56 protein-coding genes (2 of these 56 cut by a window edge) are annotated in these 57,671 nt (G+C 48.6%); 8 read left to right on the plus strand and 48 right to left on the minus strand.

Annotated features, from left to right (window positions below; all coding sequences use genetic code 11):
- From ACFOLF_RS10460 to ACFOLF_RS10475, 4 genes are all read right to left on the minus strand, one after another.
- A protein-coding gene (locus ACFOLF_RS10460; protein WP_210038297.1) for a hypothetical protein crosses the window boundary here: on the minus strand, window positions 1–411 show its 5' portion. The gene continues 66 nt to the left of window position 1, outside the view; the window shows 411 of its 477 coding nt (coding positions 1–411); its start codon is at window positions 409–411; its stop codon lies beyond the left edge, outside the window.
- A gap of 226 nt (window positions 412–637) precedes the next feature.
- Window positions 638–2,215, minus strand: coding sequence for a UDP-glucose--hexose-1-phosphate uridylyltransferase (locus tag ACFOLF_RS10465; protein WP_210038296.1), 1,578 nt, complete (start codon window positions 2,213–2,215; stop codon window positions 638–640).
- A 184-nt stretch (window positions 2,216–2,399) separates the two neighbouring features.
- Window positions 2,400–3,386, minus strand: coding sequence for a UDP-glucose 4-epimerase GalE (galE, locus tag ACFOLF_RS10470; protein WP_210038295.1), 987 nt, complete (start codon window positions 3,384–3,386; stop codon window positions 2,400–2,402).
- A 93-nt stretch (window positions 3,387–3,479) separates the two neighbouring features.
- Entirely contained in the window at window positions 3,480–4,652 is a 1,173-nt protein-coding gene (locus ACFOLF_RS10475; RefSeq protein WP_210038294.1) for a galactokinase, read from the minus strand.
- Window positions 4,653–5,074: 422 nt separating this feature from the next.
- On the opposite strand from ACFOLF_RS10475, the gene ACFOLF_RS10480 reads away from it, so the two are divergent.
- Window positions 5,075–5,932 (plus strand): AraC family transcriptional regulator, encoded by an 858-nt coding sequence (locus ACFOLF_RS10480; RefSeq protein WP_210038293.1) that lies wholly within the window; start codon window positions 5,075–5,077, stop codon window positions 5,930–5,932.
- Window positions 5,933–6,123: 191 nt separating this feature from the next.
- On the opposite strand, the gene ACFOLF_RS10485 is transcribed toward ACFOLF_RS10480, so the two are convergent.
- From ACFOLF_RS10485 to ACFOLF_RS10500, 4 genes are all read right to left on the minus strand, one after another.
- Complete coding sequence (locus ACFOLF_RS10485) at window positions 6,124–7,209, minus strand: AI-2E family transporter (RefSeq protein WP_210038292.1); 1,086 nt, start codon at window positions 7,207–7,209, stop codon at window positions 6,124–6,126.
- A 105-nt stretch (window positions 7,210–7,314) separates the two neighbouring features.
- Window positions 7,315–7,710 (minus strand): general stress protein, encoded by a 396-nt coding sequence (locus ACFOLF_RS10490; RefSeq protein WP_210038291.1) that lies wholly within the window; start codon window positions 7,708–7,710, stop codon window positions 7,315–7,317.
- A 41-nt stretch (window positions 7,711–7,751) separates the two neighbouring features.
- The gene (locus tag ACFOLF_RS10495) at window positions 7,752–7,913 is read right to left on the minus strand and encodes a DUF1328 domain-containing protein (protein WP_210038290.1); all 162 of its coding nucleotides are present in this window, start codon (window positions 7,911–7,913) and stop codon (window positions 7,752–7,754) included.
- A 169-nt stretch (window positions 7,914–8,082) separates the two neighbouring features.
- Window positions 8,083–9,129 carry an asparaginase gene (locus tag ACFOLF_RS10500; RefSeq protein ID WP_210038289.1) on the minus strand — a complete coding sequence of 349 codons (1,047 nt, stop codon included), beginning with the start codon at window positions 9,127–9,129 and terminating at the stop codon, window positions 8,083–8,085.
- A gap of 234 nt (window positions 9,130–9,363) precedes the next feature.
- Between ACFOLF_RS10500 and ACFOLF_RS10505 the strand changes: the two genes are divergently transcribed.
- From ACFOLF_RS10505 to ACFOLF_RS10515, 3 genes are all read left to right on the plus strand, one after another.
- Window positions 9,364–9,813 carry a YtxH domain-containing protein gene (locus ACFOLF_RS10505; RefSeq protein ID WP_210038288.1) on the plus strand — a complete coding sequence of 150 codons (450 nt, stop codon included), beginning with the start codon at window positions 9,364–9,366 and terminating at the stop codon, window positions 9,811–9,813.
- Window positions 9,761–9,991: a hypothetical protein gene (locus ACFOLF_RS10510; RefSeq protein ID WP_210038287.1), complete on the plus strand. Its 231-nt coding sequence runs from the start codon at window positions 9,761–9,763 to the stop codon at window positions 9,989–9,991. Before ACFOLF_RS10505 ends, ACFOLF_RS10510 begins: the two co-directional genes overlap by 53 nt.
- Before the next feature lie 263 nt (window positions 9,992–10,254).
- Window positions 10,255–11,484 (plus strand): NAD(P)/FAD-dependent oxidoreductase, encoded by a 1,230-nt coding sequence (locus ACFOLF_RS10515; protein ID WP_210038286.1) that lies wholly within the window; start codon window positions 10,255–10,257, stop codon window positions 11,482–11,484.
- 65 nt (window positions 11,485–11,549) lie between these two features.
- Here the strand turns inward: ACFOLF_RS10515 and cls are convergent, their stop codons facing one another.
- Window positions 11,550–12,977, minus strand: coding sequence for a cardiolipin synthase (cls, locus tag ACFOLF_RS10520; RefSeq protein WP_210038285.1), 1,428 nt, complete (start codon window positions 12,975–12,977; stop codon window positions 11,550–11,552).
- Window positions 12,978–13,187: 210 nt separating this feature from the next.
- Between cls and ACFOLF_RS10525 the strand changes: the two genes are divergently transcribed.
- A complete protein-coding gene (locus ACFOLF_RS10525; protein WP_210038284.1) occupies window positions 13,188–13,631 on the plus strand; it encodes a bactofilin family protein in 444 nt (147 codons plus the stop codon).
- Between the two features lie 100 nt (window positions 13,632–13,731).
- Here ACFOLF_RS10525 and ACFOLF_RS10530 read toward each other — a convergent pair whose 3' ends face one another.
- The 5 genes from ACFOLF_RS10530 to ACFOLF_RS10550 all read right to left on the minus strand — a co-directional run bounded on the left by ACFOLF_RS10530 (window position 13,732) and on the right by ACFOLF_RS10550 (window position 18,331).
- Window positions 13,732–14,526, minus strand: coding sequence for an ABC transporter permease (locus ACFOLF_RS10530; protein ID WP_210038283.1), 795 nt, complete (start codon window positions 14,524–14,526; stop codon window positions 13,732–13,734).
- The gene (locus ACFOLF_RS10535) at window positions 14,519–15,448 is read right to left on the minus strand and encodes an ABC transporter ATP-binding protein (RefSeq protein WP_210038282.1); all 930 of its coding nucleotides are present in this window, start codon (window positions 15,446–15,448) and stop codon (window positions 14,519–14,521) included. Before ACFOLF_RS10535 ends, ACFOLF_RS10530 begins: the two co-directional genes overlap by 8 nt.
- A 703-nt stretch (window positions 15,449–16,151) precedes the next feature.
- Complete coding sequence (locus ACFOLF_RS10540; protein ID WP_210038281.1) at window positions 16,152–16,613, minus strand: PilZ domain-containing protein; 462 nt, start codon at window positions 16,611–16,613, stop codon at window positions 16,152–16,154.
- A 181-nt stretch (window positions 16,614–16,794) separates the two neighbouring features.
- A complete protein-coding gene (locus tag ACFOLF_RS10545; RefSeq protein ID WP_210038280.1) occupies window positions 16,795–17,301 on the minus strand; it encodes a hypothetical protein in 507 nt (168 codons plus the stop codon).
- A gap of 64 nt (window positions 17,302–17,365) precedes the next feature.
- A complete protein-coding gene (locus ACFOLF_RS10550; protein ID WP_210038279.1) occupies window positions 17,366–18,331 on the minus strand; it encodes an LCP family glycopolymer transferase in 966 nt (321 codons plus the stop codon).
- Between the two features lie 320 nt (window positions 18,332–18,651).
- Here ACFOLF_RS10550 and cysC point away from each other — a divergent pair, with 320 nt between their 5' ends.
- Window positions 18,652–19,284, plus strand: a complete 633-nt coding sequence (cysC, locus tag ACFOLF_RS10555) for an adenylyl-sulfate kinase (protein WP_210038278.1) — start codon at window positions 18,652–18,654, stop codon at window positions 19,282–19,284.
- 110 nt (window positions 19,285–19,394) lie between these two features.
- On the opposite strand, the gene ACFOLF_RS10560 is transcribed toward cysC, so the two are convergent.
- The 6 genes from ACFOLF_RS10560 to murB all read right to left on the minus strand — a co-directional run bounded on the left by ACFOLF_RS10560 (window position 19,395) and on the right by murB (window position 25,559).
- Window positions 19,395–21,194 (minus strand): ABC transporter ATP-binding protein, encoded by a 1,800-nt coding sequence (locus tag ACFOLF_RS10560; RefSeq protein WP_210038277.1) that lies wholly within the window; start codon window positions 21,192–21,194, stop codon window positions 19,395–19,397.
- Entirely contained in the window at window positions 21,195–21,653 is a 459-nt protein-coding gene (locus tag ACFOLF_RS10565; RefSeq protein WP_210038546.1) for a lasso peptide biosynthesis B2 protein, read from the minus strand.
- Between the two features lie 49 nt (window positions 21,654–21,702).
- Window positions 21,703–22,011 (minus strand): lasso peptide biosynthesis PqqD family chaperone, encoded by a 309-nt coding sequence (locus tag ACFOLF_RS10570; protein WP_210038276.1) that lies wholly within the window; start codon window positions 22,009–22,011, stop codon window positions 21,703–21,705.
- Window positions 22,012–22,013: 2 nt separating this feature from the next.
- The gene (locus ACFOLF_RS10575; protein ID WP_210038275.1) at window positions 22,014–22,955 is read right to left on the minus strand and encodes an aldolase; all 942 of its coding nucleotides are present in this window, start codon (window positions 22,953–22,955) and stop codon (window positions 22,014–22,016) included.
- A 222-nt stretch (window positions 22,956–23,177) separates the two neighbouring features.
- Window positions 23,178–24,353 carry a right-handed parallel beta-helix repeat-containing protein gene (locus ACFOLF_RS10580; RefSeq protein WP_379113935.1) on the minus strand — a complete coding sequence of 392 codons (1,176 nt, stop codon included), beginning with the start codon at window positions 24,351–24,353 and terminating at the stop codon, window positions 23,178–23,180.
- A 324-nt stretch (window positions 24,354–24,677) separates the two neighbouring features.
- On the minus strand, window positions 24,678–25,559 hold the full coding sequence (gene murB, locus ACFOLF_RS10585; RefSeq protein WP_210038274.1) for a UDP-N-acetylmuramate dehydrogenase: 882 nt from the start codon (window positions 25,557–25,559) through the stop codon (window positions 24,678–24,680).
- A 352-nt stretch (window positions 25,560–25,911) separates the two neighbouring features.
- On the opposite strand from murB, the gene ACFOLF_RS10590 reads away from it, so the two are divergent.
- Window positions 25,912–27,165 carry a right-handed parallel beta-helix repeat-containing protein gene (locus ACFOLF_RS10590; RefSeq protein WP_210038273.1) on the plus strand — a complete coding sequence of 418 codons (1,254 nt, stop codon included), beginning with the start codon at window positions 25,912–25,914 and terminating at the stop codon, window positions 27,163–27,165.
- A gap of 144 nt (window positions 27,166–27,309) precedes the next feature.
- On the opposite strand, the gene ACFOLF_RS10595 is transcribed toward ACFOLF_RS10590, so the two are convergent.
- The 24 genes from ACFOLF_RS10595 to ACFOLF_RS10710 all read right to left on the minus strand — a co-directional run bounded on the left by ACFOLF_RS10595 (window position 27,310) and on the right by ACFOLF_RS10710 (window position 52,254).
- A complete protein-coding gene (locus ACFOLF_RS10595; protein ID WP_210038272.1) occupies window positions 27,310–27,456 on the minus strand; it encodes a paeninodin family lasso peptide in 147 nt (48 codons plus the stop codon).
- Between the two features lie 197 nt (window positions 27,457–27,653).
- On the minus strand, window positions 27,654–28,835 hold the full coding sequence (locus ACFOLF_RS10600) for a nucleotidyltransferase domain-containing protein (RefSeq protein WP_210038271.1): 1,182 nt from the start codon (window positions 28,833–28,835) through the stop codon (window positions 27,654–27,656).
- Window positions 28,836–28,870: 35 nt separating this feature from the next.
- A complete protein-coding gene (locus ACFOLF_RS10605) occupies window positions 28,871–29,818 on the minus strand; it encodes an aldolase (protein ID WP_210038544.1) in 948 nt (315 codons plus the stop codon).
- A 104-nt stretch (window positions 29,819–29,922) separates the two neighbouring features.
- Window positions 29,923–30,066, minus strand: coding sequence for a paeninodin family lasso peptide (locus ACFOLF_RS10610; RefSeq protein WP_210038270.1), 144 nt, complete (start codon window positions 30,064–30,066; stop codon window positions 29,923–29,925).
- A 26-nt stretch (window positions 30,067–30,092) separates the two neighbouring features.
- Window positions 30,093–32,027, minus strand: coding sequence for an asparagine synthase-related protein (locus ACFOLF_RS10615; protein ID WP_210038269.1), 1,935 nt, complete (start codon window positions 32,025–32,027; stop codon window positions 30,093–30,095).
- Window positions 32,024–33,268 carry a sulfotransferase family protein gene (locus ACFOLF_RS10620; RefSeq protein ID WP_210038268.1) on the minus strand — a complete coding sequence of 415 codons (1,245 nt, stop codon included), beginning with the start codon at window positions 33,266–33,268 and terminating at the stop codon, window positions 32,024–32,026. Before ACFOLF_RS10620 ends, ACFOLF_RS10615 begins: the two co-directional genes overlap by 4 nt.
- Before the next feature lie 158 nt (window positions 33,269–33,426).
- On the minus strand, window positions 33,427–34,764 hold the full coding sequence (locus tag ACFOLF_RS10625) for a UDP-glucose dehydrogenase family protein (protein WP_210038267.1): 1,338 nt from the start codon (window positions 34,762–34,764) through the stop codon (window positions 33,427–33,429).
- A gap of 34 nt (window positions 34,765–34,798) precedes the next feature.
- Window positions 34,799–35,911 (minus strand): hypothetical protein, encoded by a 1,113-nt coding sequence (locus ACFOLF_RS10630; protein WP_210038266.1) that lies wholly within the window; start codon window positions 35,909–35,911, stop codon window positions 34,799–34,801.
- A 10-nt stretch (window positions 35,912–35,921) separates the two neighbouring features.
- Complete coding sequence (locus ACFOLF_RS10635; protein ID WP_210038265.1) at window positions 35,922–37,292, minus strand: sugar phosphate nucleotidyltransferase; 1,371 nt, start codon at window positions 37,290–37,292, stop codon at window positions 35,922–35,924.
- 79 nt (window positions 37,293–37,371) lie between these two features.
- Window positions 37,372–38,415 (minus strand): glycosyltransferase, encoded by a 1,044-nt coding sequence (locus ACFOLF_RS10640; RefSeq protein ID WP_210038264.1) that lies wholly within the window; start codon window positions 38,413–38,415, stop codon window positions 37,372–37,374.
- A gap of 45 nt (window positions 38,416–38,460) precedes the next feature.
- On the minus strand, window positions 38,461–39,498 hold the full coding sequence (locus tag ACFOLF_RS10645; RefSeq protein WP_210038263.1) for an NAD-dependent epimerase: 1,038 nt from the start codon (window positions 39,496–39,498) through the stop codon (window positions 38,461–38,463).
- A 28-nt stretch (window positions 39,499–39,526) separates the two neighbouring features.
- Window positions 39,527–40,840: an oligosaccharide flippase family protein gene (locus ACFOLF_RS10650; protein WP_379219444.1), complete on the minus strand. Its 1,314-nt coding sequence runs from the start codon at window positions 40,838–40,840 to the stop codon at window positions 39,527–39,529.
- Complete coding sequence (locus tag ACFOLF_RS10655; protein ID WP_379113932.1) at window positions 40,812–41,108, minus strand: serine O-acetyltransferase; 297 nt, start codon at window positions 41,106–41,108, stop codon at window positions 40,812–40,814. Before ACFOLF_RS10655 ends, ACFOLF_RS10650 begins: the two co-directional genes overlap by 29 nt.
- Before the next feature lie 287 nt (window positions 41,109–41,395).
- Complete coding sequence (locus tag ACFOLF_RS10660) at window positions 41,396–42,670, minus strand: UDP-N-acetylglucosamine 1-carboxyvinyltransferase (RefSeq protein ID WP_210038260.1); 1,275 nt, start codon at window positions 42,668–42,670, stop codon at window positions 41,396–41,398.
- Window positions 42,671–42,765: 95 nt separating this feature from the next.
- Window positions 42,766–44,001, minus strand: coding sequence for a glycosyltransferase family 4 protein (locus tag ACFOLF_RS10665; protein ID WP_210038259.1), 1,236 nt, complete (start codon window positions 43,999–44,001; stop codon window positions 42,766–42,768).
- A complete protein-coding gene (locus ACFOLF_RS10670; protein ID WP_210038258.1) occupies window positions 43,998–44,558 on the minus strand; it encodes a putative colanic acid biosynthesis acetyltransferase in 561 nt (186 codons plus the stop codon). Before ACFOLF_RS10670 ends, ACFOLF_RS10665 begins: the two co-directional genes overlap by 4 nt.
- 4 nt (window positions 44,559–44,562) lie before the next feature.
- On the minus strand, window positions 44,563–45,630 hold the full coding sequence (locus ACFOLF_RS10675) for a glycosyltransferase family 4 protein (protein ID WP_210038257.1): 1,068 nt from the start codon (window positions 45,628–45,630) through the stop codon (window positions 44,563–44,565).
- Between the two features lie 61 nt (window positions 45,631–45,691).
- Window positions 45,692–47,017: a hypothetical protein gene (locus ACFOLF_RS10680; RefSeq protein WP_210038256.1), complete on the minus strand. Its 1,326-nt coding sequence runs from the start codon at window positions 47,015–47,017 to the stop codon at window positions 45,692–45,694.
- Complete coding sequence (gene gmd / locus ACFOLF_RS10685) at window positions 47,008–48,000, minus strand: GDP-mannose 4,6-dehydratase (RefSeq protein ID WP_210038255.1); 993 nt, start codon at window positions 47,998–48,000, stop codon at window positions 47,008–47,010. Before gmd ends, ACFOLF_RS10680 begins: the two co-directional genes overlap by 10 nt.
- 24 nt (window positions 48,001–48,024) lie before the next feature.
- Window positions 48,025–48,963 carry a GDP-L-fucose synthase family protein gene (locus ACFOLF_RS10690; RefSeq protein WP_210038254.1) on the minus strand — a complete coding sequence of 313 codons (939 nt, stop codon included), beginning with the start codon at window positions 48,961–48,963 and terminating at the stop codon, window positions 48,025–48,027.
- 37 nt (window positions 48,964–49,000) lie between these two features.
- Window positions 49,001–49,699, minus strand: coding sequence for a sugar transferase (locus tag ACFOLF_RS10695; RefSeq protein WP_210038253.1), 699 nt, complete (start codon window positions 49,697–49,699; stop codon window positions 49,001–49,003).
- An 11-nt stretch (window positions 49,700–49,710) separates the two neighbouring features.
- A complete protein-coding gene (gene galU / locus ACFOLF_RS10700; RefSeq protein ID WP_210038252.1) occupies window positions 49,711–50,607 on the minus strand; it encodes a UTP--glucose-1-phosphate uridylyltransferase GalU in 897 nt (298 codons plus the stop codon).
- Window positions 50,608–50,849: 242 nt separating this feature from the next.
- Window positions 50,850–51,539 carry a CpsD/CapB family tyrosine-protein kinase gene (locus ACFOLF_RS10705; protein ID WP_210038251.1) on the minus strand — a complete coding sequence of 230 codons (690 nt, stop codon included), beginning with the start codon at window positions 51,537–51,539 and terminating at the stop codon, window positions 50,850–50,852.
- Complete coding sequence (locus tag ACFOLF_RS10710) at window positions 51,520–52,254, minus strand: YveK family protein (RefSeq protein ID WP_210038250.1); 735 nt, start codon at window positions 52,252–52,254, stop codon at window positions 51,520–51,522. Before ACFOLF_RS10710 ends, ACFOLF_RS10705 begins: the two co-directional genes overlap by 20 nt.
- Before the next feature lie 296 nt (window positions 52,255–52,550).
- On the opposite strand from ACFOLF_RS10710, the gene ACFOLF_RS10715 reads away from it, so the two are divergent.
- Window positions 52,551–52,919 (plus strand): helix-turn-helix domain-containing protein, encoded by a 369-nt coding sequence (locus ACFOLF_RS10715; RefSeq protein WP_210038249.1) that lies wholly within the window; start codon window positions 52,551–52,553, stop codon window positions 52,917–52,919.
- Between the two features lie 172 nt (window positions 52,920–53,091).
- Here the strand turns inward: ACFOLF_RS10715 and ACFOLF_RS10720 are convergent, their stop codons facing one another.
- From ACFOLF_RS10720 to gltB, 4 genes are all read right to left on the minus strand, one after another.
- Window positions 53,092–53,232, minus strand: coding sequence for a hypothetical protein (locus ACFOLF_RS10720; RefSeq protein WP_210038248.1), 141 nt, complete (start codon window positions 53,230–53,232; stop codon window positions 53,092–53,094).
- Between the two features lie 198 nt (window positions 53,233–53,430).
- Window positions 53,431–53,577, minus strand: coding sequence for a hypothetical protein (locus ACFOLF_RS10725; RefSeq protein WP_210038247.1), 147 nt, complete (start codon window positions 53,575–53,577; stop codon window positions 53,431–53,433).
- Between the two features lie 506 nt (window positions 53,578–54,083).
- Window positions 54,084–55,121, minus strand: a complete 1,038-nt coding sequence (locus ACFOLF_RS10730) for a right-handed parallel beta-helix repeat-containing protein (RefSeq protein WP_210038246.1) — start codon at window positions 55,119–55,121, stop codon at window positions 54,084–54,086.
- Between the two features lie 198 nt (window positions 55,122–55,319).
- Window positions 55,320–57,671 carry the 3' portion of a glutamate synthase large subunit gene (gene gltB, locus ACFOLF_RS10735; protein WP_210038245.1) on the minus strand. 2,253 nt of this gene lie beyond the right edge of the window, so the window shows 2,352 of its 4,605 coding nt (coding positions 2,254–4,605); the start codon falls outside the window, past its right edge; it ends in the stop codon at window positions 55,320–55,322.

Consider the following 57,671-nt stretch of genomic DNA (forward strand, 5'->3'; position numbering starts at 1 on the left):
TTTTATCGATAAGCTGACCGTAATTTCCTTGTTCTCGCCCTTCAGAAAATGAGCCAGCCTCTCCAGCTTGTCGGCAAGCTCAGGACCGCTCAAGGTCACATTCAGCTCATACCCGAACTGATCCGCCGGCGCGGTTCTATCAATCACCGTATAGACGGGAGGGGCGTACATGTCAGACGGGGTACGCGAGTTCAGCATCTGCTCCGGCGAAAATTTGTCTGATTTGTTAACCACGCGCTCATAGATCCGCAGCTTCTTGAGCAGCATGTAATATTGAGCGGAATGCTTGAAGCCCCAGGCATCTCTGATATCCTTCAAGTTATAATCCAGCTTCCACTGCTTTAATTTCTCTACCTGCTCGTCTGTCGTCAAAGCTAAAAAGTCATCCAATGGCATTATAGATAAAGGCATAAAAAATTTCCCCCTTGTTCGGATAGATGTGCAACTAAATATATTTTCGCCATAAATATTAATTTCCCTTTATAAATTATAAAAAAATACCATATATTTTTTTATTCTCGAACCTGATAAATATCATTGGTTTTCGGATGTCTCATGTAACGAAGAATAACCCGCAAGCCTGAGTTAAGGGGGCTTACGGGTTATTTTCGGATTTTCTTACCTGCAGGAAGCCGTTTTACCGGGCGGTCAATCCAAGCGACAGCAAAAATGCAGCGAATGAGCGCTGCCCATGATCCGTCCGTTTGAACACACCCGCGTCAATCAGCACATCCTTGAATTTGCGTCCAACCTCATCGTGCAGGAGGCTCACTGCCTGCTCATGGGTCAAGCTGGTGCCATGCTCAGCGATCAGCGCATCGACCCAGTGGCAGTGCTTGTCGAGCGAGCCTGTTTCGACTGCAGCTTTATCGTATGAAACACTGCCTGTGAGCAGGCCCGTTATTTCTTCCAGCTCGGATTTGAGCCGGCCCGGAAGGATGGCGAGCCCCATAACCTCAATCAAGCCAATGTTTTCTTTCTTGATATGATGCAATTCCTGATGCGGGTGGAAAATCCCGTCGGGATACGCCTCGCTCGTTCTGTTGTTGCGCAGCACCAGATCCAGCTCATACTGGCCATTATCACGCAATCGCGCAATCGGGGTAATCGTGTTGTGCGGGATCCTCTCTCCGTTGATGTCCGAGAAAGCCAGCACATCCGCGTCCGGATCGCTGTACATTTTCCACGCATCCAATACCCGGCCGGCGGCCTGAAGAACATCCTTCTTGCTGCCGCCATGAATGCGCAGCACCGACATCGGCCAATTCACAATCCCGAAGCTCAGCTCCTCAGCCGAAGGGTCCGCAAACTCGGTCTCCACCTTCGCGGTCTCCATAGGGAATACATGCCTGCCCGCCTGAAAATGATCATGGTTCAAAATGGATCCTCCGACAATCGGCAGGTCGGCATTTGAGCCAATGAAGTAATGGGGAAACGAGTCGACAAAATCCAGCAGCCTTGCGAAGGTTTCACGCGTTATCCGCATCGGTACGTGCTTGCTGTTGAAAACGATGCTGTGCTCATTGTAATAGACATACGGGGAATATTGAAAATACCATTCTTCTCCCGTAAGCTCAAGCGGGATAACCCGCAGATTCTGCCGTGCGGGATGGTCGGCGCGCCCGGCATAGCCGATATTCTCCGCGCAAAGCAGGCACTTCGGATATTTGCTTGGCGCTATGGTCTTGAGCATAGCGATTTCCTTCGGATCCTTCTCGGGCTTGGAGAGGTTGACCGTAATCTCGAGCTCGCCATATTCCGTAGTCTGCTTCCAGTATTGATTTTTGCGAATGCGGTCCATCCGGATGTAATTGGAATCGATATTCAACTGATAGAACGTATCGGTAGCCTTGAAGATGCCCTCGCTTGCCGCCTGCCGGCCGAAACGGCCCGCGGTCTCCGCCGGTCTCGACATCAGCAGCCCCATAATTCGCGCATCAAGAAGATCGCGGAATGTGGTCGTGTTATCCGCAATCAGGCCAATTGAAGCCCCGTAGCTGAGCAGCGGCTCCAGCAGCTCGAGCGCACTCTCCAGCTGTTCTTCAGGCACCTCGCCTTCATAGGCTTCGGAGAAGCCAAACAATTCAAGCAAGGCATTGCGTGAATAATAAACATCCAGAGGCTCAATAAGACCGCGCTGCCGGGCAAACTGCACCAATCTTTCAATAAGGAGAAGCGCTTCGCCGCCATCCTGCGTTTGATCATATTCTGTCATTGATAATGCTCCTTTAATCTCGGTATTTTCCAGTGTAAGAAGAAGCGGCACTCGCCGTAATCCGGCGCTTGCAGATTACTTTCTTCCGAATCGGTAAGCAAAATATAGAAAAAAACGTTGGCATGCTTATAGTTGGAAATAAAGCACGCCCCTCGAAGGCGTGCTCCATTCCCATTTCTGCTTCTTAATCGTTATAGCCGTGCGGATTGGCCTTATGCCAGGCCCATGCGCTGCCGATAATATCCTCAAGCTTATTGCGGGTCGGATTCCAGCCAAGCTCCCTGCGTGCGCGGTCGGACGAAGCGACAAGCACGGCAGGGTCGCCCGCACGACGCGCTTCCACTACGGCCGGTATTTCCTTGCCGGTCACCTGCCTGGCGATATCGATCACCTGTTTGACAGAGAAGCCCGTGCCATTGCCCAGGTTGTATACTGCGCTGTCTCCTCCCTTGCGAAGCTTCTCCACTGCCAATACGTGGGCGTCCGCAAGATCGCTGACATGGATGTAATCCCGCACGCAGGTGCCGTCTTCTGTTGCATAGTCTTCGCCAAAAACAGAGATATGAGGACGCTGGCCCAGCGCAACCTGGAGGACAACAGGAATCAAATGCGTCTCGGGATCATGATCCTCGCCGATTTTGCCGCTGGCATGCGCGCCAGCCGCGTTGAAATATCGGAGCGAAACGAATTTGAGCCCATGGGCGACATCGAACCACTTCATCATTTTCTCCATCGCAAGCTTCGTCTCTCCGTATGCATTGGTGGGAAGCGTGCGGTCATGCTCGTCAATCGGTACGTTCTCGGGCTCCCCATAAGTGGCTGCTGTCGACGAGAAGACAATTTTCCTGACACCGTATTGGTTCATCTTCTCCAGCAGACACAAGGTGCCGTAGACGTTATTATGATAGTATTTGCCCGGGTCCTTCATGCTCTCGCCGACAAGAGAATTGGCGGCAAAATGAATGACTGCATCGATCTTGTTTTCCTTGAATACCGTATCCAGAAAGTCCGCATCGCGCAGGTCGCCTGCGTACAGCTTGCCGCCGAGTAAAGACTCCTTATGTCCCTGCTGCAGATTGTCCACAATTACAATTTCCTCGCCGCGTTCCTGCAGTGCGGCCACCGCATGGGAGCCGATGTAACCCGCTCCTCCTGTAACTAAAACTGCCATGCTCAAGCCCTCCTCTAAAAAAATTTTGTGACGAAGGAGCCGGACTGCGCTGCTTCGCAAACATGCCTTTTGCTATGGGAAGGCCATGGGGGATCAGCTCAATTGCTCCACGCCATTGCCGATTTTGCACACATAGAAGTCCGCTTCCAACCCGGTCGCAGCCGTATATTGGCGGCTAACCTCCGCCTTGAACCGCTCGATGCTGTCCTCGTGCACCAGGGAGACTGTGCAGCCTCCGAAGCCAGCGCCAGTCATCCGCGAGCCAAGAACGCCAGGAACAGTGCGCGCCGCAGCCACCATGGCGTCCAGTTCTTCGCCCGTCACTTCATACAAATCGCGAAGCGAATCATGCGATTGATTCATCAGCTGACCGAATGCTGCGAGGTCGTTATTCTTCAGAACGGTGATGGAGCGGATAACGCGGTCGATCTCCTCCACGACATGCTGAGCCCTGCGCCGTACCGTGTCGTCCTCAATCAGATGCTTGGTGCGGTTGAAATCCTCAAGCGAAATTTGGCCGAGCAGCGTAAGTTCCGGAAAAGCGGTCCTTAAGTCCTGCACCGCCTGCTCGCATTGGCTGCGGCGCTCATTATATTTGGAATCGACCAGTCCCCGGCGTTTGTTCGTGTTGCCGATAACGAGCCGGTAGCTTCCGGAATCAAAAGGAACCAGATCATATTCAAGGGTGTCGCACATCAGCAGGATGGCATGATCCTTCTTCCCGTTGGCGACGGCGAACTGATCCATGATTCCGCATTGGACACCATTGAATTCATTTTCGGATTTTTGCGCCAGAAGGGCGATTTTCACCGTATCGACCGGGTAGCCGCCCATAGTCAACAGCGCAAACGCCGTCACGACTTCGATCGAGGCTGATGAGGACAAGCCCGCACCGTTCGGGATTTCACCGTGGAACAGCAGGTCAAAGCCCGTCTCGAACGTCCTGCCCTGCTGCTGCAGCTCATGGACGATCCCCTTGGGATAATTCATCCAGTCGTCCGCCTCGTCATAGACAATCGGCTCGATCGGCAGATGCTTATGGTCGGGAAAATTCGTTGTCGCAAGGCCGAGCAGCTTGTCGCTGCGCTTGCGGATCAGCAGCGTTGTGCCGAAGGTCAGCGCTGCCGGAAACACGTAGCCTCCATTATAGTCGGTATGCTCGCCAATCAGGTTCACCCGTCCCGGCGCATGAAAAATGTGAATGCTCTCAGCCGAATCCTTGTATAATTCCAGAAATCGTTGTGTCAGCTCTTGAAGGTCAGCCATTATCACACCACTTTCCTTTGCATGTTTGTTTTTAGGATTTGTATAGGAACAGTATAACGGAATGTGCCGTTGAACAAAATGGCTTGATGTGAAGTAAGCATGGAGAAATGTGACTTTGTTGCGGAATAGCCAAGCACGCTATGTATTCTGGCGGTACCGGCGCCGGGTTTGACGAATCCTGCCTTTGTCACCCGAATCGCCTGTTGCCTTCTTTATTTGTTCTCTCCCATCTATATTCCCTCTGCTGCCGCCAATCCCTTCGGAAATGGGTGCGTTAACGAATATTTTACTTGTCTTTGGGGGATTTTCGGTAAGGACCGTCGAATTAATCATCACCGCAATTATCGGTTGGAAGAAACGCCGCTGAAGATATTAGCATTTTTAGCTTGATTATATCTGCTACAATCGGGAGGTTTCCATAAATGGCGCGACAAGTGAGTTACACCGTTGTCTCCAATCCGGTGCCAAGCGAGCAAAGTGAATTGTATGTGCTGTTTGCCGGGGAAAGCCAGACCAAGCCCGCCCACCGCATCGGGCCGAAGGTGTACAGCTTTTATCTCATGCATCATGTATTGTCAGGGTCGGGTACCTTTCATTGCGCAGGCGGCGTATTTGAAATCAGGCAGGGACAAACCTTCCTCATTCCCCCGGAGCAGCTGATCAGCTATGAGGCAAGCGAGCAGGATCCGTGGCGGTACCGGTGGATTGCCTTTAATGGCGGGCAGGCGGCGGAGCTTGCGGAGTCGGCCGGGCTGACCATTGCCCGGCCGGTTATCGATACGGGGGCAAACAAGCGCATTGGCGTACTGTTCCGCAGTATAGACCGGACCTTCCGCCAGGGCGGCGGTGCGGCTCATTTGCGTTCGATCGGCTACCTTCATCTGTTATTCGCGGAATTCAGCACTGCAGCAGATCTGCTCCACGACCGGCAGCCAGGCTCCGCTCATGAGAGCGAATCGATTACCCAGCAGCTGATCCGTTATTTATCCGCCCAATACGCCGAGCCGGTCTCGATCCAGCGGATGGCCGAGACGATGGGGTATAACCGGGCTTATCTGTCACGCGTATTCAAACAGCATACCGGCATGACCCCCGTTACGTTCCTGCTCAAGCTTCGGCTGGATAAAGCGCGCCAGCTGCTGCGCGAGCGGCAGGAGCTGACGACCCAGCAGATCGCCGCTTCCGTCGGCCTTCAGGACCCGCTGTATTTCTCCAAGCAGTTCCGGCGCTTCTACGGGCTCTCGCCCAGCGCTTACCGCGAGGAGATGCGCCGGGTGTAGGGCTGCCCGGACAATAATCCGGGTTCAAGGAAAACGGAACGGTCCTTGATCGGAGATACGTCCAATATCCGAAGTCGGATTTGACTTCCATTGTGGAAGCAGCAGAGCTAACAAAGCCGGAGCTTATTTCCAACAAGGAGAGACGAGTGAGGGGATACGAGCCTGGGAAGTCGGGTAAATTGCTCCCTCTTCTACTCTACCAGCTCTTCCACTTTTTCCGCAAAAAACAACCGGTAGACGCGCACCACAATGATTTTGACCACCATATACAGCGGGATAGCGAGAATGGCGCCAAGTATGCCTGATATTTCCACCGCCACGAGCAGGATCACAATGGTCGTTAACGGATGCATATCCAGCCTTTTTCCGTAAATATGCGGAGACAGGAGATTCCCTTCGACCTGCTGTGCGATCAGAACGACAATCAGCACCCAGACGACCATCATCGGCGAATCGGTGAGCGCGACCATCACGCAAGGGACAAGCCCGAGTATCGGTCCGATGTAGGGGATGATATTGAGAATGGTGGCGATGATCGCGATCAGCAGGGAATAGGGCAGCCCGATAAGCAGAAAGCCGATATACATCATAATGCCCAGCAGGAAGGTTATAATCATCCGTCCTACGATGAATCCGCTTAGCGCGGCATCTATTTCGTCAAGCACTTCTCTTCCGTCGCGGCTGTACCGTCCCGGCACCAGATGAAGAACCGATCGGGGTATCGCTTCGCTCTCCTTGAGCATGTAATACAAAATAATCGGAGCGGTCGCAACGACAACAACGAAATTGGTAATAAACGCGATGATGTCGGTCACATAGTTGGACGCCGTCGTAATCGCTTCATTCAGATAATCCGAAATCCGGGTCGACATGTCGGTCTGGCTGTTCGAGCTGACCAGCAAGACGATGCGGTTCTGCTGCCACCGGGAGATCTGCTCCTTCAGCCCCTCGATGAGCCTGGGCGTACTCTCGATAAAAGTGTTGATCTGAAGCACGAGCGTCGGCCAAACGACCAGCCATACCAGAGCCAGAACCACTGTCAACCCCAAGTAAACAAGCAAAATCGCCAGGATTTTACTCATCCGCCGATCCGCCAAATAATGAACAATTGGCCGGAGCAAATAATAGAAGAAACCGGCAAGCATGAAAGGGACTATCAGAATATTGACCATTTTAATCAAGGGTATGAAAATAAAGCTGTCCATCGCTATCAAATAAATGATGATCAGCAGCGCAATCGTACCCAAACAAAATCGAAAAAACCGGCTTTGCAGCATGCCGTCCCTTCCCCCCGCGTCCTTATTATGTATGAAAAAGTAGACCGTTCCCCTTGCGAACGGTCTACTGCAATGTGTATGTCTCGTAAGCTATGAAGCTTGAAATCAGATCAAGAGCGGCGGAAAATAAACGATATTGGGATCATAATCATTATCGTCATACTGGTTGCCGCCCCATGCGATAACCACAATCCGGTCGTTGTCCATCTCCTCTTCCAGCCGTTCCGCTTCCTCTTTGCTGATTCCCATTGACCGCAGCTTGGCCCGAAGCTCCGCTCCACGCGAGCGAAAAATATTGGCAAAGGCTGTATCCAGCCCTTCCTCTGCAACGCCAATCTCGTCCGCATCGGTAGATGCCGCAATCCGTTTGTTCCGCTCCTTGTCGTGAGTCAGCACGTAGAGATGATCCTTGTCGTAACCACGCGTTTTGTAGCGCTCCAATTGCTCCCTCGCCTGCTGGATATTGTCGACTGTATGAACGTTAGTCACTTGAATCTCCATCGTTCATTCCTCCTTTTTCAAAAATGACAAGTATTATGCGTTTAAGCTCTTCTTCTTCCGAAAATAAGCGATACAACAAACAAAATCAGAAATACGATGAAAAGGACTTTAGCGATACTCGCAGCAGCAGCTGCCAGTGTAAAGAATCCAAGTATACCTGCGACAACAGCGATAATGAAGCAAAGAACTGCCCATCCTAACATTGACACTCACCCTTTCTATTCAAAGTGGAATTTGTTATCCCGTCTTCCTATCATGCTTATAAACCAATCCTTTCGGGCATGAAACTTGGCAAGAATATCCACACTTCTCTGAATAGACCGGGCAAATCCTGCTGCGGAATCATCGCTTTATGCATCTTCCCGGATCCCTTTAATGAAACTTCAGGCGCAGACTTGACTCCCGGTGTCCAATCAACTGACCTGCATCATTATACAAATCTGCCGAAAAATGCTGGTTTATCCGCTCCGACAAATCCGCTCCCACATGGAGCTTCTCCAAAACAGAACAGATGATTCCAGGCTGTGAGGCCTCCCCTCCATCCGCCAGCTTCAGTGCTACAGCAATTCCTTGCTGGCGCATGCCGAATACGAATAAGCCCTGGGCACCGCTTTTGGCAATAACCGTCCCGTCGGCGAGCATAATGCTGGCAAGCCGCCCCTCTCCTTCAACCAGGTCGGGCCAGGCATTCATGGCAATCGTAATCCGGTCCGCCGCTGATTTGGTTTCATCGTCCGCCCCGTCCGGGGACAGGGCAGCGAGCCGTGTATACATAAGTGCAAGCCGCCATAAAGGCATAGCGAAGACGGGCAGGCCGCAGCCGTCAACCGCGCGTCCGACCTCTGCAGCCGGCAGATCGGCCATCGCTGCAATGGTCTGCAGCAGCTCCTGCTGCAGCGGGTGCTCCGGATCCGTATAGGATTCCATTGGCCAGCCCCGCAGCTTGCACAAGGCAAGCAGGCCGATATGCTTGCCGGCGCATACATGATACAGCTTCCGGGGCAGACCGCCCTTCCTCGCCCATTCATCACGGATTCGGGGATCCGCGGGTTTGGCTTCGTCAAATACCAGATCAGCTTCCTTGATCCCGGTAAGCTTCAGCATTTGTTCCAACACGGCTATATGTTCGGGCGAACCGCGATGGGACGACGTCATCAGAGCAAGCGCTCTTGTGTCAAAGCCGAATTTCTCCATGACACCCGCCCGTACGGAAGGAATCGCCTGTATAGGCTTGGCGGTGGAGCGGATAAAGGTCCATATATCCGGATCCCCGGCATGCGCCATGATTTTGCCGTCCATGGATACGACAACGACATGTCCGCTGTAAATATCTTCTGCCCGGTCCCCCCGTATGGTTACCTCCAGCGGTTCGCCCAAACCCTGAATGGCCATCTGTTCCGTATTCGGTTTATCTGACATTCAAACTCACACCATCCTTTTTTGCGGCTGTTTTTCATAATCAATAAGAACGTTTAGTACGGTTGGAAATAATGAAGCACATGCTGTCTATAGATACGTTCCCTTATTTTTGGAAAATTATTCATCATCAGGGCAATCGTTTCAAACATCAATCCGTGGTTTATAAGTAGACAAGAAGATAATGGGTGTTACTTGCATCTATTAATTTATGTAAAACGAAGGAGTTGACTTCAAATGGAAAACACGGTTACGAAACAAACGGGTGGAAGTTTGGTCAAAGGCATACTCATCGGCGGTGCCGTTGGTGCCGCAGCTGCTGTGTTATTAACGCCTAAAACAGGTAAAGATATGCGTGAGACAATCCGCCGCAAGTCATCCGAGATTTCGGGCGCCGCCCGGGATCATGCAGTCAACATTGCCGGAGCTACCCGCGACACTGCAGTCAGTCTGGCAGAAGCTGCGCGCGACCGGGCTACCGCCCTGGCAGACCAGGCGAAGGATAAGGCAAGCGATGTGACCATGCGTGTGAACGAGCTTGGCAAAACCACCGCCGATAAAGTGGCGAATGCCGCCGAATCAACGGCTAATGTGTTTCAATCCATGAAAAAAGAAGAAGAGGGAGCGAAACCAAATGGAACAACAACCGGACCAAACGGAGCTGCCCAAGACCGGAGCCAGCCCTGACTCACCCCTTTCCGCCGGTCAGGCGGGCCGAAAATCGGAACCGATCGAGAATGCCCATAACGGGTCGATGGTCCAGGATGAGCAGGATATGAAGCGACTGGGCAATGACATGAAAGGGATGAAGACGAACAGCCAGCTTGAAGAAGAGGGCCTCGTCCCCGACCCCATACAGGAATAGTCAAAAAGTAACGGCTGCCGCTGTCCTTCTGGCGGCGCAGCAAGTTTCTTCCCTTAGAAATATAAGTTAAGTATCGAGACATATTATACTTCTTATATTTCAAGAAGAAACGGCTGCCCGCCGTCCTTTTGGCGGCAAAGTCAGTTGCTTCAAGAAGGAGGGGAATCCCCTCCTTTTTTGCTGCTGACATCCGCTTTTCACCTTGCTCAATCTATGATACATGAACCGGAATTTGGACATAATAGACCTCTGGAGGAATGTGGATGAAAGACTTGTACAATGGCCGGCTTTATTGGCTTGAAACGTTGAACGATATTCGCCGCTATCCGTCTCTGACGGCTAACAAACGCACCTCAGTCGCGATTGTTGGAGGCGGTATGTCCGGGAGTATTTGCGGCTACGTCCTTGCCCAAAGCGGAATTGACGTTTGCATCGTGGAGCGGGGAGAGATTGCCGGGGGCAGCACGGCAGCCAATACCGGCATACTGCAGTTCTGCAATGATGTGATGCTTTCGGAGCTCATCGGGCAGATCGGCCGGCAGGATGCCGTATTGTTCTACAAGGCTTGCCGCGATGCTGTTGTACATATCGGAGAAATCGCCGCCAAGCTTGGAAAGGAAGTGGGCTTTATTCCCCGCAGCAGTCTCTATTATGCCAGCACCGAGCAGGATGTTCCCAAGCTGCGCAAGGAATTTGAGGCACTGCAAGGCAGCGGCTTCGATGTGGAATTCTGGACGGGCGAGGAAATCAGCATCCATTACCCATTCCATAAACCCGCTGCGATCATCACCCGTGGCGATGCCGAAATCAACCCTTGCGGGTTCGTTTACGCCCTGGCCGACGCTGCCGCAGCCGCGGGGGCATCTATTCATGAACATACCGATATTGTGGATCATGCCACTGCCGGGGAAGGCATTCAGCGTCTGACAACCTCAACCGGCATTGTACTGGAAGCGGAGCATGTTATCTATGCGGTCGGCTATGAGCCTGAGGAGTTGCGCGGCCAGCTCGTCAAAGCAGATGTTAACCGCACCTACGCCCTGGCAACGGAGCCTCAGCCCGACCTCTCTGCCTGGAAGGATAATATCTTGATCTGGGAAACGGCCCGCCCTTATTTCTATATGCGAACAACCGCGGAAGGAAGAATTATCGCCGGAGGCCATGACGAGGATAACCCAAAACCACTCAACAGCGAGAGCGAACGCCGCAAGCGCACGGACAAACTGTACGATCGGATCAAGGAGCATTTTCCATTGTTTACAGGCAGACTGGAATATGACTGGACGGCTGTTTTTGGCGAATCAAGAGATAATCTGCCCTTTATCGGCGAAGATCCCAAATGGCCCGGGGTTTATTATTGTCTTGGCTATGGCGGCAACGGAACGGTCTACAGCATGATTGCCGCGAATCTGCTGCTGAATCTGATTCGTGGAGAAGAACATCCGATCAGCCATATTGTTCGTCTGGACCGCCCTTCGCTGGAAAGTGTCTGACCACAAAGTTTCTTTGCAAAGGCTGTTCTGCTCAACCCCGCGGGGCTTGATCGGACGGCCTATTCTTATAACAGCGGGGATAACATACGGGCTACCACCTCACTGCCCTTGCGCCACATGGAGCGCTGCTGGAAGTTTGAGAGATGGATCTCTTCGCTGTCTTTCATATCCGTCATATAATCCGATTCCAAACGTTTAATGATTTTCTCGTCAAACAGCAGGCCATTCAATTCAAAATTGCTGAAGAAGCTGCGCATGTCCATATTGGCCGATCCGACAGAAGCCATAAAGTCGTCTACAATCAGCACTTTGGCATGAATGAAGCCTTTCTTGTAGCGGTAAATCCGTACTCCGGCCGCCAGCATCTCGGACACATACGAGAGGGAAGCGAAGAGAACCAGCTTGGAATCACTGACACCCGGAATGATGATTCGCACGTCGACACCGCTGAGCGCTGCCGTCCGCAGTCCCATCAGCACGCTGTGATCCGGTATGAAATAGGGGGTCGTAATGTAAATCCGCGTCTTCGCTACCGATACGGCGGCAAAGACACATTCCAGAATAGCGTCTTCACTGCTGTCCGGACCGCTGGAGACGATCTGCACCTGCTCCGTCCCCTTGCAGTTATGCTCCGGCAAATAAGCGGAATCAGCCAGGCGCTGCCTGGAAGTGAACCACCAATCCCGCATGAATACATCCTGAAGAAAATATACGGCATCGCCTCTGATCTGCATATGCGTATCGCGCCAAAATCCGAGCCTCAGATTGCTGCCCAAATATTCGTCCCCGATATTGATCCCGCCGAAGAAACCCGTAAGCCCGTCGACCACTACAATTTTGCGGTGATTGCGGTAATTCATCCGTTTCTCGAAAAACGCCAGCCGCGGTGTGAGAAAACAGCGGGTCTCTACCCCCGCCTGCTCAAGCTCCTGCAAATACCGCCCCCCGAGCTCAAGACTCCCCACGCCGTCATAGATGATCCTTACCTCTACGCCCTGCCTCGCCTTGCGGATCAGAATTTCCTTCAGGCGCCGGCCAATGCCATCATCGCGAATCGTATAAAATTCCACATGTATATGGTGACTGGCCTGCTCGATGGCTGCCATAATCGCTTCATAAGCAGCATCCGCATTCGTCAGAACCTGCGTTTCATTACAGCTTGTAATCGGGGACAAGCTCATGCTCTGCAGCAATCGGAACAGTCGCTCCTGATGCATGAACTCCTTATTCTGCATATCCCCGGGACGATGTACGATTTGGCAGCGCATTAATGCCTGCAGTCTTATTTCCTCCGCAATAATGCCTCTCTTGCGCACGGTCCGCCGCCGCTGATATTCTTTGGCTACAAAATAATACATAACAAACCCGATGATAGGCAAAATAAATAATATGAGCAGCCAGGCTATTGTTTTGGAAGGCCGGCGAAATTCCACGATCAGAATAGTCGCAATCTGAAAAATGAAAATAAGAAGTGCAACTACAACCCAAATCATAACTTTCCCCCTGATTTTCTGCTCTTGGCAGATATAGCTTTAGCTTACGCTGCTGGCTGTATACGTTCTTTACAGGCATGTTTTCACGCTTCCGGGAATAAATAAGCTATAGGAACGTTCTAGAAAGCATCATGAATCGACGCCATACTAGACGAAACCCCAGGCAAACGTTCAAATCAGCTGCATGGGGTGAGGGAGGATGGACCGGCCATGTTTAAGGAAAACAAAAAGACGACCGCTAACGATACCCTGATCGGACAAGGAACCTTGATCGAAGGAACCTTGGCCAGCGAGGCCAGCATTCGCATCGAAGGCGAATACCGGGGTGACATCGAGTGCAAGGCCGACATCATTATCGGGGAATGCGGCCTAGCCAGATCGAATATCTCGGCAAAGGATGTTGTTGTAGCCGGCAAAGTGATAGGAGATGTCACAGCAGGAGGCCGGCTGACCATCACCTCTTCCGGTTCGGTGCAGGGAAGCATCCAAGCCTATGCGCTCCTTATCCAGGACGGCGGCATCTTCAGCGGAACCTGCCGCATGGAGCCGGAAAAGGAACGGTCAACACCGAACCAGGCCCTCCGTTCAGCCGAGGCTGATGCGGCCGCGGCCATCAAAGAACAAGCCAAGGAGAAGGCCCGTCAAGCCGGCTGACCTCTCCTGCAGGCGGCAAGAAGCCCCGCTTCCGGCAAGACGGACAGCGGGGCTTCTTATTGGATGTTTTGCCGCCATAGATCGGCTATAGGAGGCCTGTTTATGCAGCTACATCTCTTTTGTTGAATGTCAGCCAGGTGAGCGCCATAAACACGATATAGTAGATGGCCAGAACGCCCAGCGAGAAGCCCAGCGACATACCCTCAGCATTGGGTCCGCTGTTGATATACTGCGTCAGATTCATATGCTGGAACAAAATATAATCGACCCATTTATAATCCAGCATACCCAGCAGCGCACTGATCGAAGCGCCTCCGAGAAGCACGAACAAGGAAAGGCCGATCGCAAGGCCCCCGCTGCGAAATACGGTGGATATCATAAACGACAATGTGACGGTAATGATCAGTGATCCAAATTTGGCCAAATAATACAGCAGCATGTAAGCAAATGGTGATATATCCCTGTTAATCCCGAAAAGAGCCTCAGAGGACTGCGAGGTGTCGTTGCCGAACAACAGAAGATTCAACACAAGCGACAGCACGAACAGGAAAACCGCCATAAACAAACCGAACAGCAGCAGGCTGATATACTTGGAGAGCAAAATTTTGGAGCGGCTCCAGGGACGGATCAGCAGCAGCTTGATCGTACCGCTCGTAAATTCCCCCGCGACGCTATCCGCAGAAACAACGACCGTGAACAGCGTAACGAACATGAAAAGCACATCGGATTCAATCAGAGTCATCGACCAGTTGCCGGGATCACCGTCGCCAACGAATTTTGCGATCACCGATATGGCAATCAGCACGACCGCAATGATGCCGAACATAATCCATGTCCGCATCCGGCGGTAAATTTTCATATTCTCGTTGCTGACCAGCTGTAAGAAGTTAAACAACGCTTTCGCCTCCTGTCATTTCGAGGAATTGCTCTTCCAGCGACTTGTTCAGGACACGAATTCCGTATACATTATGCCCCGCCGATACCAAAGCGGCATTGATCCGGGCAATGGATTCCCTGTCGGCATTTACAAGCACGGCACCCTGTTCAAGCATCGCACCGTTATCCGCAAGCAGTTTGACCGCCTCATCGGGGCGGTCCACGTCGAACAATACTCGATTCAAGTCGCTGGCCAGCGGCACCCCTTGGCGGATGCTTCGTACATCGATCAGCTTGCCCGCTTGAATAATGGCGACACGGTCGCACATCAATTCCATCTCGCTGAGCAGATGACTGGAGACGAATACCGTAATGCCCTCATCTTTGGCCAGCTTGCGCAAATAATCGCGAAGCTCGCGGATACCCGCAGGATCCAGACCGTTAGTAGGCTCGTCCAGAATCAGCAGGGACGGCTTATGCATAATCGCCTGGGCAACGCCCAGACGCTGGCGCATCCCAAGAGAGTAGGTTTTCACCTTATCGTTAATACGGGCTGTAAGGCCGACCAATTCAACAACCTCATCGATGCGCTGCCGGGTAATACCGGGAACCATGCGTGAATAATGCAGCAGGTTCTGGAAACCCGTCAAATATTTATACATCTCCGGATTCTCTACAATGGCGCCGACATGGCGGATGGCCTTCTCGAAATCGGTCCGAACGCTATGACCGCGAATGATCACATCGCCGTCCGTCATCGCCATGAGTCCAACCATCATGCGGATGGTTGTTGTTTTACCGGAGCCGTTGGGCCCCAGAAAGCCAAAGACCTCCGCCGGAGGCAGATCAAGCGTCACATGATCGATTATGGTTCTGCGTCCAATGATCTTGGTTACATTCTTGAGTTGAACGACGGGATCGTTCGGTGTTGGGTTTACCATCTTTTTCCTCCTGTTCACATGAAGCACGAGCTGAAGATGCCTCACATCCCTCTCATTATACTGAACGAAGGAAACGATTGGAAGTTAAGATTAAAGGAAAAAAATAAATGCCTTCCCCGTCAGCGGTTGCCCGCGCCCAGGAAAAGGCATGAAAGCTGCATTGAAATTATAAGGAGACCGCCCAGGAAAAAGGAACTTCCGGCGAGCCGACCGGCTTTTGAAACTCCGGTACATGCGCGTGAACGGGGATATGCAGGATAGAGGCAACCTCTTCTCCATGAATACAATGGGGGATTTCCACAAGTGCTGCTGCGTTTGAACTCTCTTCTTCCTTATAACAGGCTTTACAGCAGCCCAATGGATGCACATTCCGAAAGAATCCTGTCCGAAAGATCATATGTGCTTCTTCGCACGAGTACATAACCTCACAGCTTACACAACAAAATGTGTTCCTTGTTTGCATAAATCCATCTCCTTTTCAGACCCCTATATTATACTTTATGTAGCAAAAATCATTTTTATGTTACATAACGTATCTTATTTTTAGTTCAGATTATGACAAATTCTTCTTTTTGTCAATATTAGCAGCGTTTGCTCTGACGGAAATTGTCGTGTATGCGTTTTCAAAAAGCGAGAATCATGCCTGTCCAAATCGAGCCCAAAAGGGGAACGAAAAGCCATATGGCTTCCCGTTCCCTCTAGTCTAGCTTTTAAGATCTACCATTAAGCCCAGCTGCTCCTTATCCTCGCTCAAGCGGGTATACATTTCATATATCCGGCTTCCATGGGGATTGTGGTCGTTCAATTTCCAGGAAATCGCACGAATCAGCGCACGGCGCATTTTGGGATCAGGCTGAAAGAAAGAACCGTACATGTACTGATTCTCTTCCCGTCCTCTCCATACTACATTTCCATATATATTAAACTCCCATTCATTCAGCTTGATATTGAAACGGATCGTGTAGTCCCCGCTGACTGGAAAGCGAAGATGCGTTTGAAAACGCAGACCTGTAGGGCTGATATCCTTCAACATCACCGGGATGCCTCTTGATTCGAGCTTGTTTCCCTGTACGCCAGCAATGAATACGCTTACCTGAATCCCTTCACGAATCCGCATCCGCATGTGCTGCCTATTCCGGGCAGCCGGTTTATTAACTGTTATCATCCTTTTCACCTTCCTGTTCGGGGGGATGGCGTTCTTATGATTGCGATACATTATGTATCTAGAAAGTTAAAAATATGGGCTCTCTTTCCGGCAATTTGGATCGCTGGCGTTCCCTCTTTCCAATTGCCAAAAACAAAGCCCTCACCCATAATTTATGATACATTAAGTATCAAGTCAATAGCTAATGTGAATTATTTGTGTCCATATCCTTCCGATACGACCACAACAAGGTCCATTGCCCCGAATGATAGGCGGCATAAGTCGGCTGAACGATTTGGAAATTGCCATAGGGACTGTGAAAAACCTCGGTAACGTCAATCTCGTATACCTCGGCAATTGGGTCCGCATCCTCGCTCATTCTCCAGTCTGTTATATGCTTCGGAGTGCCGGTATGAAACTCAAAGGTTTTCACGCCAAAATCCTGCAAAATGATATGCGCCCGTTTCTGGATGTACTCCGATTTGGCAAAGCGCTGCTGCATGAAAGGATGGAACAGCTCCCAAGCGCTCCCGAAGTCGCCTACCTGCTCATATTTATAGAACTGCTCCACCGCAGCAAGCGCTTTGCTCTCTTCGCTTGGCGAGAACATCCGGGCGCTGTTGATCCAGGTCATCCATGCCACGATAATGATCAGGCCGCCCAGCACCAGCTTGAATGCCAGTGGGCCGGTCTTGCGCTTTCCTCGCATTCTTCCATAACCCCCTGTCCCATAAAGCTTATACACTTTATGAGACAAGGACCGCTTTTATACATCATTTAGCCGCTGTCAGCGGAGCTGAAGCGGAACCCGCCTGCAGATGATCCTTGATGACCTGATGAATCCGGTTCTTCTCCGCATCCGGGATGATGTAATACCAGATGCCATCGATCGTTTCGCCCTTGCCCTTGATCTCGACTGAATCGATTTTATCAATATTGGGACGGTAATCCGTTATAAATGTTTTCATTTCCTCGAAGGTTATATTGCTCTTCACGCTGTCGCCCACTTCATTCAGCAAACCCTGCACCTTGACGATATTGGACAGGCTGAGCGAGCTTTTCATACCTTCGGTCAATATTTCCCGCTGCCTTGCATTCCTGCCCAGGTCGCCTCTGGGGTCATCATACCGCATCCTGGAGTAGAGCAGCGCTTCCTTGCCGTTCAGTGACAGCTGGCCCTTGGCAAACTCATGCCCCTGCATGTTGAAGGAATAGGGATTATTGACCGTTACTCCCCCCACCTGGTCAATCAGTCTCTCGAACCCTTCCATATTCACCTTCATATAGTAATCGATCGGATAATCAAGAAAATTTTCCACCGTTTGAATGGCCATATCCACACCTCCGAAGGCATAGGCATGATTGATCTTATCTACCGTCCCGTGTCCGACAATCTCCGTTCTCGTATCGCGGGGAATGTTGAACATGAGGATCGAGTGCTTCGACGGATTGACCGTAAGTACAATCATCGCATCCGAACGGCCCCTGTCATTCTCCCGCTGGTCGACACCCATTACGAGGACATTGAAAGCATCAAGATTATCAAATACAGGCACGATATCGTTCTTGATGTCAGGATCCTTACTGACATAGACCGGTTTGTTCGGTTTTTCATAGATCTTGTCAGCAACCTGATGAACGGAGTGATAGAGATACCAGACGAACCCCCCTCCAATTAACAAAATAGCAAGCACCGAGCTCCCGGTCCAAATCAACATTTTCCTGGTTCGACGTTTCATAGACACACCGCATTTCTCATGGATAAATGAATTCCCCTTGAAACCATAGTTCAAATGACTTAGAGGACTGTTCATCCTTATGTATTATGATACGAATTGTATCACATATATTTCGCATTGTAAAAATCCTTTTTTAGTACCGGCATGGAACTTCAGGTCCGGGTCTTCTCTCTACTAAATGTATATTTTTACCATATATACCTTGCATAAACAGCGGGATTACGTTACATTTAAACTATTAAGTATACAAATTGTATCATGAACAAAGCCTTAATTATTCATTGTTGGAATTTCCGGCATAATCAGGAGGAATTAACGAGATGGAACCAAAAAGCAATCATATTACCTGGCATAATTCCAACCTGAACAGACAGGACCGCTACACCCGAAACGGGCATAAGAGCTGCGCATTATGGTTCACGGGCTTGTCGGGATCGGGCAAGTCCACATTGGCTTTCGCCCTGGAAAAGGCCTTGTTCGCAGAAAATGTCAATTCCTATGTTCTGGACGGCGACAATATCCGACATGGCATTAACCGGGATCTTGGGTTCTCCCAGGAGGACCGCAAAGAGAATATCCGCAGAATTGGCGAGGTATCCAAGCTGTTCGTAGATGCCGGCATGTTCATCATAGCCGCATTCATTTCACCAAGCGAGAAGGACAGGCAGACGGTTCGGGAGATGTTTGAGCCGGAGGCTTTTCTGGAGATATATGTGAAATGCTCTCTGGAGGAATGTGAGCGCAGAGATCCCAAAGGATTGTACCGAAAAGCAAGAGACGGCCAGATCCCCAACTTCACGGGTATAAGCGCCGCTTATGATATTCCGGAAAACCCGCATATCGTTATAGACACCGAGCACTTAACGATCGAGGAATCGACCCGGCAGCTGGTGGAGCATCTCCGCGACAGAAACTACTTTACAACCGGGCAAGCAGCGAACTCCCCGCAATAATTGCGGGGAGTTCTTGTTTTTTGCAGCTTTTGGCGCGGGCGCACTCTGGAAGCCCGGTGACTAAGCGGCGATGCAGCCGTATTTATTTGCGGGCTTTCGGATTTCCTAAACTATTGGCCCGACGTCTGGTACGCCAGCAATCTGCCGAATGTGCCCTTCGTTTCATTAGACAGCTGCTGATAGGCTCCCTGCTGGATGATCCCGCCTTGCTCCAGTACAATCACCTGATCCGCGTTGCGGATGGTCGACAGCCTGTGCGCGATGACAATGATGGTCATGTTCCCCTTCAGCCGGTCCAATGCGCCCTGAATCTTCGCCTCGTTCTCATTGTCCAGTGCGCTTGTCGCTTCATCCAGCACCAGGATGGCCGGTCTGCGCAGTATGGCCCTTGCCAGGACAATACGCTGCCTCTCTCCGCCGGAGAGACGAATGCCGCGGTCGCCGATAACCGTATCCAGTCCCTGGGGCAGCCGGCTTACGAACTCGTCCGATGCCGAGAATCTCAAGGCATCCCAGATCCGCTCCTCGCTCGCATCAGGCTCCACCATGATCAAGTTCTCCCGGATGCTGGCATTGAACAGGAAAGGGTCCTGCGATACATAGCTTACCGAGCTTCTGTAAGAGAAGAGATTATCTGCCGTCAGCGGTACGCCGTCAATCACGACCTGACCCTTCTCCGGTTGAAACAGGCCGATCAAAATATCGATCAATGTGCTTTTTCCCGCACCGGATTTGCCTACAATGGCGGTTGTGCTGTTGGCTGGAATATGCAAATTAATATTTTCAAGCGCATAATCCGAATGACTGGAATCGTACCGGAAATATACCTGACGGCAGCTGATTCCCTCTTTGATGGAAAATGGGCGTATCTGCGCGTCGCGTTCCGCAAGCGCCATCTCCTGGAACTCCCTGCATTCGCGCTGCAGATCCGTCAAGCCCTTGAAGGCCGGAAGGGTCGATACGATTTGCTCCAGATTCGCCTGGATTGTCGTGAACCTTGGCCATAAGCGGGAAAAAATCAGAATGATCAGCATCAGCTGCTCCGCTCTGACATGCAAAACCTCAAAGGAAAGAAAAATAAACAATACGATTAATACTGCCGATGACGCTCTGTAGAGCAGCTGGCTGTTGGATTGCATCCGGACAAACTGCACAATATTTTGCTCCATCCGCCCGCATAAGGCGCGGAACCAGTTCAAATTGGTTTTCTCCAGCATATTGCTCTTGATGTCCTTGATCCCGTTAAAATGATCGGCAACGCCGGCGAAGTAGCTTTGCGATAATTCCGATGTCCGGTCCCCCAGCACCTTCGCGCCTTTGACGAATCTCCGGGAAAACAGCACAAAGCCGATGCCGCAGATCATGACCAGAGCGGTCAGCTTCGCGGAGAGCCAGAAGGCAAAGGCAATTTGGATCACTGTAAAAATCAGCGAAGTCAGCAGCATCATCGTTTGCACCGTGCCCTGACTGACTCGCGCAAGCTCCGAGGTGAGCACATGATTGAAGTCAGATCTTCTTTTCTTCACAAAAAAGCTCCATCTGGATTCAAGCAAGGCTTGATAAATATCCAGTCTCAGGAGACGAATGAAGCCCTGCTGAATCTCGCTGCTCCGAATGGATTGATATTTCTGCATAACAGCCTGGCCGATGATCAGCACCGCATAAACCGACAAAATAACAAGCAAATTCCACTTCTCCGGAATCCAGCGGATAAAGTCAAAAAAACCGGAAATAAACGGAATGCTGCCGGTGCCGCCGCTAAATACGCCGATCAGGCTGAGCATGGGAATCAATAGATAGATGCCAACGCCTTCCAGGCAGCTGATAATGACGGAGCTGATCAAATTGATGTACAGTTTTTTCCCGGCATAATCGCGAAGCCTTTTGACATAAAAAAGGAGCTCCTTCATTTAATCACCACCACTCCATATACGGCTTTGGCTATGCTCTGATTGCTGAAACTGTTTTCCAAATATAGCCACAACAGTATACTTCTTGATTTCATCCGCGCCTGTCAGATAAATCGCGCCGCTTCTGAGCCAGGCATGGGCGATCATTTTTCCGGAAGCATCCCTTGCTGTTCCCATGTAGAGCGTACTTTCAATCTGCCGCCGCCCCAGCATTTTCATCCCCGCTATGGCCATGACCAGGCATTTGCTCTCCCAGAAGGTGTGACGGCTGACCATATGGATCGCCCGGGCCACATCAGCCAGCAGAGGTTCGTTGGATCGTATGCGGGTGTAGGTTGTCTCCTCCATCTGCTTGCCGAGGGAGGGGGCAAGTCTGGAAAAGGGCAGCGCCTTCAGAATGCGTGCCCAACCTAAATAAAAGAAAGCCTCCAGCAGCAGCATCCTCAGCTCCGGACGCATGGAAAGAAACTTCTTCGCTATTCTCCACAAGGTTGATGATCCTCTCCCATCAGATTTTGGCGCCAGACTCTTCCTCGACGCGAATCAAATCCTCTCCGCGCAGCTGCTCCAGAAAGGCAAGCACCTGTCTTTGACATTCCGATTCTTCAATATCGTATTCAGCCGTCAATATCGCAATGATGTCCGTACCTGCGGTCGGAGTCCCGATAATGTCCCAAATCCTTCCGCCTACTTGACCCAGATTATAATATTTGCCCGTTTTGACGCTCATCATCACTTTCTCTCCGTCCATATCGCTGGCCAGATTGCCTTCCACCTGGGAATAACGCTTATTCAAGATTGCGGTTGATTGATCCATGCTCATCTGCTCCTTTTTTCAATCATATTTGTAATGGAGGAAACCAGTTCCTGTGCGCTGAATCCGGCCGATGGCGATGCAGAGCGGTGCAGCCTGTACATCCCGGCCTGCCTGATGATGCCGCACGATACATCAAAATGCCACGGCATCAAGCCCAGCAAGGGAACAAGAAAATTCCGGTATGTATGCAAATTGAGAATGGCGTACCGTTCGAGCTTCACGACAGGCTGGATCGATGACCGCTCCTCGTCCACCGGCAGCAGTTCGAACACACCTGCAAGCGGAATGGAATCGGCACAAAACCGGGAAGAAACGGGAACGGCATATTTGTCTGCTTCATAATGAAGCGAAGTGTATTTCCTGGCTTCCATGCCGAGGTTCTCGATGCTTTCCTGCCACAGCTTCTGCTGGGGATAGGAAGGAATGACTGAAGCAGTGCCTGTATCCTCCGATATGGATACCGCGATCACATCATCGCTCAGCAGCTCATACCCTTGGCTGACAAATGCCGCTGCCAGCGTCGATTTGCCCGCTCCCGATTCCCCTATAAAAGCATAGGCCTTCCCTTCGATAACGACGGCGCTGCCATGAAGCGGCAGAATATGACGCTGCATCAGCAGCGCCCCCATGCAGGTGCCGAGCAGATAAAGACGAATCATGTTAAAGGGCGCATCCGGAAAAGGGGATACAATAATCCGCTTTCCTTCTTGAACGGCAAAAATAACGGTATGGGGAATATGAAACAACACCTGTTTGTCCACAACGGCATAATAGCTGGTATGAGGTCCTGCCTGCTCCCAGTCCTTCGACAGATCCCCGATCACAATTTCAATCTCCGGCTGCTCCTGTCCGCTCAACGGTATTAATTCCGGCAGCGGAATTTCACTGGATATCGTCAGACCAAAAGCTTTGTAGACGGTTCTCTTCTCCGTAGTCGAAATCATTTAGCCTCACCTTTACTGGAAGATTCCTATAACTCACTTATTGTATGAAAAACATATTGCTACTAATTGTATCTATTATACCTAATTAGATACGAATTGTAACCCCCTAATTTTAATTCTCATTGTTGGTTCTTTGTCATAAAAAATAAAGAGGCTGTCCAATGTCATTTTCATGACTTTGGACAACCCCTCATTGAAGGCTATTTCCATAAAACAATTTTATTATTTACTTTTTTTCACAAATATATTGTCGACATATTTGTTTTTATTAAACTCCAGATTATTCTTCAGCTGTAAGCCGCCGGCTATTATCAAGGTCCCCTCGTCCACCGTGTTTTCTTGAATCTGATGTCCGCTTCCCACCATAATGTAGATGCCTGCCGTATTAGCGCCTTTGCGGGAATTGACTGCCATATTTTTAATGATTTTAATATTGTTGCTGATTGCCCGGCCATTTGAGCCCGGATCTCCGGCACGAATGGTAATATTATATTGATTGTTGTATACCGTATTACTTTCGATTGAATTGGAGTCCGATCCGTTCTTAATATCAATTCCGTAATAAAAACCCGTAACCACATTATTTTTAATCAACGTCTCTTTTTCCTTTTCGAGTGTAATTCCTTGTTGATTTAACACTCCTGGCCTGTTTTCTTCAATCGTAGAGTTAATGACGGTATTATTAGCCCCCCCGCCAAACAGCGACAAATGGCCGTCACCTGAATTTCGGATTGTACAGGAATCGATTAAGGAGTATTTGGATGCGAGGTTAATGATTCCCGACCCCTTATTAAACTCAGTAGTCACATTTCTTACTGTACTGTATTCCGATTTATAGACATTGATTCCCTGCGAGAAGTTCGTGAGGGACATGTTTTCGATAGAGCAGTGATCACATTCTTGGACCAGCACACCTACTCTCGATGTATAAATGCCGGATGTAGGCAGCGTATCTCCTTTTAAAATCCCGCCTTTCAGCGCTACATCATTGGTCTTGTAGATCCAGAAAACACCGTACTCATTTTGAGTTTTAGTCTGAAAGGTCGCACCTTCCATAACGATTGTCACAGGTTTTGTTATTTTTAAGGCAGAATAGCTGACTCCATAATCCGTCACAGCCTTGTTTGCAATATTTTTGCTCACCTTATAGGTGCCTGGAGGAATGACGATGGTATCTCCTTTACCCGCATCATCTATCGCTGCCTGGATTGCATTCGTGTCATCATGAATACCATCACCTTTGGCATTAAAATCAGTCTTCACATTCCATGTAGCCACATTCTGAAGGACTGGATTCGCAGGGTTTGACAAGTACATATAAGCGCTGAGGCTTGCTGCACACACTACGATAAAAGCAATATACCAGCGCATGGACCATAATCGCGCTTTATTGCTCACGTTATCCCCCCCTCCATCGTAAATCACAAGATGCCTCTCAATGGTCGACTGCATAATCATAACCCCCAGATAGTAGTTCTTGATGTAGTTATAATCGACATGTATCGCCTTATTTTTTACAGCGATTATGAAAATGCATCAAAAGAATCATGAATCATGTTCCTTTGAACCTTTGATGGCATCTTTCAACCTGTACATGTTCGGTTATAGGGATTATGAAAGAGAGAAGGGACATCATCTCTAGACAAGAGACATGTCCCTGAACTTGCGACAGTATTTCAAGACAATCTTCTTGGCTTATTTAAACCGGAGCGGCTCTAAGCGCTATACAAAAATGACTTCCCGTTCCATCTCGATTCCTAATTGGCCGGCAACCGTATCTTTCATGATAGCGATTAGGCTCTTTACATCTTGCGATCTGGCATTGCCCAGATTAATGATCCAGTTGCCGTGTACAGGACTGATTTCCACATCTCCGATCCGATGCCCTTTTAAGCCTACTGCCTCGATGCATTTCCCGGGATGCGGGCCGTTTGCCGGGCTTTTGAAAGTACTTCCAACGGTTGCAACATTCATCGGAAATTTCTTTTTTCTCACATTTGCGATTTCTCTGGTAGCAAGCAGCAGATTGCTTCGGTCTGTTTCATATTCGATATTAAACTTGGCGCTTAAGATAATGGAATTGGTTCCTGTAAATCCGCTGGACCGGAAAGACAGTTGGCATTCCTCCGCCGTTTTGGTCAGACAATTCCCCTCATCATCCAAATAGGTAACGGATTGCAGAACGTCAGACAACTCCCTACCGGAACTGCCGGCATTCATCATAACAGCTCCTCCGACAGTGCCAGGGATGCTCACCATAAATTCAAAGCCTTTGATGCCCTCCTTGGCCATTGTAAAGGCTATGTTAGGCAAAGTGACTCCAGCCTCTGCATAGAGGCAGTCTTGCTCAATTCTCATCTGGCCAAGCCGTTTGCCGATATGCAGCACAACACCGTCAAACCCTTCGTCGTCGACAATAATATTCGAACCGTTGCCCATCACTAGCAGGCGCATGCCCCGGTCCCTGCTTATCTTCGTTGCCAGTTGAAGTTCTTCAATGTTCTGGGGTACGATATAATACTTGCATGCCCCCCCTACAGCCATTGTCGTAATTGTTTTCATGGAAAAGTTTTCCTCAACCCTGCATGACAATCGTTGAAACATAATCTCAACTCCTATATAAGTATATTTTTAACTCTGAATGGTTTTATCCTAATTTCTTCTGGACTTTAAAAATGATACAATTAGTATCATAATGATTATATGTTACAATTAGTATCACGTCAATCCGGATGGGCAGTTGTGTTTAAATTCGACAAATTATTTTATAATGTTCTGGTGATTTACAAATAATGATACATAATGTATCTTTATTTATGTAGTGTTTGTTTATCCATCAATAGAATATGGAAGGAGATGATACCAAAAAAGCGGAATACGTCCATTATTGATGGTGGATAATAACGTTTATTTTATGTAATGGACAAGTCATCTAATTTATTGGAGGTTAGCGAATTTGAAAAGTAATCGCTTCTTAATGAGGATCAATCTACTTTCCGGGTTTCCCGCCGTTGTCATAAATACTCTCCCTGACTCAATTGTATTAGAAAGGAGGGTGCTTCAGGCAAAAAGAAAAGCAGCTCTTTTATATCTTTTCCTGCTTGCTATCGTCTGCATGCCACTTATCGCTAACTCACTCGGCACCAACCTGACGTCCCCTCCCCTCCATACTAATCCGTCTGCGAATGATTCGAATCTAGCAGCATCAGCAGAACCTGTCAGAAACGATACCCCTAAGATTCAAAGAATGATCGACCAGGCACCAAGCGGAGGCAAAATCGTAATACCGCCGGGAGTTTATTATATAAATAAAAATCCGGAGCATGTGGTCTATACGGATTACGGGAAAAGTTACTCCGCTCTGAAGATCAGCAAACCTATTACAATCATAATGAATGACGTCATATTCAGAACAAAAACAAATGATGCATACGGGGTTTTCTGGATATTTGAAACATCTGATGTGCACTTGAAGGGTGGAAGATTTACAGGGGACGCACTGCCAACGGATGGCTCTTATGCATCCAGAATTGCCGTACTCGTCCAAGAAAGCGAAGATTGTTTGATTGAAAATATGACCATGAAAAATTTCTCGCAAGGCGTCAATTTATACAAGTCAAACAAAAGCACAGTCAGGCATGTCGTGACTGAATATAACAAAGGTTCCGGCATTATCAGTATTCGATCCAAGAACTCCATCATCAGCTCCAATACAATAAGCAATTCCGGTGACGGCCATCTTTCGCTATATGGCGGAGGAGAATACAATACAGTTTCCAATAATACGGTTTCCGAGAATCGTGCTGGCAAGAGCGATCAGCAAGGAATAACGCTGGAAGCGGAAAAGTATAGTATGATTAAAGGAAATACGGTGACAGGCTTTTACTATGGCATCGATATTAAAAATGATTCCAGATACTGCAATATTACACAGAATACAGCCACGAATAACCGATATAACATCGCTCTAAGGTTGGGAGATCCCAACAGCAAACAGCTGCCTAGCCATAACATCATTATTTTCAAAAACAACGCGATGGATCCCCGTAAAGGTGGACCGAACGCCGGCATCTACGTTTCCTATGCGGGAGGCGGACATATTATACAAGGCAATACAACCAACATAGGCAAGCTGATTTATGGCAGTACAGTTATTGAAGAAGATATGCGAAACAAATTCGTTAATTTCGCATCCAATATCTTGAAATAAATCAAACAGTGGTCCTTACAGCCAAATAAAAGAGCGCCCGATCAACAATCCGGCGCTCTTTTATTTGCGTACAAGCAAATAAGCATGAAAAAATGCCCCTATACACAAAGGTATAGGGGACTTGGCCTTGCAGTTAAGTACGAATTAAGAGACCGGAGGCGTATCGGTAATATCAAGGTCACTTGGAGATACGGAGTCGATGTACTTCGAACCTTTACCCTCGAGCGTTCTGCTCACTTGCAATGTTTCCAGGGTTGGTTGTTCCCAGACATTCTTCACTTGTTGTTCCATGTTATCACCTCCTTTCATTAGCGATTTATCCGTTTGCATGCGGCTGATGGTCGCTCTCTATTTGGGATGTGATTCTATAAGTGAAATCAGACTTTCCTCCAGTCTTGACAGGAGCGGCTCTTGATTGGCCTTAATAAAGCCTGATTGATCTTCCAATGCTGCGATTCAGGTTGGGTGAGTGGAGCGAGCCTCGCTTCTTATGGCGACGTCTGCTGTCTCATCCTTCGCCAGCACCACAGGAACGGCCGCAAGGGGAAATAGAGCAGATGCAGCTGTTTGGGCAAAGGCAAGGTTTCAAGATCCCGGTTGTTGGGATACATCAGACTGACAATCAAATACCATTTTTGCGGCATGGATCTTAAGGAGAACAAATATTTCCGGTAATAAATGTCCAGATCTTTGGGGACCGGGGACAATGTAATCATATCCTTCATAAAAACTATTGCTCCCTGTGCGAGCCTGCTTGAATGCAGACCGGCCGTGAGGGGCTTCATCTCCATCGTAATCGGCGTGTGGAACAGCTCTGCAGCTAATAGAAGTGCCTGTCCTCCCACTTGTATGGAATCATGTCTCATCATAATACGGAGGACATTGGACCAATCCAGCTCTTGCCGGACCATATGATCGATGTCTGCCAGCCAGCGCAGTCGGAACCAGCCGTGACGCGCGCCATGCAGGGCAAGAAAGAAAAACAGATCTTCATTACCTAATGTGTAAGCAAAGGGTCCGGCCTGAGAGCTCGCTCTTCTTCGTTCCCACAATTCATCAAAGGAAGGTTCCTTTCCCTTGTCGGGATTCAATCTCCAGTGCAGCTCGATCTGGATTTTGCTATCCGGATGGGTATAGGAGATATGATGAACTCTCCACTTCCAGTCACTGAGAACCCGCACTTCATCGCTGTCCAGAACGAACCCGCTTTGAAGCAAAAGCTGTTCGGCCTTCTCCACATCCTGCAGCGGCACAAGAATATCCAGATCCTTGCAGGTCCGAAGAGAGAGATCGCCATAAAGGATTTCCGATAAAACCGGTCCTTTCAGCATCAGGGAGCGGACATGCTCCTCATGGAACAGGGCGCAAACCTTATTCATTTCAGCTGTCAAATGAAGCATTTTGAATACATTGCCGGTATAGTCATGCTGCAGCGCATCCACAACCTCGGCAGGAAGCCACTGCCTATCCATCCTTTTGGTCTGAAGATAAACAGTCGGATACACACGATGATGCCTCACCAATTGGATGAATTTCTCCCAATCCACAGGTCCGGCATTTTGGAGCAGGCTTTCCTGCAGCTCCGGATCGGGATCAGCACCGGCGAATGAAAGCATAAGCATGAATTCTTTTGAAAATACACTTAAATCCAGCTTGGATGTTTTATTCATAACAAATGCTCCTTTGATCTTACGCCGCAGTCAGGTTAAATGTCATTGGCGAATTCCAACTTGCGGCTGACAAGCTGAATAATATGAGATGCCAATTCATGAGCGGTAAACCCGGCTGTAGGTCGGCGCAGCTGGAAGACTTCACAATGCTTGGCGATGCTTGCCGTGCCTGCAAAATGCCATTGCTCCAAATGCAGAAGCGAGATGAAATAACTGCGGTATGTATGAAGCAGCAGCAAGGGGAGGCGGTTCAGCATCTTAACGGGCTGAATATCCCAGGTTGCGCCTTCTGTCTTCACAAGTTCAAATACACCGCCCAATGGTACAGGTTCCGCATAAAATTTGGCGGCAACCGGTACCGCAAACTTGGTCACTTCCTCATAAAGCGGCACGAATCCGCTGGATTCCATTCCCAGCTGGTCGATGCTTTCCTGCCATAATTTCTGCTGCGGATAAGCCGGAATAACGGTCGGTCCGCTTGCCTCGGCCAACGAGACTGCTATGACATCATCTGTCAGCAGCGGATAGCCTTGGCTGAGAAAGGCGGCAGCCAGCGTTGATTTGCCAGCTCCTGAATCGCCTACAAAAGCGTATGCCTTGCCTTCTATGACCACTGCGCTCCCATGCAGAGGCAGCAGATTCCGTTGGAACAGCAGCGCTCCCATGCAGGATCCCAGCAAATAGACGCGTATCTTTTTCTGATCCGCATCAGGCATAGGAGATACAACCACTTTGCGGCCTTCTTGAATGCTGTAGACAGCCGTGCCCGGAATGTAGAAAAGCACACGCCCATCCTCGAAGATACAGAAATGGCGATCCATGGCTCGACCCTCATTCCATATAAAGGACAAATCGCCTTGTACAATTTCAACATCGATGTTTTCTGTCCGATTCGTGGAACGGATCAACTCAGGCAGCGGGATTTCACTGGTTAACCGCATACCGAAGGCTGTATAGATCGTCTTCTCGGCTGTAACCATGATCATCACCCTTCAAGGCTGGAATAAATCCTATACTTTCACGCGTATGTCAACAAGGGGCCCTTAGTCCATGGACGGCAAGAATAAGGGCCATGGGATGTTTTTCCTTAGGAAGGATCGTAGATGTCGCTGTCGGACGGGGTAACGATATCGATTATTTTTGTACCCTTGCCTTCCATCGTCAGCTTCACTTCAAGGACTTCAAGACTTGGTTCCTGCCATGATTTCTTCACATGGTTTTCCAATGCCATCACCCCCTCTCCCATCCCTTGCACAGCTACAGCCGGCTGAGAAACCGGTTGACAATCACGCTTCGCATCAGAAGTCGGATATCCGGATCGAAGGCTTCGTCCGGCCTGGGGCTGTCGCCAATCTTGGCAAGCGCCGTCCGGATCGCATCCACATTCAAAAATTCCGCTGCAAGAGGACTGCCGCACAGCTGCTGAACCTCTTCCTTGAAAGGCTTCCATACCGGGATCATGCGGTGGACCCAATCCGCGCCCTGAACCCCCCGCACCCGCTGATTCAAGCGGACCTTATCCGGCAGAAGGCCTTTGGTCGCTCTGCGGATCAGCGCGCGGTCCATGCCGTTCTTGACATATTGGTCAATCGGCACCGACAGGCAGAAACGGACCACTCTCGGGTCGCAGGTCGGATCCTTCTCCCAGATTGAGTATTTCAGCGAAAGCTTGGTGCCTTTCGTCCCCCGCAAATTGGCAATCATCAGACTCTCCAGATGGCTTCGCCGCGCTTCATTGTAGTCTCTTTTCAGAAAACCGCTGAGCGCTTCATCATGCTCCAGGAGCCTATCCACCACTTTCGTTTGCCGGGCAAATTCGGGATTGATCATGCGGGGAAGCTCAGACTCTCCTGTGGCAACCGATTGTTCCGCCACGAAAGGCCTCGCCTGCTTCCCGATCAGACGCATCAGATAGGATCGCCCGATTCCCCTGCGCTGGCTGAACATATGCAGTTCCCGGTAGAACTGCAGCCATCGCATTCTTTTCAGCAGCATGGTGTAATACTGAATCGCAGGTCCCCAGGAGATGGTCTGGTTGCCTCTAGCCCCGGTCAGGAGCATTCGGACCCCCTGCTTCGCAGCAGATTCATAAATGCCTCTGATCCAGAAGGTGTTCTCGAAATATTTGTAGGGCATCTCGAGAAGCTCCAGCCAGTCGTCCACCTCCGAAATCGGACTTCTTCCGGGAAAATCCAGATAGTGGCTCTTAATATTTCCTACATGCTCCACCGTTGCCTGAATATATTCCCGCTCGTCTGCAACTCTGCCGCGAGTCGTCCAATCCTCAAAATCCGATACGGGCACGTAGCTGTACGTGTGCAAAGCTTTATTTTCCCTGGCGAGCGCGCTTGAAGCGAAGCTTGCGATCGTTCCCGAATCAAGGCCCCCGCTGAGCTTGGCGCCAACCTGGCCGTACGAGCGGATGCCCGATTGGATGGACGATTCGAACACTTCACGAAACGCTTCTTCGTATTCCTCATCCGATTTCAGGATAAGCGGCTCGGCGGGCATTACGCTTCCGTAACGCGACAGGGCAATCTGACCGTTCTTCACCGTAAGGGTATGGGCAGGCGGCAGCTGCCGGATTCCCTTATACAGGGTTGACGACGTGTCGGTTGATTCGATCATGACCGGAATGGACAGAAATTCGGCCAGCCACATCCGGTTCAATTCCTTCGACGTTCCCGGCAGCGTCTGCAGAGGGCCGATCGTCGTACAGAATGCGAACCGCTCCTGATTCTGATCAAAATAAAGCGTCCGGTTGCCGAATAAATCTCTTGCCCCGAACAGGAGCCGGTTCGCTTCATCCCAGATCATAAAGGTGAAATCGCCGATCAGATAGCCGGGAGCCTCCATTCCCCATTTGCGGTAAGCAAGCAAAATGAGATCGCTGTCGGTTAACAGCTCCTTATGGGAAATCCCGACGCGCAGCCTGCTGAGCAGCTCATTGCGGTTATCCAGAACAGCGTCCGCCGTTATCGCCAGCCTGCTCTCCGGATCATAGAAGGGCAAGCGTTCATGCACGGATTCGGGCGTCACCCACTGGGCAAGGCAGCCAAGCGAAACAGCGCCTTCCTGCCAAATACGCGTATCATCAGCGGGATAGCGCTCAAGCGATTCCATGAGATGATGAATCTCATCTGCCTTGAAATGATCATTATTGTGAGACACAATCCCAGCGATTGCACTCATCTTTTTTTACCGCCGATCAAATAGGTCGAGGCCAGATGAGACAATTGATTTCCGAATGGAATCATCGATTTCACCCGTTTTATCTTTTGCTTGGTTGCTTCCAGCTGGGATTGCAGACGTCTTTGCTCCAGATAGCTTTTTTCCAATCGCCTTTCCAGGGAACGAAGAGTAATTTGCAGCTGCAGCTGCTGCGAATTGACACTCTGCTGCAGCTCCGGCAGGGTCATTTCACTTGCAGCGCTGTCGGCGGCGTCCGTGTAATCGCTTCTCAGCTGATACCCGTCCGACCAGCTGCAGCCGGACGCGTCAATGAGCTGCTTCCTGCGCAGCTGAAGCAGTGCCGCATCAGGCTCCAGTTGAAATGTTGTACCGGTGATCCGCTGCGCTTCCTCCAGCTCCTCGGTATAGCCAAGATCGTGGAATATTTTCGCCCCGATCGCCCGGCAGTACATTTCAATTTCTTCTTTATCCAAAATTTCTTTCCAGCTGTGCAGGGAATCCAGATGCGGCTCATTATGATGAGTGACGAATGGATCGCCTACCCCCATGCTGTAATACAAATCCGATTTTGCCGTGTCCTGAAAATCGCCGTATTTCTCAAGGCCCTCTTCATACGACAAGCCGAGGAAGCTGCAAAGCTTTTGCAATTCCGCCTGCGGCCGCTTGACCATTTCTTCGTAACGCAGATGGTAGGCATATTTGCTTTTGACGGAGAAGTAATCCAAATATCGGAACAAACCCACAGTGATATCTGTCATTTTAATGTTGAAACCCGGATTCAGCAGATCTTCCTTCAGGTTGAAGCGGTCATTGACATGCTTATTCACTTTTTTATAGGAAGAGATAATGGACAATGGATTGCGGATCAGCCAGATCCTCTTGGATTGCGGGAATAACGAATCGATAAATTCAAGATTGTAATAATACCTTGGCGATTTATCGATCAGCATCTCTGCTCCGCTGCTTTGCAGCAATCCGTTATAGACTTGGAGAGAGAAAGCCCGGCTTGCATTCTCGAACGTCTGTTTCGGAAGAATGCCATGATAGAACTGCTTGATAATTCCATTGCCTCCATAGGGGCGATGCGCAGCCACCTGCAAATCGCTGAGTCCCATCAGGAACCACATCTCCTGGGTTGCAAATACCTTGCTGTGGTTTTGCAGCATCACGGTTGCCAGCGAGCTGCCGCTCCGGGGAGTACATAGTAAAAATATAAGATTATTACCACGATTGTTGATCAAGTTGATCCCCCCATAGAGCGTTTTGCTACTTAATGTTTCAATTATACACTAAATGATACATTTTGTAACTATGATTACAGCATAAATCCTCTTTTTACTAAAACTTTAGTCAAAAAGAAATTAAAAAACATTGGAATATTGCCGACGAACGGCAGCTATTAAAAAGACAGCTGCGGCGTTTGTTCTTTTACGCCGTTGTTCATGTTCGGCCGCCCTACAGAATAATAAACCAGCCCCGTATTCTCCAGTTCCTCTTCCGTATATATGTTGCGGCCGTCGATCAGGTTCGGCCTTGCGAGCCATGCCTGAATCTCTGTCGGCGAGATATTGCGGAACTCTTTCCATTCCGTCAGAACACATAGTGCATCGGCATTTTGAGCTGCGTCTTTGGCTGAATGGCAGTACTTCACCTTGGCGTGCTCAAGATTCTGCCGGAAATTATCTGTCGCGATCGGATCATACGCCTTGACAACCGCACCGCGCTGCAGCAGAGAAGTGATAATCTCAAATGCCGGCGAGTCTCTTACGTCGTCTGTCTCCGGCTTGAACGCGAGGCCCCATATGGCAATTGTCTTCCCGCTCAGATCATCCAGAATGGTTTCCAGTTTGCGGATGACATTAAACCGCTGGTCACGGTTCACCTCAACAACCGATTTCAACAATTTGAATTCATAGTCGACATGTCCGGCAATCTGGATCAGTGCCTGTGTATCTTTCGGGAAACAGGAGCCCCCGTAACCGATGCCCGCTTTCAGGAAAGAGGAGCCGATCCTTTTGTCATGTCCCATACCCTCGGCAACCAGCGTAACGTCGGCTCCGACCTTCTCGCAAATATTGGCGATCTCATTAATGAACGATATTTTGGTCGCCAGAAAGGCATTGGAGGCGTATTTAATCATTTCCGCGCTTCTGACATCCGTGAACAGGATTTGATCCGTCAGAGGCCTGTGCAGCTCCTCGATCATTTGACGCGCTTTATCGCTTGTTGTGCCAATAATAATGCGGTCCGGATTCATCGTATCCCGTACTGCCGATCCTTCTCTGAGAAATTCGGGTACGGATGCGATGGAGACCGGATGAAGCGAGAACTGTCTGAACTCATTTTCAATCTTTTCATTGGTGCCCACAGGTACCGTACTTTTGGTCATGATGACCTTGGGGCCGTTAATGGATAGCGCAATTTCCCTCGCCGCTCCCATAATATAAGTCAGATTGGCTTCCCCGTTTGGAAGCGATGGCGTACCGACCGCCAGAATGACGATATCGGCATGTTGTACCGCTGCGGTCAGATCTGTCGTGAAGCGCAGCCTTCCTGCTTCGGTATTCTTCTCGATCAGCTCCTTGAGTCCCGGCTCATAAATCGGAACTTCTCCCCGCTGCAGCAGTTCGATCTTCTCGCTCAATTTGTCCACGCATGTAACATCATTGCCCAAATCCGAGAAACACACACCAGATACAAGCCCAACATAACCGGTACCAATAACAGCCAGTTTCATCTTTAGCACTCTCCCACTTTGTACTGCTTCTCTTTTACATCACCAAGCCGCCTATAAAATTGCTTATATCCTGCACCGCATCCTGCGGAAATTCACTGCTTGCTTGCGATTCACCCTGCTGACCAATGTATGCCGGAACAGGCTCCTTTATATCCGCATGCTTTAACTGGCCCCATCCCATCAGACGGTAGGGGTGCCGGCCGTTCAATGCCTCAATCGTATTCCTGTCCTCGGCAAAGAGGCTGCGATCCAGCAAAATCAACGGTTTGTTCAGCATAACAGCCTCGCTTACCGTTCCCCAGCCGGGCTTGGTAATCACAATGTCCGACATGGCAACGTAATGCTGGGATTCCGTGTAACCCTCCGGTATCCGGATCACATTCGCACGGTCGACCGCCATATTGCTCGATACGATGAAACGGCAGCTCTCATCCTCCCACAGGGACAATTGGGAAAGATCATCGACCGTAATGCTCATTCCAAGTGCAAAGAAGACAATCATTCCGGAGCGGTCAGGCTGTATCTCCTTGCGGAGCCTGTCTAGTTCCTTATCGTCGGACCGGCGGCAAAAGAAATCCGTTCTGATTCCGCCATGGCGTCCCCAAGGGGGTTCATTCCCCGAGCCTGGCAGGGCGATAAAATAATCCATTTGCGAATATGCCTCGTATAGCGGTTCGAGGAGCGGTTCATTCAACATCTGTTTGTAAGCTGTAAACCAAGTAAAATTAGACAAGCCGACGGATCTTACGTTTACTAGATTTGCAGCCAACAAAGGGATTGGTGAAATATCCGAAATGACCAGGCTCACCTTATTTTGCCGGAGAAACATGCATTCCCTGTCCACTTCCTCAGGGAATGCAGCGATGTATTTCGTATATTGCAGCTTCAGCAGCTCAAGATCAGGTTCAATGGAGCCCGCCTTCAGGCAGTAGCCGAGGTCGCTGGCGGCAGAGCGGTATTCAATCTCCGCTTCGCGGCAGTCCTTCAACGATTCCTTTATAAATCCAAGCGATCGGGAAGAGCAGACAATCAGTCTGAGCCTCGTTTGCGACTGCTTCGCCAGCCTGCGGATAACGGCTATGCTGCGCGCGGCATGCCCATACCCATAATCAGAAATATAGTAACAAATTGTTATCATAAAAGCCATGGACCTTTCCTTACAGCTTGATGCAGTGCTCTGTCACTTCGTCCCATGTCGTGTAGATCTCAACCACCTGATTGACATCCTGCTCAACGCCGCTCTGCACCACGATAATTTCCAGCTCCGAGATGGCGCGGACACTATGCAGGGTCTTCATTGGGATGTGAAGCACGTTGCCCGCCTGAACCTGCATGAAATTGCCGTTCTGGACGAATTCACCCTCGCCCTTGACAATCGTCCATACTTCCTCCCTGTTGGAATGAAGCTGATAGCTCAGGTTCTTGCCCGACTTGATGCAGACTCGCTTGGTGAGCACACAGCGGCCGTTCTCGTATTTCTGGTCATCCAGAATGCGGTGCCAGCCCCACTGCCTTTCCTCGTACATCGGTCCTTGATCGTAATTGATGAAATCCTTAATGCGAGGACTTGCGCTCTTGTCCGTAACCAGAATGCCGTCCGGGCTGACAGCAACAACAACGTTGGACAAGCCGATAATGGATACAGGGATATCAATTTCATTGATCAGATGCGTATTCTCGCAGTCATGACTGATCGTGCCCCAGCCGATCTGATTGTTCTTCATCTCTTCCGTCAGTGTATTCCAGGTGCCCAGATCCTTCCAATATCCCTCATAAGGCAGGACGACGATATTGGCCGCTTTTTCCACCACTTCATAATCAAAGCTGATTTTCGACATCGTATTGTACTGCTTCGCCAGCTCCTCATAATGAATGGAATGCCCCCTCTGCTCCAGCAGTTGGATGACATAGCCAAGCTTGAAAGCAAACACGCCGCAGTTCCATAAGGCATGCTCCCTGATCAGCTCTTCCGCGTATTCCTCCGTAGGCTTCTCCAGGAAGCGGCTTACCGTGCGGTAGTCGGAAGTGTCCGTATCCTGCTCCTCAGGTATGATATAGCCGTATTTCGATGAGGGGTAGGTCGGCCGGACACCGATCAGCGCAAGATCGGCATCCGAAGAACGAAGCACCGTCTCCAACTGTTTCACGGATTCGAAGAAATGATTTTCGACAAAAGGATCGACAGGCAAAATCGCGATGACCTCATCCAGACTGACGCCCTGAAATGAATAAAGATACGTGGCAGCCAAGGCAATGGCGGCGAACGTATCTCTTCGTTCAGGCTCTATGATCAAAGGCACGTCAGAGCTGATCTGACTTTGCATCATTTCGATCTGCGATTTGCTGGTGGCGATATAACTGGAGTCTCCCAGGCCATTGGCCTTGATCTGGCTCCAGACCCTCTGGACCATGGATACCATTTGGTCATCGTCGTTTTCCAGCACCTTTAGAAATTGCTTCGACCTTGCATCATTGGATAAGGGCCATAAGCGTTTTCCGGAACCTCCGGACAACAGAACCAGTTTCATCCTAACACTTCCCTTCTTCCAGTACTGTTCAGGCAGTTTGCTTCTGCGGCTCATACTTATAGATCCGAATGTTGCGATCTCACATTTTCTTCAATTCGCCTGATTCGCCGAACACTACTGATGTCCGCTTGCTGTCCGCATCGGAAATGGTGGACTTCCTTTGATGTCCTTTCATCCGGCTTAATAAATGAAAGGTCAAATTTTGAATGATTTTACTTTTTCGCAGCAGAGCCAGCAGCATGATAGAGATAATATTGTTAACCGTCCATTTTTCTTTCACGCTTAGCTCATTAAAATAAGAAGACCCTTCTAAATCCTTTTGCGTTAATGAAATAATCGAAAGTCTCCAAAAAATTAATGAAAGTCTCTTCGTTCTTCCTCTGTATAAAGCACAATATACGCCGTGAGATTGAATAATATCTTTTTTTCCGTTCGACTGCTGATCAAAACATTGCCGCGCAATTTCCGCAAAATACATTTGCATGGAAATTTTACTGGAAGAGGCGCTGACGCCATCTGACAATGTATATCTTGTATATAAGACCTCGGGTACCACTGCAAAGTCTGTGTGTAAACTCATTCTTAGCCACAAATCATAATCCTGAGCGAATTTAAAATAATCCCGATATCCGCCTGATTTATCATAGACGCTTTTTCTAAACATCACTTCACCATGCAAAAATATGTTTTTATGGAGAAGTTGTTTTGAAATTCCTGCCTTTTCGTCGATGACGGGCTTGCTGATCATGAAACTGTTATTTACAACATTCTCATTTGCAACATGACATCCTACTACTCCAATTTCAGGCCTGTCTGTCAACACCTTAACCTGTTTCTCGATTCTTTCCGGTAATGAGATGTCTCCCGACCCGTGTATTGCGATGATATCATGTGAGGCACAACTAACCGCCTTCATAATAGACTTCACGAACCCTTGATTAGGATGTGAAATAATCTTCAGTCTCGAATCGGTGAAGGAATGCAATACTTCCAATGTGTTGTCTGTAGATCCATCATCAACAGCGATGATTTCAATGTCGGAATAGGTTTGATCCAACAGGCTCTGAATCGATGCTATAACATGCTCAGCCCTATTGTAGTAAATGGTAACGATCGATACCACTATTCAACACCTCGTTTAACATGGTTGGCCTGGAATCAGATGTTATTATTTGGAGGAAATGCCATTTTCACTTTTTACGTCGTAATACTGCAAATACCAATCAAGAAATTTATCTAAGCCTTCTTCAATTGAAGTTTGGGGTTTAAAGTCAATTTCTCTCACCAAGGCATCCACGTCCGCATAAGTCTCATGGACATCGCCAGGCTGCATCGGAAGATATTCCTTGTTTGCTGTTCTATTAAGCTTCTTCTCAATGACAGAAATAAAATGTTTCAATTCCACTGGATTATTGTTTCCTATATTATAAATCCTGTATGGGGCTGTGCTTGTGCTTGGATCAGGATTATCGCTGTTCCAATGCGGATTTGGTTCGGCCTTTTTGTCAATAAGCTTCACAATTCCATCGACAATATCATCAATATAGGTGAAGTCGCGTTTCATATTGCCGTGATTGAATACTTTTATTGTTTCGTTGTTTAAAATGGCTTTAGTGAAGGAGAAATACGCCATATCAGGCCTGCCCCACGGCCCGTATACCGTAAAGAAACGAAGGCCGGTTGTCGGCAATTTATACAAATGGCTGTAAGTGTGAGCCATAAGCTCATTCGCTTTTTTCGTTGCTGCATACAAACTTACAGGATGGTCTACGTTATGTGTTACAGAGAATGGCATTTGGGTGTTTGCACCGTATACCGAGCTTGAAGACGCATAGATCAGATGTTCAGCTTTATAATGCCTGCATGCTTCCAGGATGTTCATAAAACCCGTCAGGTTGGAATCGATATATGCCCTTGGGTTTGTGATACTGTAGCGGACTCCCGCTTGCGCCGCCAAATGCACCACCACCGAGACTTCATGCTGCTTGAAAATCTCCTCAATCTGCTCGTAGTTCTCCAGTTGGCACAAATAGAATTTGAACTGACTATGCTGCTTTAATAACTCCAGTCGGGAATGCTTCAGAGCAGGGTCGTAATAATCGTTGACACTGTCCAATCCAATAACTTCGCAGCCTTCACCCAACAGTTTGTTGGCCAGATGAAATCCGATAAAACCGGCTGCTCCGGTAACCAATATTTTAGCCATTCGTTCTACCCGCTTTCTTCGGCTGCTGTTACCTCTTCAGGTCGCTCCGCTTCATAATAAGCAAATCCTTGATTTTCACGCCGGTATTGCGCGAATAGATGACCAAGAACAAGAGACCTCCGATAACATAACTAATTGAAGATGCCATTGCTGTTCCGTTAATATTGTAAAGCGGAATGAAAATAAAATTTAAAACCACATTCAGGATTAACGGAAGAATATATGCTGCCAAGGCAAAAAGCGGTTTCCCACGTCCTGCAAGATCAGCATTCAGCACTTTAAAGAAAAACATAATAAAGATGCCTGGAAGAAGCAGCCTGATCACTTGCGCAGCATCGGCAAACTCTTTCCCGTACAGGATATTAACAATAACTGATGAAAATAAAGCAATAAATACACATACCGCCAAAGCCACAGGAAGGAGCATTCGCAGCAGTTTAGCCGCTCTGTTAATAGCCTCCTGTTCTGTTTTGCTGTTGGCGCTTTTGGCGAAGAGCACCATTCCGACCGCTGCAGGAAGCTGCCAGATCAATTCAGCCAGTACGGTTCCAACGGTAAAAATGCCAATGGATCTTACATCCGAGAATTGTTCCAGCATCATAATGTTTATTCGATAATTTAGCTGCAGTACGAACAGCGCTAAGGCATAGGCGATACCTTTCTTTATAAACTGAACAGGAAGTCCCTTAATATATCCGATCTGAAACGGCGCCAGTTTTCTGACCATCAGATAGGATTGAACTGCAATCATAAGGGCAAGCAAGAAATTCACAAGTGTTGCTCCTAGTATGTCAAGACGCAAAAGACCAACCAGAACAACAACAAATGTAATATTGAGCCCTGTATTCCACAGCTCCAAATTGTTAATGTTACCGATTCTGTCTTTTCCTTGCAGGATTCCATTCGTATATCTGGTGAACAGGGTAAACGGAACACTTAGCAAAGCAATCAACAACAGCGTCCCGCTGTACTTCCCATAATAAAACAAACCATAATATCCGGAAACAATCAACAAGGAAATAATCGACATAACGATCCATATCAAATATGTCGTTTTAATAATATCAGTGAACTCATGGGCCTTCTGTCCGACAAAGTAGGCCGTAGCCTGCCGGACGCCAAGTTCGGCGATCGTGAACATCAGCGTAGGCACCAGAAAAATGACGGTTACAACGCCTCTGCCCTCGGCGCCCAGAAATCTGGCAAGCAAAACAGAGATCAGAAATCCGCCGAAAAGCGTAACTCCCCTCGTCAGAACAGTAGTGATAATATCTTTTACCGTCTTTGACGATATGCGGCGCGCTGTTGCCAATTCAACCAATTTTATCAACTCTTTTTTCAATAATTTTAGCCGGTACGCCCACCGCTACCGCATTCGGGGGAACATCCTTGGTGACGACGGCATTAGCGCCGATTACAGCATTTCTCCCTATCGTTACATTGCCGATAATTTTTGCACCGGCATAGATCGTCACATGATCCTCAATGATCGGGTAGCTTCTGCTCAGCCCCGGCTTGCCGTGACTTCCCAGCGTGACCTGTTGAAAGATCGTAACATTGTCGCCGATCATCACATCCTCCCCGATCACAACGCCAGTAGGATGCGGCATCTTGAGATTTCTGCCGATCTTCGAGCGCTCGGAGATATGACAGTGGAACATGACTTTGCAAAAATAAGAAAAGATCAGCATCAACACCTTATGAAGCTTCGATTGATGCTGAAAGTAAGTGATATGTCTGTAAAGGAACAGCACTTGAAAATTTATAGAAAAGAAGAAAGTGATCAGCTTTGCCTTCCTGGATCCTGAATTCGCACAATCCTGCAAATCCTGCCTGACCCGGCTTCGGAGATCACGAAATGTATGTTTTCCGTTCACATGGATTCCTCGGTTCCGTATTAGGACTGTTGGCTCTCAATGTTCGCGCCCAGCTGCTGCAGCTTGCTCACAATGTTCTCATAGCCGCGTTCAATCTGGCTGACATTGCTGATCACCGTCGTGCCTTCGGACACCAGAGCCGTGAGGATGCAGGATGCGCCTCCCCGGAGATCAGTCGCCTTCACTTCCGCACCCTTAAGCGGACGGCCGCCTTCAACGATTGCCGTATTTCCGAAGGAGTGTACGCTTCCTCCGAATTTCTTCAGCTCGTCGATATATTTGAAGCGCTCCGTGAACCGCAGATCGGTGATGGTGCTTTTCCCGTCTACCACGAATGCGAGGGCCGCGAAGATCGGCTGCATATCGGAATTGATTCCCGGATAAGGGGCCGTGAACAAATCGAACGAGCGCTTCGCTTTCTTGCCGGAAGCATATACCGAGCCGCCCCACTCGAATACGTCAATGCCGATTTCCTTCAGGAGCCTGGCGTCTTCTTTGATGAAATCCAGCGAGAAGTCGGGAATGCAGATTTCGCCTCCCGTCATCGTCGAAGCGATGATGTAGGTGACCGCCTCATCCCAGCCGGGCATGACCGAATAGCGGATACCGCCTTTGATGGATTTGGCGCCTTTGATCTGAACGACCCGGTTGGAGCATTCCACATCCGCCCCCATCAGGTTGAGCAGCTTGGCAAGCTCCATAATTTCTGGCCGCGTGTTGGCATTGAGAATGGTTGTTTCGCCATCTGCGATAGCGGCAGCGATCATGATATTCTCCGTCCCCGAAGTCGTTGGCAGGTAGAATTCAATTTCAGCCCCGATATTCCCTGATGAGGCGATATGGATTCCCTCATCCGTTTCCTCCACGGCGGAGCCAAGCTTGCTGAGCCCCAGAAGATGCAGATCATATTTGCGGTCACCGATTTTGCAGCCGCCCGGCATCGGCAGAAGCAGTTCGGACTTCAGCGCCGACGCCAGCCCGAGAAGCAGCAGCGAGTAACGGATTTCGCTTGCGATGGGGTTAATGCTGCCGCTTGGAAAGGCGCCTCTCGCACATGATACCGTTGTGCCGTCGACTTGAATCTCCGCCCCGGCTTCCTTGAGAACCTGAATCAAAATCTTCACGTCCCGCAGCTCTACCGGCACGTTGTCCAGTATGGTAGGCTCTTCGCCCAGGCAAGCCGCTGCGATCATCGGAAGCGCCGCATTCTTGGCACCCGACAGCTTTACCGTTCCCGACAGCACATTCCCTCCTGTCACTGCAAAGGTTTTGGTTTGAGTCATTGTCGTTATCATGTCTGAACACTCCCTATCCAAGGTTTTTTTTATATAGGCAAACCATTAAAACACGACTATTACATGTTCAATAACGGACTTTTTGTCAAGCGCTATTACATCGACAGAAGCAGCTTCCTGTATTTCTCCAACGACAGATCCCTTCGCAAATGCTGCTCCAGGTAGGCTCTGCCGCGTGCGCCGGTCGCTTCCAGCTCGCGCCGGTCGAGATGATACAGGACATTCAGCTGCCTGATCGTTTCCTCGTAATCCTGCGGCTCGGCCACGACGCCGCAGCCGCTTTTTTCAATCAGCCGGTGAGCCTCGCTGCCGCTCTCCAGAACGCCCAGCACGGATTTCCCAGCAGCCATGACGCCATAGATTTTACTTGGAACGGATACGCCTTTTATTCCCTTTTGATTCACGACCATATGAACGTCAGCTGCGTTAAGCGAATATTTCAGATTTTCTATCGGCTGATAGGGGAGAAAATAGACCTGCTCCAGGCTGTTCTCCTGCACGAACTGCTGCATCTGCTTCTTGACTGCCCCTTCACCGATAAAGACAAAAACAAGATCCTTCTTGTCCTTGAACTCCTTGGTGATCTTGATCACATTCTCCAGGTCGTAATAGAGGCCCAAATTTCCCGAATACATCACAATAAACTTATCCTGCCAGCCGTTCTCCGCAATAAACTCGGCGACCTTGGGATGCTTCTTGGACAGCGGGATAATTTCCTGTTCGTTCGTCCAGTTGTTGATCACTGTATTCTCTGTGACCTTCTGGTCGGCGAAACGCCTCATCAGCGTCTCCTGCATATCCTGGCCTACAGTAATGATGTGATCCGCATATTTGCAATTCAGCGTATCCATCCACCTTGCCGCCTTGAACAGCTGCTTGCTCTTGGAGAATCCTACTGCCTCGGCCTGTTCAGGATTGAAATCCTGAATGTTATAAATATGCTTCGCTCTTTTGAAAAACTTCCCAAGCGATCCAATCAACCCGCCCAGTATCGGCGGCTGGGAGATGGTATAAATAAAATCAAGATTCTTCTGGCGCAGAACCAGAATATTGGCATAAAAAAAGTAGGTTGTAATAAAGCGCAGCCTACTTAACTTGTTTTGTTTATCAACCTTGGGGAGCTTGATCCGAATGATGCTGATATTCTCCAGCTTGTCATGGGTGATCCGCTTGCTTTCCTCATTCTTCTCCCCCGCGTACCCGGGCTGCGCGGCAATAACGGTTATATTGAAGTCATGCTGGATGTGCAGGCATAATTCCGTCAGCAGTTGACCGGTTGAAGCGTAATCCGGATAGAAATAATTAATGACAAACACAATATTACGCTTCATGCCATAACCTCTTTCATTATTCGTTCTTTCAAGTATTTCGCAGGGTACCCGACATGAATCTCGCCTGCCGGTATATCCTTCATCACCGTGCTCCGCGCTCCCGCCACGCCGAGCTCATAGACCGTTACGCCGGGGCAAACGAACACATCGCTCGCAATCCATGCTCCATCCTTGATCACAATGGGCTTTACGATCAGTCCGAAAGCAGGATCATTAAGCTTATGGCTCCCGGTGCACAAGTACGAATGCTGCGAGATCACGCAGTTGCTGCCGACGATGATCTCGTCAAGGCTGTAGAACTCGACGTCATCGCCGATCCAGGAATGATCGCCAATGCTCACTTTCCAGGGATAGGTGAATTTGGCCGTCGGCCTGACTCTTACGTCGACGCCAATCTTCGCTCCGAACAAACGCAAGAGGCGGTTTCTGAACCCGTACATATTGTGCAGCGAGAATCTGAACACCGTGCCCTGCACGAACCACCATAGAAGCACAACAACGCCGCTGCGTCCCCGTGAATACCACGATTGATCATATTTTGACAAGTCCACATTCATCGGTTCAGACCTCATCCATTATGACTTCCAGCCGGTTGATGTAATCAATTTCCTTAAAGTTCTTCAGCGTCTTGCTTCTGTTCTCGCGGGCAAAAGCAGTAAGCTGGCTCCGGTCCGCAAGCAGGCCGGTTATAGCGGAAGCAAGCGCGTCGGGATTTTGCGGTTGTACCAGAAAACCATTATGGGAAGTTACGATATCAGGAATGCCTGCATGCTTGGTCGAAATAATGGTCAGTCCGTTTCCCATCGCCTCGATAATGGAAATCGGCTGCCCCTCGTTCGGGTAATAAGTAGGTAGTGCAAACACGTCACATCGAGCGAGCAGTTCTTTCTTGCTTTCCCCTGCCACGATTCCGTAATATCGAACCGAATTTTCTAATTGATGGTGTTTTACAAAATCAAAGAATTCCTTCTCATCCTGTGCGTTATAAAATTTTCCGGCAAAATGAAAATGGACCGGATTGTCCTTGAGCTGCCTGGCTGCAAGCAGCAAATCGAAATATCCCTTGCTCTTGATAAAATTGCTCAAATAAAGGACGTCCAGCTGCTCTTTGCCTGCTGACAGCTGATTCAGCTTAGCTTCAAACTCCGTCTCGCTCAGCAAAACATCATCCTCAATGCAATTCTCGCAAACCCTGATCTGCTCCGGACTAAGCAGCCCTGCGAACAAATCCCGGAGACCGTCGCTCAGAACGATCATAATATCGATCCGCGACAGCAGTTTCCGGTTCATCATTCTCTGAACGGGGTTGAACTGCTTGTACAGCTCCTTGTAGTAGCCGCCGTGGTAATGGATAACCACTCTTTTCTTCTTGCGCAGCAGCCGCCATAATATGAACATATCGCGAAGATTGCCCATCTTAGTTTGGGAGATGGTGAAATAATAAATATCAACATCGATGCTCTCCACCTTGTTGATATGCGCTGCGATTTTTTTATTATCCTTGATATCAACATACGAGAGATCATACTTCTCATTGAACAGCTTGGAATTAATAATGGTTTGCAGCGCCTTGGACAACCCATGCACCGGCGGTGGAAGCTGGCCAACCAAGCAAATTCTTTTCATCATTTTCACCCTGCATCATCTTAAAATTAATTAAGGGCCTGCGTGAATGCTCCACTGCAAGCCCTTAACGGTCCGCACGACTTGCTAATTTAGGAGGAAGCCCGATAACACTCTTGCTGGTTTTCCCCACTATGGTGTGAAGCTGATTAAAGCAAAAGAAAAACACGACTCCGTAGGATGTAAGCTTGAACAGTGTTATGGGATCATAGGCGAACCATCTTGGAATGGTGCAAAGAACCATCACGAGATAAAATTGCAGATACTGATTTTTGGCCCGATACACCCGGTTGAATAGGATAGCCAGAAAGATAGCAATCAGAATCGTTCCGGCGTAGGAAAGCCACACATAAAAATACGTGCTGATTAGCCCGCCTCCGCCGGATTGGGCATACTGTGCGGAAAGTGATGATAAATTCGCCCCGCCCGTTGCAAACTTTGAAGGTAAAAATATACGCTCGATGAAACCAATAAAGGAACGCGAACGAACCATGTCACTGAACACCTGTTCTTTGATTAACCCAATATAAACGGCGGAATTGTAAAACACATCACCTTGATTACTTTGTAAAAATCTCGATCCATCCTGACCTGTTTTAAACAAGGAGATCGTTCCTGTACTCACCCGGATATCAGCGAATATGGTCATGACCAAATAGCCGACTATTGAACCCAGGGAAAAGAACAGATTGGATATTTTCTTGTGATCGACATACAAAATAAATAAGAGAAGAAGCATCTGAAGGGACTCGATCCGTCCCTCCGCAACCGTATTTTTGACAATGAACAGAATGGACAGAACAATGATCAACAGGTTCCTTGCCTTGATTTTTCCAGAAAATAAATAAGCCAAGGCAGTGAAAATAAGAAAATACTCATTAATAGCAAGACCTTGAGTCAATTGAAATCCTTGTCCCTCAACCAGGCGATGTCCTGTTTGACCGATAATGAGAATAACAGACATTGCAAATACTCCAAGACCATAAACAATGGCATTGTCTTTGTTTGGAAGCCGGTTAATAAATATTTCTTTGTTTTTGTTGATATCTTTTTTTAGAAACAAGTATAAGACCAGCAGGAACAGCACATGCAGGAACATGGCGAATTCGAATATATCCTCCTTCTGAAACCGTTCATAGAAGGTGATATTAATGCCGAATGAAAAATAAGGCAGCAGATTCAACGTATAGGTGAGAATAAACAAAAACATAATTTGCAGAATTTTGCTGTTTCTCACCCGGTAAATTAAAGCTATATTTACGAGAATTCCATAATAAAGAAAGATTTCCGCCGATTTAAAGTAATACCAGGCGCTTAAGCAGATGACGCCTATCCCGAATATGAAATATTTCGTGATGAAGTCCTTGCTTATTGCTTGGGCCTTTAGATCCATTGAAGTGCTTTCCCTTGGCTTTGTATGGCTTCCATTCGCTTCAGGTCCGATTGAACCATCATCTTCACCAGTTCTTCAAAGCTTACTTTCAATTCCCAGCCCAGCTCTTCCTTGGCTTTGGTGCAATCGCCAAGCAGCAGATCCACTTCCGCCGGACGCATAAACTGCTCATCCATGACCACATAATCTCTCCAATTAAGACCGACGGAAGAGAAAGCAATCTCGACGAATTCCTGCACCGTATGGGTTTCTCCAGTTGAGATCACATAATCATCCGGGGTGTCCTGCTGCAGCATCAGCCACATCGCGGCGACATAGTCGCCAGCAAATCCCCAATCCCGCTGTGCGTCCAGATTTCCCAGCCTCAGCTCGTTGGCAAGACCAAGCTTGATTCTGGCCACGCCGTCAGTTACTTTTCTCGTCACAAACTCCAGCCCTCGTCTGGGCGACTCATGATTGAACAAAATGCCGGAGCAAGCGAACATATTATAGCTTTCACGGTAGTTCACCGTAATCCAGTGGCCGTATAACTTTGCTACGCCGTAAGGGCTGCGCGGATAGAAAGGCGTGCTTTCCTTCTGCGGAGTCTCGACCACCTTGCCGAACATCTCACTGCTGGAAGCCTGATAGAATTTGGCCATCGGCTTCATAATACGAACCGCTTCAAGCATATTCGTGACTGCAATAGCCGTCATCTGGCCCGTTGCGATAGGCTGCGGCCAAGAGGCTGCCACGAAGGATTGTGCGGCAAGATTATAGACCTCATCCGGATCCGAGACCCTGACCGCTTCAATAAGCGAAGCCAGATCGTTCAAATCTCCCGAAACCCAGTTGATTTGATCCTTGATATGGATAACATTCTCATAGTTAGGCGTGCTTGTGCGTCTGCGCATGCCGTATACCTGATAGCCTTTTGATAGTAACAATTCAGCCAAATAGGAACCATCCTGACCGGTTACGCCGGTGATCAATGCTCTTTTCATAATATTCCTCCATTTAATCGGATTTTAAGCCTGGATGAGAGTGTCCTGATTAAAGGCGCTGTACACCGAACGAAGTCCTTCATCAAGCGGAATTCTCGCTTTCCAGCCCAATGAGTTAATCTTGGTGACATCAACCAGTTTGCGCGGCGTACCATCTGGAATCGAAGCATTGAAGGAAATATCACCCTCATAGCCGACAATGGATTTGATCAGCCCGGCCAATTCTTTAATCTCGATATCTTCTCCGACGCCAATATTGATGATTTCATTGTCCTCATAATGCTCCATCAGGAACAGACAAGCCTCAGCGAGATCGTCCGAATGCAGAAACTCTCGTTTGGGAGTACCGGTACCCCACACCTCTACAGCCGGTGCGCCGCTTTGCTTGGCTTCATGAAATTTCCGGATTAATGCCGGAAGCACGTGAGAGGATTTCAAATCGAAATTATCATTGGGGCCGTACATATTCGTAGGCATCGCCGATATGAATCTTGTGCCGTATTGACGGTTGTATGACTTGCACATATTGATGCCGGCAATTTTGGCGATGGCGTATGGCTCGTTGGTAGGCTCGAGTTCACCTGTGAGCAAATACTCTTCCTTGAGGGGTTGAGGCGCATACTTTGGATAGATACAGGTTGAACCGAGGAATAACAGCTTCTTCACATTATACTGATAAGCGGCATCGATAACATTGGTTTGAATAAACAGATTATCGCGGATAAAGTCCGCCGGATAATCATTATTCGCCGCAATGCCGCCGACCTTGGCCGCCGCGAGAAACACGTAATCGATTTGCTCTTCCGCGAAAAACCGGAGCACAGCTTCGCGCTCCCTCAAATCCAGTTCCTTGCTTGTGCGGCAGACAAGATTCGTATAGCCCTCTGCCTCCAATTTTCGGAGAATGGCGGATCCAACCAGTCCTTTATGTCCGGCAATATATATTTTTGCGTTTAAATCCATGCTTCTCACCTCACTCTTTGGCTTATCTCTATATGTTCTAGAAAGCGTCTTTGGAACCAAGCAGCACTTTGACGGTTTTCAAAATAATCTTGATATCAAACAGGATGCTTCTTTGCTTGATATAAAGAAGATCGAGCTGAACCATTTCATGAAAGCTGAGGTCGTTGCGGCCGCCGACCTGCCATAAGCCCGTGCAGCCCGGTATGACTCTCAGGCGCAATTTGTCATAATTCGTATATTCCTCGACTTCCCTTGGGAGCGCAGGCCTGGGACCAACCAGCGACATGTCGCCGCGGATAACGTTCCACAGCTGCGGCAGCTCGTCGATGCTGGTTTTACGGATAAATTTGCCGATTCTTGTAATCCGCGGATCATCCTTCATCTTGAACATCGCACCGCTGATCTCGTTCTGTTCGAGAAGATTCGTCAGCAGCTCCTCGGCATTGGAGACCATCGAACGGAACTTGAACATCTTGAAGGTCTTCTCATGCTTGCCGACTCTCACCTGTTGAAAAAAGACAGATCCCTTGGGGTCCTCAAGCTTGATCATGATGGCGACAACAATAAATGCCGGACTGATTACAACCAGACCGATGAAAGCGAGGATGATATCCATTGCACGCTTCATCATCAAATAAGAACGTTTATTACTCTTCCGCTCCAGGCCATAGCTGCCATAGATGGAGCCGCTCTCCAGCGCAACCTCGGCTTCTTTATTTTGTGATGTAGGAGCCAATTGAAATCACCTCATCTTGAAATAATCTTATTTTTGGAATGTTCGCGCTCAAGAATGCCTTCCAGGGCCTCCAGCAGAGGCAATCTCAACTCATCTTTGCGAAGCGCAAAATCCAGGGTTGTCGTAATGAATCCCAATTTCTCTCCTACATCATAACGGGTGCCTTCAAAATCATAGGCGAATACGCCCTGCACCTCATTCAACCGCTGAATCGCATCGGTCAATTGAATCTCTCCGCCTGCCCCCTTTTCCTGCTTCTCCAGGAAGTAGAAGATTTCCGGCGTCAGTACATAACGTCCCATAATCGCCAGATTGGATGGTGCGCTCCCCAGCTTCGGTTTCTCCACAAAACGGTTGACCATATGAAGCTTGCCGTTGGAATCCACCGGATCGACAATGCCATAACGTTCTGTCTGCTCGTAAGAGACGGCTTGGACACCGATTACGGAACGGTTCGTTTTCTCATATTGATGAATCAGCTGCTTGGTGCAGGGTTCTTCCGAAACGACAATATCATCGCCCAGCAGAACAGCAAATGGTTCATCGCCGATAAAATTGCGCGCACACCAGACAGCATGACCGAGCCCTTTCGGTTCCTTCTGGCGTATGTAATGTATATCAACATTGGAGGATTTCTGAACCTCCTCCAGAATGCTTAATTTCCCTTTTTCCATCAAGCTTTGCTCCAGCTCCAGGGCGATGTCAAAATGATCCTCAATCGCACGCTTGCCGCGGCCGGTAACAATAATAATATCCTCAATACCAGAAGCGATGGCTTCCTCAACAATATACTGGATGGTTGGCTTGTCGACGATGGGCAGCATTTCCTTGGGCATCGCTTTAGTGGCGGGGAGGAATCTTGTCCCCATGCCTGCGGCTGGAATAATAGCTTTTCTCACTTTTTTCATTCAACTTCACCCTATCCTGTTATATTTTTTTATATGTTAAGTCTAGGTTGCTAAAAATGCGAGCTATCGATTTTATCTACAGAAAAATCGATAGCTCGAATTTTTAGAAAAACGGGCATCAAACCCGACCTCTCATCACACCCTTGACAATCATGTCTAAGGTTTCATAACCCACAGCGTGACCGAGTGCCTACAGTGATAAAGGTGCAGTAGACATTACCTATACACGCGCCATATTTTAGTTACTCAGCAGTACCATAGACATTTTTAAAGCTCGATTTGACATCTTTGCGGTTCAGGTTATTCAGAACAGCGCCGATAATCCGCGCATTGACATGCTCAAGGCTGGCTTTGGCCTTTTTGACCATTTCCTTCTCCGCCTTGCCCGCAGCCACAACCATAATGACCCCGTCGCAAAGCGAGCTGACGATCAGACTGTCGGTTACGGCAAGAACGGGAGGCGTATCAATCAGCACGATGTCAAAATGCTCCTTGAGATCCTTAATCAATGTGTTCATACGATGGTTGCCCAGCATCTCGGAAGGATTGGGGGGTATAGGTCCCGAGACAATTAAAGACAGATTATCAACACCTGTCGTTTTAAGAGCCTCCTGCCACTTGATTTGATCTGTCAATATATTAGTCAAACCGTTTCGATTATTTTGGGCAAGAACATGATGCAGAGATGGCTTTCGAAGATCAGCATCCAGCAGCAGAACCTTCTTGCCCTCCTGGGCATAAGCTACAGCCAGATTGCTGATGGTGGTTGTTTTCCCTTCATCTACTTGAGCGGAAGCAACCATAAGAACTTTCATGGGCGTATCAAGGAAAGAAAACTGGATATTTGTACGCAATTTGCGGTAAGCTTCTGAAATAGGCGACTTGGGATTCAATAACGTGATCAGATTACTCTCATTGGTTGATTGAGGCATAAGCACTTTCACCTACTTTCTTCTTTTTAGAAAGCGATGCTTTGCGCGGGCTGAGATCCTCTTTCGTTATATTCATAACAAGAGCCAGTGTGGGCAGGCCAAGCTCACTTTCCAATTCGTATTCATTCTTGAAGGTATTGTCGAGATAATCGAGCAGGAAAACTATACCCAGTCCTATCACTAATGAAAGGATGATAGCCACAAGGAAATTCATCAACGGACTCGTATTAAAAGGAACCGGAGAGCCCACCTCGCTTGCTTCGCTGAGTATCGTTACGTTGTCAATGTTCATAATGGTGGGGATCTGCTCCTTGAATACAAGCGATATTGCATTCACGCTCTTGGCGGCATTCTCGTAGGATACATCACTGTAAACCAAATTCATGATTTGCGAGTTATTGGCAGAAGCCACCGAAATCTTGCCCGGGCTGACTCTCAATTCAGGAAATTGCTGATGCACCTTATTAATGATTGCCGGAGATTTAATAATTTCCTTGTATGAATTTATTAACATAATACCTGTCTGTATGTTGCTTACATTGATGGAGTCTGCAATCTGGGAGGACTGATTGACAATTAGCTTGGCGTTCGCCTGATACATTGGTGTTGTTAAGTAGAAGCTTTTAATACCTGCAAGAATACATCCGATCGCAACAACGATAATGACCAACCAAATCTTTTTGATTACAATTTTAAAATATTGTTTAAGTTCCACCTTTGTTCCTCCCGTGAGAATGAGGTTTTAGCCCTCATTTAATAAAACAATTCGTTTATTCAGCAATAAATGTAAAAAACTGTTTATCCAGTACGAATTAAAAAATGATTTGTGGTAATACTGAATAACAGGTATGATACGTAATGTATCATTTTCAATGTTTACTTTACGATACGGATTGTAGCATGTCAAGGATTTTTTCATAGTTCTTACAAGCTTGCTACGTTTTGTTTCATATCATGCATTTGTAAGCGTTTCGTATTAATATGTTGGTATGGCTGGTTAGGAGGAGTATTATGAACATAGGAATTCGTATTGCAAAATTGAGGGAAGATAGGGGGTGGACTCAGGAACATACCGCTGCTTCACTGGGAATTTCGCGAGCGGCATTATCTCATTACGAGAAAAACCGCAGGGAACCAGATACCGAAACACTTTCCAAATTCGCCGACTTGTTTCATGTTTCTGTAGACTTCCTCGTAGGAAGAACAAATTCTCCTCATGTTACACTCGACGATCCGATACGCCAGTTTGTCGATCAATTAGAACTGGCGGACGAACAATTGCTGCAGAATTTCGCCTTGACCATAGATGGCCGCAAGTTAACTGTTGAAGAAGCGCGGCGGTTCATTGCTTTTGTACGCGCAGAGAGAATGATGAATTAAATGAGCATCACTTTTCAAAAAAAAACCACAGTTGGCCAGCTAAGCCAACTATGGTTTTTTTGTCCTTATAGAAAAGGATGACGTTTCACTCCTGTAAATGTCTATAAGGTTAGAAGGAAGAAGCCAATCTTGCCGCCAGAGACCGGCAAATGCCGTCTCTTCTTGCTTATCCTCATTTTTTCCCTTCCACGGAAGCATTGATTTGAGACCAGCTGTTAGAAGTAATGCCGAGCTGTTCCATAATCGCTCTCACATCGAGCTCTACCTGCTTGCCTGCCGCGCGATCGGTCTTTTTATCCTGGTTTGAATTCATTCCAAATCAACACCTCAGCTCTTTGTGTTTTCACGAACCATACAAATGCGCTCTTGTTAATTGGTTATTATTCAAATCGATTTCAAACTGACATCGTAATTAAAAAATCTTCGCATATAAGAATTCGTTTTCTTACATACAAAGATTATAATGATCTATGATGGTTGTCAGAAACCTGTTTTCAAGAAGAACTGCCGATCAGCTTAACCTTTTCTTGGCGCTGCTTCGATACTCATCCTCCCATTCCTTGGATATGCCCATTTGCTCCATAATCGTTCGAATATCAATGGTTTCCTTTTGCTTGAGCTTCATATCGTGCAGTTGTCTTTCATTCGTATGAATCATTGCAACAAATCACTCCTTAGACCTATTAAATCGACCGGCTACTGAAAGACTGTAATCATTGTAACCGCTTTGATTTGTTTAAGTTGTCGTTTGTTGGAAGTCTAAACCGTACTATCTTCCTGTTATTTTGTCGAATTCGCAATCATATTGGGAGTTTCTATTCATTATCCATAGCTTATTACCGATATAACCGATAATGGATGCACTTTGATCTCTTGACAGCTCACTATGGAAGCGTACTGTCTTCAGTTCCAGCTCTCCGCAATCCATTTCTATAACGGATTACAAGAAGCATCATACCATGTATACTCCCGTATGTAAGCCTCCTAAGGTACCAAAATGCCTCATTTCGCGATTAAGTTTCTCTCAGATATTCTAATGTTTTTCTCATACAATCACCTCTTTGCAGCAAAAAACGGCCTTACAGGAATGTGAAAGCTTGCTTAAAGCAATTTCACAGCAGCCCATAAAACCGCACCATCCCAAAATGATAATTACCCCGACTTTTAGGATATGAAACGATTATTAATAATTTTAATTTGATTGAGCGACAGATTATTATTGATCCGTACGCCGCCTATCAAGATCAGCATGTTTTTATTGATGATATTCTCCGAGATCACATGCCCGCTTCCAACCTTTACAAGAATGCCGGCACTGGGACCAAGCCTGCGCGGACTTGTGACATCGTTTTTTGAAATAGTAATATTGTTGCTTGTGGCTTGAAGATTGTTGCCGTCATCCCCTGGTCGAATCGCAATATTAAATTGATTATTCGTGCATTGATTCTCAAGAAGGATACAGGAATCCGAGCCATTTTTGACATCAATTCCATAATAAAAGCCTCTTACCGTATTGTTTTTGATTACGCTGTTTATCTCTCTTTCAAGCGTGATCCCCTGTTGATTCAAATTTCCGTCGCGATCCTCGGTCACCGTGCAGTTCGATACCGTGTTGTATTGGCCGCCTCCAAAAAGCGAAAGATGTCCGTCGCGGGAATTTCGGATTTGACAGGAGTCAATCAGGCAGCGGTCAGAATTGAAGCTAATAATGCCGGAACCATTATTATATTCGCTTATGATCCGGGAGATCGAGCAGTCCTCAGAATTATACACATTAATACCTTGGGAGTAATTCCTTATGGTCATCCCTTCAACCGAACAGGACCGGCAATCCTGAAGCAGGAGACCCACCCTCGAGGTTAGAATGCCGTTCGAAGGTAGTTGATCCCCTCTAAGACTTCCGCCCTGGAAATGAACATTCGAAGCCTTATAAACCCAGAATGCTCCGTAGCTGTCTGCAGTCTTGGTCTCGAAAATGGCATCGTTCATTATAATGGTTATCGGCTTTACGATTTTCAATGCAGCATAACTGGTTCCATAGCCTGTTGTTATTTTATGAAGCGGGTTTTTGCTTACCTTGTAATTACCCGCGGGCACAAGCAGAGTTCCGCCTTCCGGGACAGAATTAATGGCGGTTTGAATAGCTAGCGTATCATCATGAATACCGTCACCCACAGCATTAAAATCTGTTATCACATTCATACTCACCATAATTCCTCCTCCTTCCTATTTATCCTGATAATCTATTCTATTATTGGAACCTCCGATTGTTTCTGGTTGCATGCCCCCTATGCCGATAAGTAGTTGCCAAAGCCGCCCTTTTGAATCCTTCACATTCTATAAGTACAAAAAAAGAAAGACTGCCGAGGTCACCCTGCAGTCTTTCCTATTCCACCTGTTTTAGTTGCCGCCAATGCGGGCCAGCTCTTTCATATTGGCTTCAAATGCTGCCAAGAGAGCAGCCTCGCCGGCTAAGCCGGTTTGCTCCATCTTCTCGATTTGCTCCAGCATCCGTTTGTAATCCTTCGGAATGACCTTCACAAACCTCGTTATCGATGTGTCCCAATCCTTCAGCACCCGTTCGCCGATTGCGCTGCCCGTATATGTCACGTGGCGCTCAATCATTTCACGAAGCTCCGTAACTTCTCTGGCATCCTCCACGCGCTCCAGAAGCACCATCTCGATGTTGCAATGCTTGTAGAAGTCACCGGTCTCATCCAGCACGTAGGCGACGCCCCCCGACATCCCTGCGGCAAAATTACGGCCTGTGTTCCCCAGAATTACAACACGGCCACCCGTCATATACTCACAGCCGTGATCGCCTACACCTTCGACAACGACCTTGGCGCCCGAGTTTCGTACAGCAAAACGCTCACCGGCAATCCCGCTGATATAAGCTTCACCGTTCGTTGCGCCGTAGAGCGCGGTGTTGCCTATGATGACATTCTCCTCGGCCTTAAACGTCGCCTGAGGCGATGGAGCGATGATGATTTTGCCGCCGGATAGCCCTTTGCCGACATAGTCGTTGGAGTCGCCTTCCAGAGAAAGTGTAATCCCCTTCGGTACGAAAGCGCCAAAGCTTTGTCCTGCAGAGCCGATAAAGTGATACGAAATAGTATCCTCCGGCAAACCCTTTGCTCCATAACGGCGGGTTACCTCGCTGCCCAATATCGTCCCGACAACACGATTGATGTTGCGGATCGGCAGGGTAGCGCTGACTTTCTCGCCGCTCTCAAGCGCACGCTCCGCGATCGGAAGCAGCTTCTGCATATCAAGCGACTCGTCAAGCTTGTGATCCTGCTCCTGAATGCAGTAGCGCACAGCGCCTTCAGGCAGCTCAGGCTGATGCAGCAAGCGCGTCAGATCGATTCCTTTGAGCTTGTAATGTTCGATCAATGTCTTCGTCTCCAGACGGTCGACACGTCCAACCATATCCTGCACCGTACGGAATCCAAGCTCAGCCATGATTTCCCGAAGCTCCTGTGCAACGAACAGCATGTAGTTGGCTACATGGCTCGGATCGCCCATGAATTTCTTGCGCAGCTCAGGGTTTTGCGTTGCCACTCCCACCGGACAGGTATCCAGCTGGCAGACACGCATCATAATGCAGCCCAGTACGACCAGCGGAGCCGTGGAGAAACCATACTCCTCAGCGCCCAATAGAGCAGCGATGGCGAGGTCGCGCCCGTTCATGATTTTGCCATCGGTTTCGACGACGACGCGATCACGAAGATTGTTCAGCATCAGCGTCTGGTGCGTTTCCGCCAAACCAAGCTCCCAAGGCATTCCGGCATGACGGATGGAAGCCAGAGGCGATGCTCCTGTTCCTCCATCATAGCCGCTGACCAGAATAACATCGGCACGGCCCTTGGCCACCCCTGCGGCAATCGTCCCAACGCCTACCTCGGATACCAGCTTCACGTTGATGCGTGCCCGCGGATTGGCGTTCTTCAGATCATGAATCAACTCCGCCAAATCCTCGATGGAATAAATATCATGATGCGGCGGCGGAGAAATCAGACCCACACCCGGCGTCGATCCGCGCACTTCAGCAACCCACGGATAAACTTTACGGCCAGGCAGCTGCCCGCCTTCACCAGGCTTGGCGCCCTGTGCCATCTTGATCTGGATCTCATCCGCATTGACGAGGTAATCGCTGGTAACGCCGAAGCGGCCGGAAGCCACCTGCTTAATGGCACTGCGTCTGGAGTCCCCATTGGCATCCGGGATAAACCGGGCCGGATCCTCGCCGCCTTCGCCCGTATTGGATTTGCCGCCAATGCGGTTCATCGCAATTGCAAGCGATTCATGGGCTTCCTTACTGATGGAGCCGTAGGACATTGCCCCGGTTTTGAACCGTTTGACGATGGACTCCACAGACTCAACCTCATCCAGAGGAATTGGCTCGGAATTATGTTTGAAATCAAGCAGCGAACGAAGGGTCAGATGCTTCTTGTCCTCGCCTTGCACAAGCGCCGAAAATTTCTTGTACAGCTTATAATCGTTCGAGCGCGATGCCATCTGCAGCGTGTGGATCGTTTGGGGACTGAAGAGATGGTCCTCGCCGTCCTTGCGCCATTGATATTCGCCGCCGGAATCCAGCTCCTTCTCGCCGCCTTCCTGCTCGGTAAACGCGCGGTTATGATGCTTCAGATTCTCGTCGGCAATCACATCCAGGCCAATACCGCCGATGCGGGACTGCGTCCAGGTGAAATATTCGTCCACCAGCTCTTCTTTCAAGCCAACAGCTTC

The sequence above is a fragment of the Paenibacillus sepulcri genome, assembly GCF_042647105.1.
Classification (GTDB): Bacteria; Bacillota; Bacilli; order Paenibacillales; family Paenibacillaceae; genus Paenibacillus_Z; species Paenibacillus_Z sepulcri.

Coding starts and splice junctions, on each gene's coding strand:
- ACFOLF_RS10715 (WP_210038249.1), top strand. CDS start 52,551: ATGAACATAGGAATTCGTATTGCAAAATTGAGGGAAGATAGGGGGTGG.
- ACFOLF_RS10475 (WP_210038294.1), bottom strand. CDS start 4,652: ATGGCTGACCTTCAAGAGCTGACACAACGATTTCTGGAATTATACAAG.
- ACFOLF_RS10665 (WP_210038259.1), bottom strand. CDS start 44,001: ATGAAGCGTAATATTGTGTTTGTCATTAATTATTTCTATCCGGATTAC.
- cysC (WP_210038278.1), top strand. CDS start 18,652: ATGGAACCAAAAAGCAATCATATTACCTGGCATAATTCCAACCTGAAC.
- ACFOLF_RS10625 (WP_210038267.1), bottom strand. CDS start 34,764: ATGAAACTGGCTGTTATTGGTACCGGTTATGTTGGGCTTGTATCTGGT.
- ACFOLF_RS10660 (WP_210038260.1), bottom strand. CDS start 42,670: ATGATAACGACAATGACTCAAACCAAAACCTTTGCAGTGACAGGAGGG.
- ACFOLF_RS10645 (WP_210038263.1), bottom strand. CDS start 39,498: ATGGCTAAAATATTGGTTACCGGAGCAGCCGGTTTTATCGGATTTCAT.
- ACFOLF_RS10515 (WP_210038286.1), top strand. CDS start 10,255: ATGAAAGACTTGTACAATGGCCGGCTTTATTGGCTTGAAACGTTGAAC.
- ACFOLF_RS10560 (WP_210038277.1), bottom strand. CDS start 21,194: ATGAAGGAGCTCCTTTTTTATGTCAAAAGGCTTCGCGATTATGCCGGG.
- murB (WP_210038274.1), bottom strand. CDS start 25,559: ATGTTTCAACGATTGTCATGCAGGGTTGAGGAAAACTTTTCCATGAAA.
- ACFOLF_RS10550 (WP_210038279.1), bottom strand. CDS start 18,331: ATGAAACGTCGAACCAGGAAAATGTTGATTTGGACCGGGAGCTCGGTG.
- gmd (WP_210038255.1), bottom strand. CDS start 48,000: ATGAAAAGAGCATTGATCACCGGCGTAACCGGTCAGGATGGTTCCTAT.
- ACFOLF_RS10495 (WP_210038290.1), bottom strand. CDS start 7,913: ATGTTAGGATGGGCAGTTCTTTGCTTCATTATCGCTGTTGTCGCAGGT.
- ACFOLF_RS10485 (WP_210038292.1), bottom strand. CDS start 7,209: ATGCTGCAAAGCCGGTTTTTTCGATTTTGTTTGGGTACGATTGCGCTG.
- ACFOLF_RS10500 (WP_210038289.1), bottom strand. CDS start 9,129: ATGTCAGATAAACCGAATACGGAACAGATGGCCATTCAGGGTTTGGGC.
- ACFOLF_RS10535 (WP_210038282.1), bottom strand. CDS start 15,448: ATGGTAAACCCAACACCGAACGATCCCGTCGTTCAACTCAAGAATGTA.
- ACFOLF_RS10600 (WP_210038271.1), bottom strand. CDS start 28,835: ATGAATAAAACATCCAAGCTGGATTTAAGTGTATTTTCAAAAGAATTC.
- galE (WP_210038295.1), bottom strand. CDS start 3,386: ATGGCAGTTTTAGTTACAGGAGGAGCGGGTTACATCGGCTCCCATGCG.
- ACFOLF_RS10505 (WP_210038288.1), top strand. CDS start 9,364: ATGGAAAACACGGTTACGAAACAAACGGGTGGAAGTTTGGTCAAAGGC.
- ACFOLF_RS10575 (WP_210038275.1), bottom strand. CDS start 22,955: ATGATTTCGACTACGGAGAAGAGAACCGTCTACAAAGCTTTTGGTCTG.
- ACFOLF_RS10490 (WP_210038291.1), bottom strand. CDS start 7,710: ATGGAGATTCAAGTGACTAACGTTCATACAGTCGACAATATCCAGCAG.
- ACFOLF_RS10655 (WP_379113932.1), bottom strand. CDS start 41,108: ATGCCGCATCCTACTGGCGTTGTGATCGGGGAGGATGTGATGATCGGC.
- ACFOLF_RS10595 (WP_210038272.1), bottom strand. CDS start 27,456: ATGGAACAACAAGTGAAGAATGTCTGGGAACAACCAACCCTGGAAACA.
- ACFOLF_RS10525 (WP_210038284.1), top strand. CDS start 13,188: ATGTTTAAGGAAAACAAAAAGACGACCGCTAACGATACCCTGATCGGA.
- ACFOLF_RS10690 (WP_210038254.1), bottom strand. CDS start 48,963: ATGGATTTAAACGCAAAAATATATATTGCCGGACATAAAGGACTGGTT.
- ACFOLF_RS10670 (WP_210038258.1), bottom strand. CDS start 44,558: ATGAATGTGGACTTGTCAAAATATGATCAATCGTGGTATTCACGGGGA.
- ACFOLF_RS10705 (WP_210038251.1), bottom strand. CDS start 51,539: ATGCCTCAATCAACCAATGAGAGTAATCTGATCACGTTATTGAATCCC.
- ACFOLF_RS10730 (WP_210038246.1), bottom strand. CDS start 55,121: ATGAATGTGATAACAGATTTTAATGCTGTGGGTGACGGTATTCATGAT.
- ACFOLF_RS10725 (WP_210038247.1), bottom strand. CDS start 53,577: ATGATTCATACGAATGAAAGACAACTGCACGATATGAAGCTCAAGCAA.
- ACFOLF_RS10610 (WP_210038270.1), bottom strand. CDS start 30,066: ATGGCATTGGAAAACCATGTGAAGAAATCATGGCAGGAACCAAGTCTT.
- ACFOLF_RS10630 (WP_210038266.1), bottom strand. CDS start 35,911: ATGGCTTTTATGATAACAATTTGTTACTATATTTCTGATTATGGGTAT.
- ACFOLF_RS10635 (WP_210038265.1), bottom strand. CDS start 37,292: ATGAAACTGGTTCTGTTGTCCGGAGGTTCCGGAAAACGCTTATGGCCC.
- ACFOLF_RS10720 (WP_210038248.1), bottom strand. CDS start 53,232: ATGAATTCAAACCAGGATAAAAAGACCGATCGCGCGGCAGGCAAGCAG.
- ACFOLF_RS10540 (WP_210038281.1), bottom strand. CDS start 16,613: ATGATAACAGTTAATAAACCGGCTGCCCGGAATAGGCAGCACATGCGG.
- cls (WP_210038285.1), bottom strand. CDS start 12,977: ATGATTTGGGTTGTAGTTGCACTTCTTATTTTCATTTTTCAGATTGCG.
- ACFOLF_RS10615 (WP_210038269.1), bottom strand. CDS start 32,027: ATGAGTGCAATCGCTGGGATTGTGTCTCACAATAATGATCATTTCAAG.
- ACFOLF_RS10675 (WP_210038257.1), bottom strand. CDS start 45,630: ATGATGAAAAGAATTTGCTTGGTTGGCCAGCTTCCACCGCCGGTGCAT.
- ACFOLF_RS10480 (WP_210038293.1), top strand. CDS start 5,075: ATGGCGCGACAAGTGAGTTACACCGTTGTCTCCAATCCGGTGCCAAGC.
- ACFOLF_RS10680 (WP_210038256.1), bottom strand. CDS start 47,017: ATGGATCTAAAGGCCCAAGCAATAAGCAAGGACTTCATCACGAAATAT.
- galU (WP_210038252.1), bottom strand. CDS start 50,607: ATGAAAAAAGTGAGAAAAGCTATTATTCCAGCCGCAGGCATGGGGACA.
- ACFOLF_RS10570 (WP_210038276.1), bottom strand. CDS start 22,011: ATGGATCAATCAACCGCAATCTTGAATAAGCGTTATTCCCAGGTGGAA.
- ACFOLF_RS10465 (WP_210038296.1), bottom strand. CDS start 2,215: ATGACAGAATATGATCAAACGCAGGATGGCGGCGAAGCGCTTCTCCTT.
- ACFOLF_RS10510 (WP_210038287.1), top strand. CDS start 9,761: ATGGAACAACAACCGGACCAAACGGAGCTGCCCAAGACCGGAGCCAGC.
- ACFOLF_RS10545 (WP_210038280.1), bottom strand. CDS start 17,301: ATGCGAGGAAAGCGCAAGACCGGCCCACTGGCATTCAAGCTGGTGCTG.
- ACFOLF_RS10565 (WP_210038546.1), bottom strand. CDS start 21,653: ATGCGTCCGGAGCTGAGGATGCTGCTGCTGGAGGCTTTCTTTTATTTA.